Here is a 57671-nt window from a genome sequence, read left to right as displayed (position 1 = left end):
ACGCTAAAGGTTTATACAGGTTATTTATGCCCATAGTGACAGTGCTTACCGTGGTAGCATAGTCAGTACACTTTGCCTTGAATGTGAGTTTTTTGAGCACAAAGTTCCAATTTTACCTATTCCCCTTGAGTAAATTGGCACAGTTCTTGAATAACTTATGATAAGCAAGGCAGAGATACGATGTACCACAATGCCTCTATCAATCTGCAGCATCACACAAATAAGGAATATTTTATGAAGCTAATCACTGCGATCTTAAAACCGTTTAAGCTCGATGATGTACGTGAAGCGCTTTCTGACATCGGTGTTAAAGGTGTAACCGTTACTGAAGTTAAAGGTTTCGGTCGTCAAAAAGGTCATACAGAGCTCTATCGCGGCGCAGAATACGTGGTGGACTTTTTACCTAAGGTAAAAGTTGAAGTGGCTGTGATTGACGAGATGGTCGAACCTGCTATCGAAGCCATCACTCGTATCGCTAGCACTGGCAAGATTGGTGACGGCAAAATCTTCGTCACTGCTCTTGAGCAAGTTATTCGTATCCGTACGGGTGAAACTGGTCCTGACGCTATCTAGATTTGAGGCCATATCTATAAGCATAGATTTATAGATACAGGCTCTTACAACATTCTTATCTATCGGTCATACCGATATCTATATTGTAAATTCAAGGGGAATTTAAATGGAAAGTCAAATCTTTGAGCTCCAGTATGCGCTCGATACGTTTTACTTTTTGATCTGCGGGGCGTTGGTCATGTGGATGGCAGCCGGCTTCACTATGCTCGAGGCCGGACTGGTCCGATCAAAAAATACGGTCGAAATCTTAACTAAGAATGTCGCGCTATTTGCAACGGCCAGTATCATGTACATGGTATGCGGCTACGCTATTATGTATGGTGGCGATCTGTTTTTAAGCGGAATTGCAGGCGGTGACACCTTAGTAGAAGACGCATTAGCAGCCTCTGCCGAAAATGGCTTTGGTGGCGACTCCGTCTACTCTGCAGCCTCAGACTTTTTCTTCCAAGTAGTCTTTGTAGCGACCTGTATGTCAATCGTTTCAGGTGCAGTTGCTGAACGTATGAAACTATGGTCTTTCTTATTATTTGCTGTCGTCATGACTGGTGTTATTTATCCACTAGAAGGTAGTTGGACTTGGGGCGGCAATGATGTATTTGGCATGTTCAACTTAGGTGACATGGGCTTCTCTGATTTTGCAGGTTCTGGTATCGTCCATATGGCAGGTGCTGCAGCTGCATTGGCAGGTGTACTACTGCTAGGTGCACGTAAAGGTAAGTACGGTCCTAATGGCGAGATACGTGCCATTCCAGGTGCTAATCTACCATTAGCAGCACTTGGTACACTAATCTTATGGATGGGTTGGTTTGGCTTTAACGGCGGTTCAGTACTAAAGCTTGGCGACATCGCCAGTGCAAACTCAGTTGCTATGGTCTTTTTGAATACCAATGCAGCAGCAGCAGGCGGTGCAATTGGTGCTTTAATAATAGCACGCATCATCTTTGGCAAAGCTGACTTAACAATGCTCTTAAATGGTGCACTTGCAGGGCTAGTCGCTATCACAGCAGAACCCTCTACTCCATCTGCATTACAAGCCACACTATTTGGTGTAATCGCTGGCGTTATCGTTGTTCTATCTATCTTAGCATTAGATAAAATAAAAATAGATGATCCAGTCGGTGCTATCTCAGTTCATGGCGTAGTTGGTCTGTTTGGTCTGCTTATTGTACCAATTACCAATCCAGCGGCATCGTTCGTCGGCCAGATTGCTGGAGCAGCTACTATCTTTGTTTGGGTATTCGGTGCCAGCTTAATCGTTTGGGCAATTATTAAAGCAGTTATCGGCCTACGTATCTCTGAAGAAGATGAGTATGAAGGTGCAGATATAGCAGAATGTGGTATGGAAGCTTATCCAGAGTTTGTGAGATGAATACTTTGAAACCATACTAAACTATAAGCATTAAAAATCCCGCGATACCTTTTGGTAACGCGGGATTTTTTTGATCAAAATCAATATCGTTTGGGCAATTATTAAAGCCGTTATTGACCTACGTCTCTCTAAAGATGAGTACGAAGGTGCAGATATAGCAGAATGTGGTATGGGAGCTTATCCCGAGTTAATGAGATAAATACTTTGAAATCATACTAAAACATAGGCATTAAAAATCCCGCGGTACCTTTCGGTAGAGCGGGATTTTTTTGATCAAAATGAACATCGATAAAAGAAAAACTATATTAGATTACTTCTTTTTCCATGTTTGACTGCGAGAAAATGGACCGATATAACCTTTTAGGTTTAGGGTGCTACCATTTAGGCTGGCAGTCATACGATAATCTTTACCCTTCTCAGGATCCGTAATCGTACCACCGCTATATTTACCACCACCGTCAGCTTTTAGACCTTTGATGACTTTCATACCAACGTGCTTTTTACCTGTTGCTGAGTTAGTAGCGATAAGTGTCCCAGTTAGCACACCATTTGACTCAGTGATTTTTACTGTGCCTTTTGGTTTACCTTCATCAAATGTCTGCCAAGTTGTATTGGCGAGCGGATCAGCGGCAAATGCCATAGTGGCTAGACTGATACCTGCAACTGCTAAAGCGGTTTTTGTAAATAATTTCATAAATTGACTCCCTTCATACAATGATTACTCGAAACATTATGTTTCTGATATTCCATGCTTATCCGTTGCTAGAATACTTTCTTACAAGCTTGACGATCTCATACTAATTGAAAGCCGATTACTACCATTGCTTATCAGCCTCTTCAAAGCTTTGAGTGATATAAGCAATGTCTTAATTCATTATAAGCAATTTTCGGACTTTGCCTAGTAGTTTTTTACACTTTATTATTTCTGTAAAAACAAAACTATATCAAAGAGTTATAGAAAAGGATTATCTATATCTTTGCCCAATTGGTCATCCTTTTCTTTTGACTTACCTTCATTCTTACTATAGGTGTCATCAACTTCAAAAGCTTGGATAATTTTAGTGGTTAGTGCATGTAGCTGCTGGGCTTGCTCATATCCAGATGCATCTAAAGTCAGATCAAGATCGCCATAAATAATGATTTTGTCTTCTTGGTTTTCAATTACAAGCTCACCTATCTGCATACTTTGGTGGTTATTGGCAAAAGGTTCAATCATTTGGTCATCCATCCTATTAATAACATCTTATATTATTTCCAAATATCATTACTTTCAATTATATGCCTATTTTTACATATAAATCTCTATGCTTGCAGCTGACCCAATAGCCACTCAACAATCGCCCAAACAAATAGCATCCAAGTAGGCTCTTCTGCTGGTGCGTCAGGTAAGTCCGAGCTCTCACCCGCTTTTAAGGGCAAGTCAAATGCTTGTTTTTTGGTTTGAGAGTCCAGCATTGGTAAGACGTCGATACCAGTTTCGGCAGCCAACTCATTAACACTGATGACTTCTATACGCTCTGACTCATCGTTTGGTGCGTAGTATACCCCTGCTTGATTGGTCGCTGGAATATAGACAGCTTTGAAGAAATGACTGGGTACGAGCACACGGTCAGCGAGCTGCTTGGTTTTTTTATTCGTAAATGAAACCCCTGTAATCGTATAGATTTCGCCATACTGCTGAGTCAGATAACGAGTCGCCGATTCAATGTTGCGCCAAATATAACGATTATTGCGGGGTGACTGTGGGGCAATATTGGCCAAACTGAAGCTGTCATATTGCTGGCTGCGATTGGCCATATCTGCATTGGGTGCTAAATGTCCGCGATCATAGCCAGAACCTGAATAGTCTGATAATGAAGCACGTGCTGAGTCTGGAAGCTTGCTTTCCTCATGGAAACTGTCTTCACGATCAATCTCTTTGGCTTGCTGTAAGCGCTTGCGATCTAGGTGTTCTGCTGACCATAGCGGTGTACGCGATACACCTGAATACATGACGGCAAAACCATCCATACATAGCGCTTGCGTCTTACTACTGAGTTTGTCATTGGTAAATTCGGGGTAAACACCACCATAAAAAGACTCACTACACTGAGTAAAATCATCAGCGTGCGCTGAGGTTATGCTTACTACAACTGTCATCATGGTCATGATGATGCTGTTTTTGAAATTATATTTGAGCCTACCAACACTTATCATTCAGTCTTCTACCGTCTTTGCTTATTGTTACGTATACGCTATCCTAGCAGGCGTCTGCAAATAAAGAAAGATAAGGTGTAAGTGGTGACATTTTAAATGGTATCCGCTATACTGAGCCAGTCAAAAAACGGTGAAGTGGGTGAGTGGCTGAAACCGCACGCCTGGAAAGTGTGTATGCGTTAATAGCGTATCGAGGGTTCGAATCCCTCCTTCACCGCCAATCTTATTCTGCTTAATCCAAGCATCAGCTTTCCTATCTTGTTCTACCTTCTTATATATCCCTTGCTTCCTTTAGTAGTAGGACTTTCTGTCTATACTTATTACCTTTTGCTGTCCGAAATATTCTTGTTTGACTTACTTTATTTTTTCACTCTTTTTGCTTATTTCGAAGTAATACAAGCCATAAATAGATGCTTACTGTCAAACCCGTATAAAAACTGCTGATACTTTAGCTAAACCATTTTTAGCATTATTCCTAAACCCCAGTAGAACACTTATTCAATGAATAAATGCGTATTTTGTTGATTCATATCAATTAGCTTGTCACTAACAATAAATGATATGATTTAATCAAAATAAAGCCTTAACGTGCTCTATCAATATTGGGAAATACGATGTCTCAAAATGGTAATGATACCGATCAAGTAATAGTCAACCTTCAAGCACTCACAGCATTTGGTAAAAACCATGATGATCTCAACCCAATCATAGCTGAGCATAAAGCTAGTCAATTAGCACTTAATGATATTTGGATACAGAAAATTTGGCGTTGGGCAGATAGTTTTGAGATTAATGATGATGCTATACCTCGTGATAAAAAACCTTTGCTAGCATTAAAAAGTATCGTTTTGGAAGCTCAAAATTTTACCGAATTACCTGAGAGTATCGGACAGCTTAAGAATTTAGATCGGCTTGAACTTAATTATAATAGTCTTAGAGAGTTACCTGAAAGCATTGGAAAACTTCACCACTTAGCTCAACTTGGTCTTAATGGCAATAATCTTAAAGAACTGCCTGAAAGTATTGGACAGCTTAGTCACTTAGCTCAACTTGGTCTCACTGGCAACAATCTCAAAGAACTACCTGAAAGTATTGGACAGCTTAGTCACTTAGCTCAACTGACGCTTGGTAGTAATATCCTTAATGAATTACCTGAGAGCATCGGGCAGCTGCGTAATTTAACTTATCTTTCTCTTTTTGACAATAATCTCAGTTCTTTACCCAACAGCATTGGACAGCTTAATAACCTAATTTATTTATTTCTTGCTAATAACCATTTGAGCGCATTGCCTAAGAGTATTTGTCGGCTTAGCAACTTGGCGACACTGACGTTTAGTGGCAATAAAATTAGTGCACTACCCGAAAGCTTTGGTGAGCTTAATAACCTAACTCAACTGACTCTCAGTGATAACAATCTTAATGAATTACCTACTAGTATGGGACAGCTTGATCGTTTAGAGATACTGAATCTTGATAACAACAACCTCAGTGAGCTACCTGAAAGTATCGGACAGCTTGGCAACTTGACTAAACTGGTGCTTAGCGACAATAAGCTCAGCGAATTACCTACCAGCATTGGACAACTTAAGCATTTGGAGATACTTGATCTTTCCAATAATAGTTTGACTGAATTACCTGAGAGTATCGGGCATCTATGCCACTTAAAAACGTTATATATTGAAGGCAATAACATTCAGAAACTGCCTGAAAGTATTAAGCACAATAGCAAATTGTATATTTATGACGATAACGACCTATTAGGTAAGGCGCACTACTAAATAGATATTTTTTCCGAAGATGATTAAAAATATAAACCGAAGTCCTATTTGAAGACTACCATACGTAGCAGATGTCATTACCCAAAAATTGAATTATAGTAGCTACTTATAGTATTGAATTGAACCAACTGAAGGACTAAATCATGAAAACACTAGGATTGTGTATCATAGCAGGGCTCGGGTTAAGCGCTTGTGCTAGTAGTATGAACAATGGAACGATGGGCAATAATCAAAATAATGATACTGATAAAATTGTCATGCAATACCCTATTGAGACTGCGATGCTCAACATCTATACCAAACAACGTAGTGAAAAGTTGGTTGCTATTGTAGGCAATCAAAGTGCCTCAGCGGACATTCAAATCACGCCTAAGGGCAGTATTCAATTCAACAATAAAGCGGTGCAAGGTACCGAAGTAAATACTATCAATAAAGTGAATAATCGAATTACTGATCAGTCAGTCGCTATCAATTACTTTACCCTGAATCCATTAGTGTTTCATGGCTTCACAGATAGCACGGGAAAATACTCACTATCAAATCAGACAACTATCATTCCTAAAATGGCTACAGTCGGCGACTCAAATAAGCTGATTACTGAAACCGTCTATGCTGACAGCAGTATGCGTAAAAAAATAGGGTCGTATGAGCAAGACTGGGCTCTTACGCGAGACACTAATAATACGGCATGGCTCTGTATAGAAAACTCAAAAAACTTATTATTGAGCTCTGATCCTATGGGCACTTCATCCGAATGCTACAAAATCAATGCTAAAGGCGATATCTTAGCGAGCAAAGTCATACTAAGTCAGCCATCTGCTAATGGTACTAATACGGTGACGTTTGTTAGTCAGTAGTTTATGCGCATATCGTTGTATGTAGAGTACGTATTGTATACTCATACACGTAGTATGCTTACTTCTAAAATATGACCTGTCTTTAGGTTGTAGAGCAAGCTAATATTAAAGCTATTTGCTGCTATTGATAGATAGCAATTAGCTTCATCAATTTTAAAATCGCATGGTCATCTTAGATCATTTTCAGCTATCGTTTGAGACACTTTACTTCTTTAAGAGCGGTAACAGTCTTAGGAAGATACCGTTCTATGCCAATTATCGACAAGCTTTCCATCATTTTATTTGTCTACCAGTTAGATAACATTTACATCGCTATTCCTATCTGGTGAGTCGTTGCGCTCAAATTGGCATTGTTGACTACTCTATTTTGACGGCTTCTACTTTGAACTCCGAACTATAACTGTACTTCTCATTAGTCATAACACCCTCATCATCACATCATTATTTAACCAAGCTTATCACTACCATTTCTTCAGCATAACGTCATCTTACTTTTCAAAGTAAACCGCTAAGACCCTCTAATGACTATTAAGATTTAATAGTTGATATTTATTTACATGTCTGTTAGATTTTAACTTGATACATAATGTATCGTTTTATTTATATTTGTAGGTGGGTAGCAGATAATGACTTGATGATCTTACCTAACCTCGTCTACAAAAGTTGTGTAAGTCACATTTGGTTCATGCTAAGGATAGCTATTATGAACAATCATTCCCTAAGTTCGCTCTTACAAGCCAAAACTTTTCTAATACCGATCAATCAAATAGCCTTAGCTCTCGCTATAAGGTCTTAGCTATAGCTATTCATTGCTTTGAACACTCTTGGATAGATAGAACAGGTCGAACTGTATTCAATATCGTAAATATATTAAGCACTAATCGTAATATTCTATCTGCAAAATGCTTAGATATCAGTACCTCTCCCTTGACGCTATGACATAAGGTAATTTTATTCATTTGTCATTCATCACGATATCTTATCGTCTAAATAGCAAATACTAGAAAACTCGAGAAAATCTTATTGAATAATAAGTAGACTAAATTCTGTTTACAAGAAGAATCACCTGACTCACAAATTATAATTTAAAGCATATTTTTCCATGGAAGGAAATTGAAACTATGAGCATTTTTGCTATTTTTTTGTCTTTATCACTTTTGATATATTTTGCCTATAGAGGTGTCAGCGTATTAGTCTTAGCGCCCTTACTCGCTATTTTAGCCGTTGTGTTAAGTGGCGATAGCAGTCAAACAATGGGGATTTATACTGAAGTATTTATGCAGGGACTTGGCGGCTTTGCTGTGAAATATTTCCCACTATTTATCTTAGGTGCTATCTTTGGCAAGTTGATGGAAGATTCTGGTTACGCCTATAGCATCGCACGTAACATAGTGGATAAACTGGGAGACAAACATGCTTTGTTAGCCGTCGTCTTAGCATGCTCAATCTTAACTTATGGAGGTGTGTCAGCCTTTGTCGTTACTTTCGCAATATATCCCATTGCTGCCGCCTTATTTAAGCAGACGAACATACCTAAAAGACTAATACCTGGATCCATCTGTATTGGCGCTCTAACCTTGACCATGACGGCATTGCCAGGTTCACCTGCCATTCATAATGTTATACCGATGCCTTATTTTGAGACCGATGCATTTGCAGCTCCTGGTTTAGGTATTATTGCCTCGATAGTCATGCTAGGCGGAGGTATGTTGTGGATGAATCGCCAAACGCGTATTGCAAGTGCAAATAATGAAGGTTATGGAAATCATACGTTAAATGAAAAAGAGCCTCACTCAGGTATCGACATACCCAGTTTTTGGCTCGCATTATCCCCTATTCTCATTGTGATAATAGGCAACTATGCTTTCTCAAAAATTATAATACCGTTATGGAACAACAGTTACTTAGCTGACGAAAAGTTTGGTGATGTAGCGTTAAGTTCAGTTATTGGCATTTGGGCCATTATTTTATCGTTGTTTTTAGCTTGTGTGTTTGTTATTGCTTCGAGTTTCAAAAGAATAGATAGTGTGGCAGAAAGTTTAAACAAAGGCGCTACCGGATCTTTACTGCCTATTTTTAATACAGCTTCAGAAGTAGGTTATGGTTCCGTAATTGCAACTCTTGCAGGTTTCGCTATTATCAAACAATCTCTTATGGGCATCTCACCTGGAAACCCTCTTATATCAGAAGCAATTATGATTAACGTTTTAGCAGGTATTACTGGGTCAGCTTCAGGTGGTTTGGGTATAGCGTTAGAAATTATGGGTGCAAGCTATATGCAATTGGCAGAACAATATAATATTGACCCCGAATTAATGCATCGTATTGCTTCTTTGGCTTCCGGCGGTTTGGATTCATTACCACATAATGGGGCAATAATAACAATGCTAACTATTTGTGGTTTGACTCATAGAGAGTCCTATAAAGATATATTTGCTACTGCTGTGGTCATTCCTTTAATTGCTTTAGTCCTAGTAATAATACTCGGTACCGTATTTGGGTCTTTTTAAAGAGAAAAGCTAATGTCTATATCATAGAAAGGAGCACTGCCACTTATTGGAGTTATTATAGATAACTATGGAAATTTGCCATATGCTCTTAGCTATGTTTATTCTTTCGAATACAGTTCCACCATACCCTTAGAGGCAGGCTTGATATATGTTTTTCTAGCTGAGCATTACTCGTGTCAATAGGTAAGTAATGGCAAGCACTTCATCAGAATTTTATGAGATCAATGCTAAGGACGATATTTTGGCAAGCAAGGTAATACTGAATCAGTCAAGTTGTAATGACACGATAGTACCAAGACGGTAACGTTTAAGAGTCGGTAGCTTACTGGTATCTCATTCAAGTAGATTACTCCCTAAATACTTATAGAGACAGATGCTCAGCTTTTCTAAAATAATTCCCGCCAACCTAAATATGTGTGTTGTCAGCTCGTTTGGAACAACACCAATATTTTTCCAGATTTTATGATCCATTTACTGTGTAGCGTACGATAACTTCATTATCGAGTACTACATTGGTTGACCAAATGAATTCAGCATCTGCTTTTTCATTATCAAAAATATCTATGAAATTGGTATAAGCTGATTTGTTGTCTACCCCAATGGTTTGGTTACTATAGGTGGTGGCATTCGGCCAACTAGAGTCATCAAAGTCTGCTTGTTGCCAGTTGGTAGGCAATTCCCAGTGCAGGCCGTAATCTGCCGAACTATCTTGCACATTAGCTGTGGTAACACAATTACTAGATAGTCGCTCGTTACCTGACTCACTAACACAGGACAAGTCTCTAATTGGCGCGGTATAAAAGGTTTGTGCTTTCCAGTTTTCATCGGTCTTGGCGATGATGTTGTTATCTTTATCTTTGATCACAGCGACTAGACCACCGTCTCCTGCATGAAACTCTGAGCCTTGATTACTCTCTGAACCAACACCTAAGTTTTCTTCCCAATCCACCAAATGCATAGCAACGGTAAACGGTGCTTTTGCTTTGAAACGTACAATGTTTGAATTGAACTGAGTAAACGGTACATTGTCACGCCCGACGGCTACGCCATTGACGTACATCTCAAAGTAATTATCTGCAAAGACATAAGCGGTATACACTTCACCATCTGCGTCTATTTCAATGATGTCCGAACCGTCAAGTTGAGCTAAAGCTTCACTTGCGGTGCGATAGTCGTTGCCTGTACAAGGATTGTTTAAGTCAGATGCCACTGGGAAATCTGTATTGAGCAAATTGGTTGCTGCTGGTACTGTCCACGATTTACCATCAGTTGACTGGATACTGCCGATGTTGGTTTGACGACCGCGGTCACATTCATAGGCATTTGTCACGTCAGTCTGAGCAACACCTTGAGTTAAGCTAGCGGTGCCAGTATAGCTGCTGGCATCTGCACTACTATTTACTGATGCTGTCGTTTGCTCATTGGCATCGGTAGCCGCTGAGTCTATCTGAGTTTGGCTACACGCCGCCAGCAATACAGCAGATACTGTCGTGGTTAGCAAAGCAGGTATTAAAATAGGTTTCATTAGGATTCCTTAGCTTGGATGTCTGTATGGCTGATGATGATTATTAGATGCACATTATTTTTTCTGTATGTCATCAGTGCGTTTATAAGTCTGTACGGTCGTACCCTCTGGATCAATAAACTCAAAAGTATAAGTATCTTTGGTCGCTTCAGTAGCGCCCCAACCATAGTTAAGCTTATGCTCTTGACCGTCATGGGTATACGTTAGACTGTATTGAGTCGGACTTATAATCTTGTAATCTGTGATCTCGGCTCCGCGCAAAGGCGTCAGCGCTGGGCGAACGCCATGAGTATGTGCTTGCGGTGAAATTTCATTTTCTGGCGCTTTCGTATCTGGGTTTATAGTGACTTTACCGCGCAAACCTGCAATTAAATACGGAAACTCTGAGGTAGCATGGTATTCATAGCTGCCGTCTTCATTGAATTTGCCTAAATATTCATCAAGCTCATCATCCGTTTCACCATAGACAGGAAAGCCGTCTAGTGCATAAGCAATGGGCTTACCTTCACCAACTTGTGACTGTAGATGGGTTGGTGCAAGATGATAATGGTAATCATCAGCGCGTCCAGAATGCCCGCCCCAATTGTCTAATTCTCCGAATGCTTTGGCATCCTCACCACGATTGTTTAATGGGTTAAATATAGGAATACCATTAGCTGCAATAGCGATGGCCCCTTTCATAAAATTGTCTTTAGCCATCAAAGGCTCATCGGCAAGCTCAGGCTGTAAGGGAATGACCCAACTGTTCTCATTGGTATAATCCTGGTCAATAGGTACTTGCTGTTGCCAACTGGTGATACCTGTCATCATTTCATGGCTTAGAATACCATTTGATTCGACATACAGATATTTATCATCATGGTGAGTACTGACGTTATCGAATGAGCCAAATACTGACGTCATAAAATCAATATCATTGGCTGGTACTGGCAAATGAGCAACCGCCTCTTTAGTCTTTTCACCGATATTTTGGGCCGTCTCAGTACTGCTACAAGCCACAAGCAAAACAGCTGAACCCAATACACCAAAAACTGAATAAGCTACTTTTGACGGTCCGTTTTTCTTGTGGCGTATATTCAAAACATAGAACAAAACCAAACCACTCGCTAAGACCAAGCCACCCAACAGGTAGAAGAACAAGAGAGAGCGTGTGTCACTGTTACTCGTCATAACAGAGGTTGCCGCATCAGCTTTATTTAATACAGTTTCATTGTCATTGGCGATAACAGCAGTATCGCTTGGATTTTGGATAGCCGTTAATTGATTACTACTTACCAGATTTTCAATCACTGCTAGCTGATTGATCGCTTGAATATGGGCGTTTTTTTCCAGAATATAGGTTTGATCATCGGCTGAAAAGTTCGACAAATCAAAAGAAAGCAACTGATGGTGGCTATCCGTTAAATAAACAGTACCGTCTTCTAGTTTGATGAAATCAGCAGCGACACTAGGCTGACCGGTGATCTGCCACTCTTTGGCAGGCATGGTATGTTCACTAAGGTCATGGGCGTAGGCAGAGGTCAGTGATGAAACTTGTATGGCAGTGACAATAGCAAGCAAGCTGAAAGCTTTAGCTGTTTTTGTAAGGGTCATAACATGCTCTCGTTTGGATTGATATTTGAAAGTTAGTCATAGTCAGACAGAGGTACTTATGCGCACCTGTCTAAACGTCGTAGCTACTTATCATTACTCACTCAAAAATTGTAGTGACCAAATAATAAATTCATTGTATTACAGCGATAATATCAATTATTACTTTAGACAAAGTTTAAGAAGTGTTAAGTCCTATTGCGTTTTTTACTATGGAAATCCCATAGACTATATCTTCGCCTGATCTACTATCATTAATCGCCATGCAACGTATGACGATAACTAGCAGTGTTCTTATATAGGACAGAATCGTGCAAAATCAAAAACGCATCCCGCTGTCTTCTAAACACTGCAGCGGATTTTTATCAGACGCACAAGGTTGGATTTTTTTGAGTTCATCAAGCGATAGATATTCAAAATAGTTGGTCAGTGCAACACGAGCATCGGGGTCGTTTATAAAATAACCATCATCATATATTTTATTTTCCCAACTTGGATTCACTCGATACAAATAAGACTTATAGTCTATATTAGCTAATGCCTCGTCAGGGAGCTGATCAAAAGGGCCATCGTAATAGTTATTTTTATAAACATTATTGGCATCAACGCCTACTAATATGGCAAATTTCTCTATAGGCAGGTAGACAAATTGAGTCCTAGCACCCACTTTAAGCACCTCGCCAACAGGATAATAAAACTCATCATCTCTGGATAAAGGATTAATATAATAGAAGTTATTGGTAGTAGGATGAAATGCCAAATAGAGTGTGACTCCCGAATCATCCATCATGGGTAGGTTGACTTCAAAACCTTGACTCTCAAGCGTCTTTACAAAATCAGCATCCGGCTCTATCTGATTAATCTCAATATTTTTTTTGATATTTTTGAAGGTCAATTGATATAAGTTAGGTTGATACTCTTTCAGGCTAAATATTTCTGATGACTTATATAGTTTATGATGCGTTTTAAATTCACCCCGTTCTTTGCCGGCTATGTCATAAAAATATATAAAGGATAAGCTGCCCTGCTGTCTTAACTTATGACCTACCAACATATTGCCTTTTATTAAGTTGCCCTGATGGTAAAAGTTAAAGTAATAATAGCCCTCTGAAGGGTAAATAGTGAGGGTATCGTCAGTCTGTGATAGCACATATTCAAAAACGTCATCTACATTATCAATATCAAGCTCAGTATCTTGATACAGTTCATTGATCATTTTCTCGTTGGTATTTAGGGCAGTGGCTTGAGCAGAATACAAAAAAAGCAGACTCACCAGTAGGTAACAAAAGGTTTTCATGAATACTCTCCAAAATGTGGCTTAGTACATAAAAAATGACAGCTAAATGCTTAACTGTCACTCTGCTTTACTCATAGGTAGCATATGTAGCATTGCTCAATTATTTTGTTAGTTTCATAGACTCAAGTTCAACGTTTTCATCGTTGATCCCTATTTTAGTGGTAATACAGTTATGAGTTTTGCGGGTTTTACCAAATAGATGACCTGCGCTTTGCGCCAGTTCTTCTTCACCACCCGTAAATTCACGTGCTTTAAAAATCTTAAATGATTTTTTGGACCAATGCGAATCAGACTTGCCCCAACGATGCCCTTGGGATTTAGTTTCTGTCATTTGGCTTTCCATAAAAGCGCCACAAACGTCACCATAGCTTTTTTCAATCATGTTATTGTCTTCAGCAAACTTAGTAAGAGCTACTTGCGAGGCGGTTTCTTCCATCGGTGCACTCACTTCAACGGTACTACGTTTACGCTTATGCTTAGGTTCTCTATTCGTTGTACTCCAGTTGTGGTTTCTGATACTCACGTCACTATTCTCAGTTAAAGTACTACCACTTTTGGCACCTGCCATATCATCGGCGGCATGGCTAAGCCCTATTAGAGACATGCTCAGTGTCAGTATCGTTATTTGCTTATAAATATTCATAATATACATCCTTGTGTAAAAGTATTTAATATCAACAAACCACTCTGAATAGCTGAAACTACTGTAAGAAGCTACGTTAGGTTTACCATCAAATGATCCACATGATGGATTTTCTCTCTGAGCCTCTTCAGGGTCTTGATTGATTCTTAAAGTCTTCGATAGCTTCAAGAGCCTTGTCTTTTCTTCTTTGCCAAGGCCATCTAAATCCCTCTTCCTTATCTACTTCAACATCATTTGAATTATTAATGGCACTTGAATGATTACTGATCTGCATTGCTTCTTTTTGCTGCATACTTGAGGGTGTGGCTTCATTGACACTCATCATTGAGGTTTCAGAGATACGCAAGTTTTGGGTATTGATGTCCTCAGCATAGGCGATGGTGGCTAACGGTAGAATACAGATGCTAGCTAAGATGGCTTTCGACAGTTTCATGATTGTAACCCTCTACAGTTAATGAACTAACAGCACTTTGCTCTCTCAGGCGTTGCTACTTCTTTGTCCTTTTTCTGCCAAGGCCAGCGCCACGTTCTTTCTTTGTCCACTTCTACATCGCTGCCGTCTTGAATGGCTTGCGGTTTTTCGCTCATGTGGTCATTTTCGTTGTGCATTTTCATGACTGATGGTGCTACTTCATTGACACTCATCATTGAGGTTTCAGAGATACGTAAATTTTGGGTATTAACGTCTTCAGCATAAGAGATGGTAGTTAACGGTAAAATACAGATGCTGGCGAATACAGCTTTTGCAAATTTCATAGTTATCGTCCTTTACGGTTGCTTAACTCCAATATGTAAGATTGAAAATCCATACAGCCAATTAATTTGATTAGTATAACTAACCAAATTAATTAGTATAACTAGGTATAGCAGAAATATTCATCATTTTCCATGAATATATTCTGTGATAAATATGAACATCTTATTTAAAAGGGTATGCCAGAATACGAGCTCAACTATCCAATTAACTACTGCTCGCTTTTTATCAATGAATAACCAGTGTGGAATGAACTGATAGCACAGCGTGGTGAGTAAGCTTAGGATAGGAACTGGTTATATCTGTCAAATTGATACATAGTGTTTATTTGGTTGTATCGATTGCAGACGAAAACCTATATAAGAGATTCGAAAAAGCCAATGAGATACGAGGTTAAATGTATGACAGCTGCGAAGATACGTTTGGTGAAAGCGCCTATTAGAAATATCTCTAATCAATAGTTAAAGGAACTGAAGATACGTTTTAGATTCATAAAATAAAAAGGATACCGACAGTCATAAAACCTTGCACTCGCTAACAAAAAGCCAACTTCATTGTTGAGCGTTTATTTGTAGTATCGGTACTGATCATATTGAACGATCAATCAAATTCAACATAAATAATTTTTTAATAAAACGATAAGGATAAAAATAATGTCAACAGACTACACTCAAAAACTTCATGCCGGCGTAAAATTCCCAGAGATAGACGTAACCATGCTAAATGGCGAAGTAAAATCACTAGGTACGCCCGAAAATGGCCATGACTGGAAAATGGTCGTGATTTATCGCGGTAAACATTGCCCAAAATGTACTCAATACCTCACTCAGCTTGAGTCTATAAAAGAGTCGTTTGCTAAGGTAGGCGTTGATATCATCGCCATCTCAGGTGATAGCAAAGAGCAACTAGACGCGCACCTAGAAGAGTTAGACATTAACTTCCCTATCGCTTACGGTCTAACTGTTGAGCAGATGCACACGCTAGGTCTATATATCTCTGACCCACGTTCAGAGAAAGAAACCGACCATCCATTCGCTGAGCCTGGCTTGTTTGTCATCAATGCAGAAGGTGATATTCAAATACTTGACATCTCAAATGCACCATTTGCTCGTCCAGATCTAGAAGTGCTTGCTGGCGGCTTGGCTTTCATTAGAAATCCAGAAAATAACTACCCTATCCGTGGTATGCATCGCTAGAAATTGCTTAAGTAGCAGCTTTATATATCTTTCAAAAAAAGAGCTCCCAATTAGGGAGCTCTTTTTTATTTGATGATTGATGACCCGCCTTAAAAATTCATACCCTATCCATCTATCATAATGTACGACTGTGATAATCTTAGACTCGGCACCTTTAAAACCACTCTCTCATATATCGGTTATCTACATACAAGCGTATTATTTCTATGTCAAAAGTATTATTTACCATCACTCGCGTCATCTTATTCACTATCGGTATCGTGATCATCGTTGACTGTGTTGCTTTGATAGCGGTTGGTAAAATTAATTTTGGCTCGGTAGTACCCTTGCTATTAGGGATAGTCTTTGTCGCTCATGGGCTATTTTGGCAAACTATTCGCAGATATTGCTGCCAGAACCTTTGGTTGAACCGACTCTGGTATGGACTGTGGGCTGTATTTACGATTTGGCTCATCAGCTTTATGATCTTTATCTACTCCTTACAGCAGCAGATTACGCTTAGCACACAGCCTGCATCGACCGTGGCAGCGATTATTGTACTGGGTTCAGGGACGGTAGCAGGCAAACCAACACCGACCCTCGCCAAACGCTTGGACACCGCTGTACCACTGATCGAATCACAACCTAATGCATTGATCATAACCAGTGGTGGTGTGGGCTTTCAACGTACACGTAGCGAGGCCGATATTATGGCAACGTACTTACATGAGACCCACGGCATTGCTGTCGAGCATATTTTACAAGAAGGTAGAAGTACCAGTACTGAAGAAAACTTAGCCAATAGCCGAGACATCTTAGAAGCAAACGGGCTGTCTATCGCTGAGCCCATTGCTATTGTGACCAGTGACTTTCATACCATTCGCGCAGCCAGTATTGCCAAGCATCAAGGCTATCAGCAGCCTATTACTGTCGCCAGTCCGACCCCTTTATCCATCCGCTATAATGCTTGGTTCCGAGAGTATTTTGCTTTTGTGAGTGGTTGGCTATTGGGAGAGTATTAATGCTAGCTATATTCTCGTTATCAGCACTATACAGCTATATAGGCATACTGATATAAGCAGCTACTGATCAGTCGTTTTTTGCAAAACATAAACCACAAACTTTGCCTCAGTATTAAATAGCTTTGTTTCAACCGCTGCTAGTAATGCCTGTTTTTTCTCGTTACGTGCACGATACGCATAGGGAGTCATGGTCATCAAATCAGCCAAATCACCTGCTGATAACGTTAGCTCTGTACTGACACGATGAGTATCTAATAGCGTAAAGTAAGGTGACAACTCTGTTAAAAATTTATCAGAATCATGCTCACGAACATCATCAAATAAGGCATCACGCATCGTTGCTAAATGACCTGCATCCGGCTTGGCAATGATTAGATAGCCTTTATCAGCCAGCACTTCAGCAAAAGCCTCTGGCAAAATGGGACTAAAAATACTACTGATGCCCGTCATACTATGAGCGCTTAATGGTAGGTGTGCGGCGCTAGTGACTAACGGATAAATCGCTGTCGTCTGAGTAGATGTCTCTTTATTTTGTTGAGACCACAATTGAGCTGCCATTTTGCTCATTTTAGCCAGCTCAACCACAGCAGGCTTACTGATATCAGCAGCAATGAGAGTATCGATAACTTCCGTGCCCAGTTGCGCTATTGACTGTGTGTAGTAGCCTTCTCCGCAACCAATATCCAACCAATTTACCTGTTCATTTGGCGACAATAACGCCACCATTTTTTGGCAAATTAAATCATTCAATGGCTGATAATGCCCAGCATGCAAAAACCGCTTGCGAGCCTCAATAGATTGCTGACTGTCGCCTGGGGCTTTAGATTTTTTTTGCTGGACTGGTAGTAGATTGACATAACCCTGACGCGCCACATCAAATGGATGTACCGTTTGCTTAGGGTGTAGGCTACCATCACAGCGCCATGTATCCTCAGCAGGCTGTAAAGGGGATTGACAAAGGGGGCAGATAAATAAGGACACAGGTTTCTCAAAGTCATACAAATATGACTGACATTTTAGCAAAATTTGCACTCGTTCATGCAGAAAAGAAGCGGTTAAAAACATGATGACTAGAAAACGAAAAGCCACCTCAAACAGATTTGAAGTGGCTTTTTAGTCAATAATATTGATATTGATTCAACGTCAATCAGAATGACGGTATCGACATAGCTTTAAAGTTAACGAACCTTTAAAGTTAACGTAGCTTTAGAGTCATTAGACCTAAAATAACGAGGATGATAGCGATAATCCAAAACCTTGCCACCACTTGCGTTTCTTTCCAGCCAATTTCTTCAAAGTGATGATGTAATGGTGCCATACGGAAAACGCGTTTTTTGCGCAGTTTATATGAACCAACTTGCAGCATAACAGACAGTGCTTCAGCGACGAACAAACCACCCATAATGGCGAAAGCAATCTCTTGACGGGTCATAACCGCAATTGTACCGAGCATCGCACCGAGGGCAAGTGCGCCGACATCACCCATAAAGACCTGTGCCGGATGCGCATTAAACCATAGGAAGCCAAGCCCTGCACCAATCATCGAGCCACAGACAATAATGACTTCAGAGTTGTAAGCGATATAAGGCACATGTAAGTAATCAGCAAAGCGTACATCACCTGATACATAAGCCATCGCACCCAAACCTGCCGCGACTAAAACCACTGGCAAGATGGCCAAGCCATCTAAACCGTCGGTCAAATTGACAGCATTAGAAGCACCATTAATCACAAAATAGGTAAAGATAATAAAACCAATACCAAATGGCACTGCCGAAAATGGAATCATCCAGTCTTTAAAGATAGGCAATAACAAATCCTGCATCTCGCGAGTAGTTGCAATATCTGGCTGTAACGTCGCGATATAATACAAAGATATACCGACAAATAATGCACCCATCGATAGCCAAAAATATTTTTTGCGAGCGATTAGGCCTTTGGGGTTTTTATATTTAATCTTGAGCCAATCATCTGCCCAACCCACTGCCCCAAAAATAACCATGACAACGAGCAAAATCCAGACATAAGGATTGTTTAGACGTGCCCACAATAGCGTCGATACCCCAATGGCACTGAGAATCAGGACACCACCCATAGTTGGAGTACCAGTCTTAGCCAAATGCGACTGAGGCCCATCGTTACGAATCGCTTGACCGTACTTGAGCGAACGCAGATGTCGAATGACAGGTCCACCCAATGCCATACTAAAAGCAAGCGCGGTCACGACCGCAAGTAATGCTCTCAACGTCAATGAAGAAACCGCAGAAAACGGCGTATAATACTGGCCAAGCCAGCCAAACAACCAAACTAACACCGCCTACTCCTCGACTAGCGCATTTATAAGGGTTTCCATTTCCATGGAACGAGAGCCTTTGAACAACACAGTACAAGGCTTCGCTTGTTGCGCTTGCAAATACGGCTGTAAATACTGTAATAAACTATTTTTATCCGCAAATGCATGGGCGCTGATATCAGCAATCTCTTTCGCGCCAGCTACAGTATAAGGGGCATACTCGCCAACACAAAGCAGCACATTGATGCCTGTGGTCGCAATAGTACGGCCCAAACTTTGGTGCTCACTCACGGCTGCTTCACCGAGCTCACCGATATCACCGAGCACCATCACTTGCGTACCCGTTTGCGCTGCCAATACTTTAGCAGCTGCACGTACCGAATGAGGGTTTGCATTATAAGTGTCATCAATTAGGCGATGCATACCCAGCAACTGGCTGTTCAAACGACCTTTGGCTGGACGGGCATTTTCAAGACCAATCACGATGTCACTGACAGCAATATTGAGCGCGTGTGCACAGGCAGCAGCGGCCAAGGCATTATTGACATTATGCTCACCAGCAAGTGGCAAGTTGATATCATGAACTTGGCTGCCAATATGCAATTTAAACTCACTGCGCTCAGGCTCTACATCGAGATGGCTAGCACTAACGTCCGTATTACCAAAGCCAATTACATGAGACGTCTGCTTTTCAGCGATACGGCGCAATTGATTGGTAAAATCATCCTTGTCAGGAACAATCGCAAACTGGTCATTGGTTAATGTGCTATAAATCTCTGCCTTAGTTTGGCAAATACCTTCACGACTACCGAACTCGCCCAGATGCGCGGTGCCAATATTTAAGATACAAGCTACATCAGGCTGAACAATCTCAGTCGTATAGGCAATCTCACCAATATGATTGGCGCCCAACTCTAAGATAGCATAACGATGATGATCCGACAGCTCAAGCAGCATCATCGGTACACCCAAGTCATTATTTAGGTTGCCACGGGTAATCAGTGTCGGCGCCAATCTACCAAAGATACTACCAAGCATTTCTTTGCAAGTGGTCTTACCGCTAGAACCAGTGATTGCAATCACAGTCAGATCTTTGTGCTGCTGACGACGATAAGCGGCCAACTGACCTAGCGCTAAGCGCGTATCACTCACTACTAACTGCGGAATGCTATTTGGACTGGTGATAGGCCGCGATACGATAGCAGCGATAGCACCTTGTGATGCCGCCATATCGATATAATCATGACCATCAAAATTGTGGCCGCTCAGCGCTAAAAATATATCACCCGGCTTTATCGTGCGGGTATCAGTAGCGATACGATTGCCAGTAACAGCATCGTTGGGCAACGCGGTTTGTCCTGCATTTATTTGTTCTGGTGATAATTGCCAATGACCATCAAGAGATGCTGTCGCAGCAAGCAGATTATCTACTTGCCAGACATACAGCCCTTGCGACTGAGTGGCAGTATCGTTGTCGGCTGTCATAGTGATTACCTTATATGATGACTACTTAATTTTTATAAATATTAGAAATATTTGTGACGTAAAAGCTATCCCATCTGATTGCCTATACTCGGCCCGCTTGTGCTAGCGTTTGCTGCAATATCACACTGTCATCGAAATCATAACGGACATGATTAATCTCTTGATACGTTTCATGGCCTTTACCAGCGATAACGACAATATCATCGGCAGCAGCATGACTGACAGCATACTCAATAGCGGCTTGGCGTGCAGGTTCGATATGCGTACGCTGGTATTGCTCTGTATTCATACCAGCTTGCATGTCTTGCAAAATGACATTGGGGTCTTCAGTACGCGGATTGTCAGCGGTTAAAACAACTTGGTCGGCACCCGCTAGTCCCGCTTGTGCCATCAACGGACGCTTACCAGCATCACGATCGCCACCACAGCCAAACACCGCCCACAGCTGTCCCTTACAATGAGTCTTGAGACTGGCCAGCACTTGGCTCAATGCATCAGGCGTATGGGCATAATCCACGATGAAACAGCCATCATTGGACGGTACACGCTGCATGCGTCCAACAGCACCTTGTAATTGCGGTACAACGGCGGCTATACGCTCAATCTCACTATATATACCATTATCAACATCGTCCGAGCTCACATTAAGCGCCACTGAAGCAGCAATAGCCGCGAGCAAATTAGCGACGTTAAAGCGTCCTAGTAATGGACTCACGATGTTTATATTACTTATATTATGATTACCAGAGCTATCACTTTTAATGCTACTACGCAGAGTAATTTCGACACCTTGTAGGCTTGGCTTAATGTCAGCCGCCACAAAAGTAGCCGTCTTTGATGCATCCAAACTATAAGTCCAAACGATTACATCACTGGCCTGCGCAGTATCGATCATAACCTGCGCATACTCGTCATCGATATTGATAATGGCATGCGTCAAATCAGAAAAATGCGCTTTATCAAACAACTTGGCTTTTGCCGCAGCGTATTCGGCCATATCGGCATGATAATCGAGGTGGTCACGGCTCAAGTTGGTATAAATCGCCACAGACACTGGCATGCCTTGCAAGCGCTGCTGATCTAATCCATGAGAGCTGGCTTCTAATGCTAATAGTTCAGCACGCTCTGTGCCCATTTGATACAAGAACTGCTGGGCCGCTAAGGCATCACCCGTGGTATGGCTGGCCTGTACCAATGCACCAAGTCGACCATTACCCGCTGTACCCATCACTGCACTACTCATGCCAGTTAATTGGGTTAATTGCGCCACCAATTGGCTGATAGTGGTTTTGCCATTGGTACCCGTTACAGCAACGACCCTTGGTAAGGTCACTGACTGCTGATATTGCAAACGAGATTGGATTAAGCTGCCTAAAAAGTCACGAATATTGGGTACGTATAATACTGGACAAGGCAGCGCAGCTAATTGTTGCTGTGCGTTCGAGACACTATTCCCTGATAAGGCGATATCAGTAAAATTTGATACATTCGCCGTAGCAAACAGCGCGATAGGATCGACTTCCGATACAATAAAAGCCGCATTCTTAGCAGCTTGGGATAGATAGTCTCGGCTTTTTTGACAGTTTGGTGTTTGGCTTTTTAAAAGAACAAATGCATCATTCATTTCAAGCTGACGACTGTCTAAACGGAACTGATGAAATGGGATATTAGCGATTACATTTATATGATTCGACTTCTCTTGAGTCGCCGCCTGATTATCCGCTGCCGCTACCATCGTCGTCCATGCCTGCTGCAAACCCTGTTTATGACTGCTATTGGCTTCAAGCAATTGTTGCAAGGTAACAGGAGCATTGCTCGGCGATGAGATAGTCATTGGCAAATCCTAAATAGTTAAAACAAATCGAATAATTAAGCGCTAAACATTCAAAAACGGTCAGTTACCCTTTTACTGCTATGGCTCTTCCGTTTTTAACGGCTTGTCCAAAGGTACATTATATAAACGTAGCGCCTCTTTCATGACGTTATGGAACACAGGGGCTACCGTCAAGCCAGCATAAATTTGACCGCGTGGATCTTCAATGAGCATCACACCCACTAACCTTGGATTAGACGCTGGCGCCATGCCAGCAAAGACGTTGCGGTACTGGTCAGTATAATAGCCACCATCTGGATTGATACGGCGCGATGTACCTGTTTTACCAGCAACACGATAACCATCGATAGCGGCGGCTTTTGCCGTACCACCTTGCTCAGTGACACTTTCTAGCATTTGGACAATCGACATCGCCTTTTCATGCGCCATGATACGCTTGCTCGGCAGCGGCTTATCATTTTTGATAAGAGTCAATGGATGCATGACGCCACCTGCCGCTAGCGCTGAGTAAGCTTGCGCCACCTGTGCCAGAGTCACTTGTAGACCATAACCATAACTGACAGTTGCACGTCGTGCCGTTTCTTTCTCTTTTGGTGTCACGACCAGACCACTGCCCTCACCAGGGAACTTTAATGGTGTCTTCGCACCGAAGCCAAATTGCCTTTGCATATTACTAATAGCATCGGCTGGCAGTGATAGCGCAATCTTGGTAGAGGCCACGTTACTAGATTTCTGTAATAGCGTTGCCAGATTGATCATACCCAGATTATTGTGATCGCGAATAGTATAGCCACGAACACGGATAGATCCAGGATTGGTATCGATTAAAGAAGTCGGCGTATATTTACCAGAATCTAAGGCAGCAGCAACCGTAAATGGCTTCATTACCGAACCTGGCTCAAACACATCAAGGAGTGCACGGTTACGCTGGTTCTCCCCCGTCATCTCATTTAGGTTATTTGAGTTAAATGATGGCCATGTCGACAGTGCAAGCACTTCACCCGTTTGCACATCGACGATCATACCTGTCGACCAACGTGCTTTTTGCAAACGACCTGCTTTTTCTAGCTCTTTATAAAGCAAATACTGCAAGCGCGAATCAATGGTCAACGCCACATCTTTGCCCGGTATTTCTGGTTCAATTTGCTTAATTTCTTTTAGACTATTTTGTTTGGCATCTTTCAATACCAATACCTTACCATCATCACCTGCCAGCTCAGTTTCATACTGACGCTCGATACCGGCACGACCTTCGTAACCACCTTCAGGGTCGCTAGCACTTTGTCCCATAAAGCCCAATAACTGCGAATTTGGTTGCGGCTGCGGATAATAGCGCTGAAAGAAATTCTTTTCATAAATACCAGGGAAATCAAGCGAGCTGACACTCTGAGCAATCTCAGGCGTTACTTTATTCAACAATGGCAGATAATGCGAGCCTGCGCCCGACGGCAGTGCGGCTTTTACTGCTACTTCGTCAGTGACATCAATACTGTCATCAATGGCGGTGACTTTTTTTAACTCGTCGACTGAGATGTTGGCAGCAGCAGCAAGCGTGGTCAGATCCATATTATCTAGACGCTTTTGCATACGCGCCTGTAATTGTGGACTGCTAGGGTTGGTAAGAATAATCCGCTTTAGTTCATAATATTCGCGCGAATAATCATGTGGACTAAAAGACACGGTGGCAAGTGGTGCGCTGACGGCTAATGGCAGGTCATTGCGATCGGTAATCATGCCACGATAGGATTTTTGCGTACGCACACTGGTAATAAGCTCATTACCTTTGTCTTGGTAGAACTGGGCATTAGCGACTTGTAAATAATACGCACGAGCTATGAGTAATCCCAATACGACCAGTGCGATACCCCAAATAGTACGGAAGCGATTCTTATCATGCTCAAAGCCGCCACGAGAGGAAGCGCCAGACGCCTTACCCAAAAATGCTCTTTTGGCTTTTTGATTTTTGACGCTGGTATAGGCACCCTTATCTTCGTTCTTTTTTAGGCGATCAAACAGTTTGGCTTTTCGATTGCCAGAAGATTGTTTTTCAGGCTTGCTGCTTGTTTGTCCAGATTTAGCCGCGCTAGCAGGGCGTAATGGCTTGGTGACCTTGCCACTGGCCGGTTTTTTTCTGGTAGTTTTGACAGTTTTTTTGCCACCAGTATTAGGTTTTTTATCACTCATTGTCCTGCCTCCGCTTCTGCAACATCAGGAGACAAATCCGTAGAAGCCCGTGGTCCAACAGCATATGACTCTTCGTCATCTGAATCAGTAGTGTCCACTGGTACCAATACCGTAGCGGCCCCTGGCTGGATAATGAGCTTGTCTTTAAGGGTTGGTGAGAACATACCCAACTCAGACACAGCACGACTGGCAATTTGCGGTGTCGCACTAAATGTCTGTTGTTCAATGAGCAAGCGCTGGTGCTCAACTTGTAGCTTACGCTCTTGTTTTTTCATGTCTTGCAAGGTTTTATAGTCCTGATGATATTGCTGAACGCCTTCGGCTGTTTTGATACCGCTCCACACGATCGCGGCAGCTATTATTAATAGCACTGCCACATAGATACTGACCACATTAAATCGGCGCACGAATAGTTCGCCGATATCGTTATTATAGGGCGGTGCGGCGCGACGTTTTGTCGGTTTGTCAGATATTGCCATGACGATCTCAAAAATTGAACTTCAAAATATAAAAAGCGATAACCGTCTATGAGTGATGCAACACTCATGAGCCATCAGCACCATCAGAAAAAATAAAGGTAAAGATAAAGGTAAAACCAAACAGACAAAAAAGAAAGCAACTGTCGAGCCTAGCAGAGAATGTTTACAGGTTTTTAACAGCCACGTAACCATTAAAACATCAGTCCTATCTCATAAACAGATAGCTGACCAAATACCATGCCCGAGCGTTGAAACATCTAAGCACTTATATTTCTAAGCACATATATATCCAAGTACTCAGAATAAGTAGATATTTATGTACCAACTATCTAGACTCTACTGGTCGCTGACTGGCAGATAGTCGATATCCGTACGTGTTGCCATACGCAACCATGCACTACGCGAGCGTGGGTTTTGACTGGTTTCAGCTTTGCTCGGACCCACGCGTTTAGGCTTGCTAAAGTAGCGTGGACGATTAGGCGGCATCGGTAGCTTTTCGTCTTCTGGATACTGCCCTTTACTATGACGCTGCAAAAACTGCTTAATACGGCGGTCTTCTAGCGAATGAAAGCTAATGACAGCCAATTGTCCGCCTGATTTCAAAATCGGGATACTTTGCTCTAAAAAGGCATCGACGTCGCCAAGCTCATTATTAATAAAAATACGCATTGCCTGAAAGCTCTGAGTCGCTGGGTGCTTGCCACGCTGCCAGTTAGGATGCGCAACTTTGATTACTTCTGCCAACTCAAGCGTCGATTCATAACTGTCCATCTGCTTGATCGCACGCGCAATACGGCGGCTGTGACGCTCTTCGCCAAAGTCATAAAGCACATTAGCCAACGTTTCATCATCGACTTTCATCAGCCATTCAGCGACCGACTGGCCACGACTGGTATCCATACGCATATCAACCGCACCATCACGCATAAAGCTAAAGCCACGACTGCCATCATCAATCTGCGGTGAGGAAATACCCAAATCCGCCATCAAACCGTCAACTTGCATGATACCCATGGCTGCTAGACTGTCCGTCAATGTCGCAAAGCTGTCATGAACCACTTTCACGCGGCTATCTGTACTTGCCAGCTCTTGAGCCACACTAATGGCTGTCGGGTCTTTGTCAAAGACAATCAACTGTGCATCATCGGCAAGTTGACTTAATAGTAGTCGACTATGTCCACCGCGCCCAAAAGTCGCATCAACGTAAATACCGCTTATCTGCAAGCCGTTCTGGTCGTCATTGCTTTGGTTGATACTGTTTTGAGCATCATTGCCTGTTTGCTTTGGCAAGGACTTGACGCCCAGCACCGCCGCGACGGTTTCTGGTAGAAGCACGGCATCATGAACGAAACTTAATTCGTCAGAGTGGGTATCGTCAGCAGTTTCAGGATGATTTACGTTAGATAGTGGCTTATTTTCTGGCTTATTATTTAATAGTGACACAAACGACTCAGTAGATGGCGACCATATTGGCCAGTAATAGTAAAAAATCAGATGAAAATAAACAAGTTATGCCTTGCTTATCATTATTATCGCAAGGATATATCTGTAGTCAAGCGCTAGAAGGGCTTTTCATTAAAAATATCCTATCTCTCTGTTATACTAGCGCTATATTTTACGCTATTTTTCTACTTTGACGACTATTGTTTCATCCGTATTTTTCATTCAAATATTTCATTCAAATATTTCATTCATATTTGTCATTGCGATTTTTTATTACCCTCTTTCACTGCTAAATTCATTAACCAACACATTCATTAACAAACGTATTCTGAGATTCCTATGACCCAAACATCGACCCAAGCACCAACACGCCCTGTTCGTACTCGTATCGCACCCTCACCGACTGGCTTTCCTCACGTAGGGACAGCTTATATCGCCCTATTTAACTTGGCCTTTGCTAAAGCGCACGGCGGTGAGTTTATTTTGCGTATCGAAGACACTGACCAAACCCGCTCAACCGAGCAATCTGAACAAATGATTTTGGACGCCTTACGTTGGGTCGGTCTAGATTGGAGCGAGGGTCCAGATATCGGTGGTCCACACGCCCCTTATCGTCAGAGCGAGCGTAGCGACATTTATACCAAACACGCCGAGATGCTCATAGAAAAAGACCATGCGTTTCGCTGTTTTTGTACCAGTGAAGAGCTAGACACCATGCGTGCTGAGCAAATGGCCAATGGCGAGACGCCACGTTACGATGGTCGCTGTGCTCACCTTGCACCAGAAACCACTGAAAAACTGGTCGCGGAAGGCAAGCCTCACGTGATTCGTATGCGTGTGCCTACCGAAGGTATCTGCCAAGTACATGACATGCTGCGCGGCACGGTTGAGATTCCTTGGGCCCAAGTCGACATGCAAGTGCTGCTAAAAACAGACGGCATGCCAACATACCATTTAGCCAATGTCGTCGATGATCACTTGATGGATATCAGTCATGTGATGCGCGGTGAAGAGTGGTTAAACTCTGCGCCTAAGCATCAGTTGCTTTATGAATATTTTGGTTGGGAGATGCCAGTACTTTGCCACATGCCATTACTGCGTAACCCAGATAAATCAAAACTGTCTAAGCGTAAAAACCCAACCTCTATCACCTACTATCGTGATGCGGGCGTACTACCTGAAGCATTGCTAAACTATCTCGGTCGTATGGGCTACTCGATGCCAAATGATGCTGAGCAGTTTACCTTAGAAGAAATGATTGCCAGTTTTGACATTCAGCGTGTATCACTGGGCGGCCCTATCTTCGATATCGAAAAACTAAACTGGCTAAACGCAGAGTGGCTACGCGCCCTAACCCCTGAAGAGCTAAAGAACAAAATCCTCGAATGGGCAAGCAATAGCGATAAATTAACCGCTATCGCAGCGGCGATTCAGCCACGTATTGAGTTGCTGTCTGATGCGGTGAATTGGAGTGGCTTCTACTTCCAAAACCTACCTGCTATCAATGCCGAGAGCTTTACGCATAAGTCACTCACCCCTGAGCAAATCATGGACATGCTACAGCTGTCATTATGGCAGTTAGAAGTCTTGCCAACTTGGTCTGAAGAAAACATCTACGCCACCTTAAAAGGTCTGGCCGCTCACCTCGATATCAAGATGCGTGACTTTATGGCGCCGTTCTTTATCGCTATCGCTGGCAGCACGTCATCGACGCCAGTCATGAACTCTATGGCGATTATCGGTGCTGACATGACGCTAACACGCTTGCGTCATGCGGTTGATGTATTGGGTGGCCTCGGTAAAAAGAAACTTAAAAAACTTGAGAAACAAGCGGCTGAGTTACCAGATTTTTTGGCTGCTGAATAGTTTAGCCACTGAGTACTAAATTAACTGAAATTTTTGAATGTAGAAGGGTCAGGCCAGTTCTGACCCTTTTTCATTCTTAATCAGTATTACTACCCTCATACGATTAAACCTCTTAATTGGAAATAAACATGGCCACCAAAACCGTCACGATAGAAAGTAAAGACTATGTCTTTAACACCCTAAAAGAAGCGCAGAAATATTATGATGCCATCGTAAAAGAGCTTTATGATGCAAAGCTTACCCTGACAAAGGGGCAAGACTTTGAAGATTTGAAATGGATATATACTACTTACTGTGGTTATACCAATAATAATCTAGATAAATTAAGTAAGTTTGACATCATTGGCTTCAAAGGTATCAGAACCGTCAGAGAAAAAGGGGGTCAATATGTCCCTACTGAGTGCTGTGTAATTATATTCTCTGATGGTAACTCTAATTGTACCGAAGAAGAGTTTTATACGGATAAAGCCATCAAAGAGATCTCTCTTAAGCAAAATCCACGCTAATTTGGCATTGTTAAGCTATTGAAATAGGCTAAAACACTTTTTTTTGCATATTTATGGATTATTTTTAAAATAGTAGTTGACAGGACTGTCGGTCTTGCATAAAATACGCACACTCTTAGCGAGGGGCTATAGCTCAGTTGGTAGAGCACTTGCATGGCATGCAAGGGGTCAACGGTTCGACTCCGTTTAGCTCCACCATACTATTTATTGCAATGCTCAGTACTACTGAAATTTATAATAGATACTCGCTAGTAGGACGATATCAGCACCTAGGCAATGCTTACTTGTAAGCTATCTGATATTGTGAAGTACCGTTGTAACCATTGGTTATAACACTCTATGCGTCCCCATCGTCTAGAGGCCTAGGACACCGCCCTTTCACGGCGGTAACGGGGGTTCGAATCCCCCTGGGGACGCCACTATTCGGCGTCACTTATTAGCACTGTTGCTTAGCATCAGATTAGACTAGTAAGCGAACAATAAAAAAGCCCAGTCATCATACGGTGACTGGGCTTTTTTATGTCTGTTGGTTTTTATCTAGCATTAATCATAAATCAACACTGTACTAGAACTCTAATAGCAACCAGCTTGTTGTCTAGAAAACTTAGGTATAGCAAATCATCACTCGTCTTTTCACGGACAGAATACATAATGTCATAGGCTTCTTTTATATCGGTAGACTCTATGCCAACGGTATTGTCTGAGACAGTTGCCTTATTTTCATGTACTTCAAATTTTTCAAGGCTTAAACTTTTAGGGCTGAAGTTGTTATCGATTAATATTTCATTGTATTTAATATGAAGCCCGTCAGGAATGCCCACTATTTTCATGATAGCGCCCTGATTATCTGTGATATCAACTTCCATATTGCCATACTGATAAATCGCTTCTTCTTCGCTCTCTCCTATTTCTTCTTCAGTAAAAAAACCGCCACACTCAATGTCACTAAGTTTCTTAAATTCACCGTCGAATATTGTCATGCTTTTAATTTTATCTAAGCTAAACGCTTTACCAATCTCGATTTCTCTTATATTTGCGTCAGAATATTTCTCGATTTTTATATTACTATCGGAAGCTTCTGCATCTGGTGTGGTAATGCCACTGCTACACGAGCAAATTAAAAAAGATATAGCAAATATGAACACATACTTATCAATCACATGACCACCCTCTGAAACTGAAAAATCTTCATACTAACGATCATAACAAGAGACAAACTCTCTAATTGCCCAGCCCCATTGCCTATACTCGCCCTTATAGTAACCTTCTAGATACACCCACGGACGGTTTCTACTATCATAAGTGACCTCTGTGACATACACTTCGCGATCATTACGCAGCTTATTAATAATCTTGCCATTAGGTTCATCGCGGATGTTTAATGGTGTTTCAGTCGGATCTGTTACTTTGCAAACTCTCTCGGCATGCGCGGCACTTATCCCCACAGTCGTCGCAAACAAAGATACAGCAACGGTATAAGCCAAACGTTTCATCTCAAATCCTTATTATCAACAAATGTTTTATCTAATTCTGACATATTATCAGAGTTTAAACTGCCATATCTGCGATTTTTATAAGATATTGACGTTTTATCCATTTCACAGGGACTGAGCGTAAAGTGTGTCTTATGGTTTTCAAACATCTCTTAACCTTACTCTAACTATCAAATGGCTATTGGCACTATTGCTAACTCACTCAATGCTAGATACTATCCACCTTATAAGAGTTTTATAACTTCTATACAGACTGTATGACACACGGATAATTAGGGTTATCAAAACAAAGGGATTTGCTATGTTCGGTATTGAGAACTATCTAGGGTTTATTTTGGCTGCTATTTTATTAAACCTAACTCCAGGCACGGATAGCATGTACATCATTACCCGTAGTATTTCGCAGGGGCAAACGGCAGGGTTTTATTCTGTGTTGGGCATTACTTCGGGCATTCTGGTGCATACGCTACTGGCTTCACTAGGGTTGTCCGTATTGCTTGCCAACTCTCCTACGGCATTTATGCTCGTCAAATATATTGGTGCCGGTTACTTGTGCTATTTGGGTGTCAAAATGCTAATGAGTAAACAGCAGCCCTTGATAGCCAGTAGTTTGCAGGGTAGCGAGAAGCCGAAATTCATCAAACCTTTAGACTATTGGCAAATATACAAGCAAGGTGTACTCACCAATACCTTTAATCCAAAAGTCGCATTATTCTTCCTCGCATTTTTCCCGCAATTCATTGACTCAAGCTACGCTTATGGCATGCTGTCATTTTTAATGTTAGGACTGACCTTTGCTGTTACTGGCTTTATATGGTGCTTGTGTTTGGCACTGCTGGCGTCAAAGTTCAGCAAAAAACTAAGAGAGAATCCAAAAATTGAATCAATGATGAATAAAATAAGCGGTGTCGTATTTATGGGGCTAGGAATTAAGCTGTTGACTGAGAAGAGTTGATAGAATTGGAATACACGGTAGAAGACATAATAATGAACGATGATACTAAGAAAAAATTTACTTTGCTACTTGAAGAGTTACTGAATACCAAATGCTCAGAGCCAAGACAAATAGAAATAAACCTTGAACTAAACAAATTATCTCCCGATCCGTTTTGGAGTGACTATATATTCTGGAGTGAAGAGTATGTACACGAAGATGGGAATGTAAACTACGAGGAGTTTTTTGATAAAATTTCTGAGTACCCAAATTCTTACGAGTATAAAACAAAGAGTCGTATTTTAGAACTGGCTCAAAAGCTTATTACTAGAGATTTTTCTGAGATTAGTGAAGCTGACATAGTAAATGAGATCAATGAATTGTCTCCTGATATCAGTTGGACGAACTATCTTTTTGTCGATAAGACTTGTTTGAACGATGATGGTAGCATCGATAAAGAAATGTTCCTAAATAAAGTGTTTAAAGAGAGCTGGAATGAGAATTTCAGATAAGTTAAGTAAATAGATTTTCAGTTATTTGCTTTCCCTTTTCTCAAACAATAAAAAAGCCCAATCCTCTACTTTGTCGAAGATTGGGCTTTTTGTCATATGAAGCTTAACTAATTACTAGCCTGCTTCTTTACTCTCAGCAGCCAGCTGACGTAGCACATAGTGCAATACGCCGCCGTGACGCACATATTCACGCTCTTTTGGCGTTTGTAGCATGACATTAACATCAAAGCTTTCAGTTGAGTCATCAGCACGTGTAGCCGTGACTGTCGCTGTTTTGCTTTCACCATTATCTAAACCAGTGATGCTAAACACTTCAGAACCGTCTAGGTTATAGGTCGCTGCATTTTCACCTTCTTTAAAGGTTAATGGCAACACACCCATACCGACTAGGTTTGAACGGTGAATACGCTCAAATGAGCTGGTCAATACTGCTTTCACACCGAGTAAAATCGTACCCTTCGCAGCCCAATCACGGCTAGAGCCAGAGCCATATTCCGCACCACCCAATACCACGAGCGGACGCTTGTCTTCTTTATACTTCATTGCCGCATCATAGATGGCCATTTCTTCGCCATCTTGGAGAGTGGCTTTATCACCATTAAAGTAATAAGTATAACCGCCCTCTTTGCCAGCCATCATCGTGTTTTTGATACGGATATTGGCAAAGGTACCACGAGTCATAACCGCATCATTACCACGGCGTGAGCCATAGCTGTTGAAATCGGCTTGTAGCACGCCACGCTCTTGCAGATACTTGCCTGCAGGTGAGTCTGGGTCGATATTACCCGCTGGTGAGATGTGATCAGTAGTGATTGAATCACCGAATAGACCTAAGATACGTGCGCCTTCGATATCAGGGATACCTTCTGGCTCCATGGTCATGCCATCAAAGAACGGTGGGTTTTTGATATATGTCGACCCTTCATCCCATGGATACAACTGACTATCTGCAGAACTAATTGCATTCCATGCTTTGCTACCTGCAAACACTTCACCGTAGTTTTTGCGGAACATATCTGCGTCGATATTATTAGCAATCAGCTCATTGATCTCTTCTGACGTTGGCCAGATGTCTTTTAAGAACACATCATTGCCATCTTGATCCTGACCCAGCGGATGCGTGGTCATATCAATATCGACCGTACCTGCCAACGCATAAGCGACAACCAACGGTGGTGAGGCTAAATAACTGGCTTTGACGTGTGAGTGAATACGACCTTCAAAGTTACGGTTGCCTGATAATACGGCAGCAGCGACTAGGTCGTTTTCTTCGATACCTTTTTCGATACTTTCAAGCAATGGTCCTGAGTTACCGATACACGTGGTGCAACCATAACCTACTAGATAGAAGCCTGTTTTTTCTAGCTCATCCATCAGCTTGGTTTTTTCTAGGTAATCGGTCACGACTTTTGAACCAGGTGCTAATGACGTTTTGACCCATGGCTTGGCTTTCAGGCCTTTAGCTGCTGCTTTTTTGGCGACTAAACCTGCACCAATCATAACCGCAGGGTTTGAGGTGTTGGTACAAGAAGTAATGGCGGCAATCACGACTGAACCATCACGTAGCTTGTGGTCTTTCTCATCGATACTAACGGTCGAGAAGACCCCATTTGCAGGCTGATAACCATCATCTTGGTCATCGTTCATTTTTGGCTGAGCTGCTAAATGTTCAGCTTGTTCTTGCTCACCGCCCTCTTGGTCAAAGCGTACTTTGCCTTCTACTTCTGACTTGCGATCTTTGGTCATTTTTTCTAACGTTTCACCGAACTTCTCATGCATATCAGACAGATTGATACGTTGCTGTGGTAAGTTTGGACCAGCAAGTGCTGGCTGTACAGAAGACAAATCTAACTCTAGCTTGCTTGAATAAGTTGCAGCTGGAGTATCAGCATCATGCCATAGGCCTTGCGCCTTGGCATACTTTTCGACCAACTCAATTTGTGCTTCATCACGACCAGATAGGCGCAGATAATCAATCGCCATTTGGTCAATTGGGAAGATACCACAAGTCGCACCATACTCTGGTGACATATTGGCAATAGTGGCACGATCAGCCAGTGGCATACTGTGCAAACCTTCGCCATAGAATTCGACAAACTTACCAACCACACCATGCGCACGTAGCATCTCGACCACACGCAATACCAAATCTGTCGCAGTGACACCTTCAGTTAGCTTGCCTTTCAACTCAAAGCCAACCACTTGTGGAATTAGCATTGAAGATGGCTGACCGAGCATGGCCGCTTCTGCTTCGATACCGCCCACACCCCAACCCAGCACGCCGATACCATTAATCATCGTGGTATGGCTATCTGTACCAAACACCGTATCTGGATAAGCCGTCAGCTCACCATCTACATCAGCAGCCATCACGACACGGGCTAGATACTCAAGATTGACCTGATGCACGATACCTGTGGCTGGTGGTACGACGACGAAATTTTCAAAAGCATTACGACCCCAATGTAGGAACTCATAACGCTCATTATTACGCTTAAATTCTATTTTTTCGTTGAGATCTAGCGCGTCTTCGCGACCATAAGCATCCACTTGCACAGAATGATCGACGACCAGCTCACTAGGGATGAACGGATTGATTTGCTCGGCCTTTCCGCCCAGCTCAACCACCGCATCACGCATCGCAGCCAAATCGACCACTGAAGGCACACCAGTGAAATCCTGCAACACCACACGTGCTGGCATAAAGGCGATTTCTTTTGACGCTTCTGCGCCTGCATCCCAGTTGGCAACGGCTTCGATGTGGTTTTTCCCGACTGATTGACCGCCGTCTTCATTACGTAATAGGTTCTCTAGTACGATTTTCATGCAAAATGGCAGTTTACTGATGTTTTCGTAGGTTTTGGTTAGCGCTGGCAAGCTGTAGTAGGCGTGTTCCTTGCCATCGACCGCAATTGTGTCTTTTACATCAAAAATATCGCTCATAGTAGCTTCCTTATCGTTGTTATATATCCTGAACATAAGCAGTCTTACGCTTGTGCTGATAATTGGTGGCTAGATAAATCCTTCATCATTATTTATTAAAGTTCATCGTTATTTGAAATGAGGAGATATAAATCTCAATAAATAAAATGGCTAAATACTTTTTAAATACTTTCTCTATCATTTAATAATAACGTTCTTTTACCATAACAAATATATCAACCTTTGTTAACGTCTAGACGTAGTCAAATCGTGGCACAATCGTAAACGTAACAAAGGCTTAGCCACTGATCCACCACTACCTTCAGTCATTTCACATTAATTACTTTCGTGGCGACGACCACTGCGAAAAACATAGTCATCATCGTAAAAACTCGGGTCAGTATTGTCTGGCCAAAAGTGTGGCACACCCAAAATAGGCAACGGTGCAAGCTGGCGCGGGGTAACATCATCTTTTGATAATAATGTGTCCATGTATTCAGCAACTTTTTCATCCAAGCAATTCATCCGCTCAGACAGTGATAATGCAAAAAAGTCCTGAGCGACATTGATAACTATACTGTGCGCACATAAGGGTTTACGCGGCTTTATCAACTGCTCAAGTAAGGCGTGACCAAAAATATATACCGCTGCTTGTGCATGGCTAGTGGGCTGTTGTGGTTCGTCCCACTTAGGGCGCGGTGTCACCAAACTTGCCTGCCAATCAAACCCAATTAACGCTTCACCAATATTTGGATCTGCCGTGACGAGCACTGCACCATTTTCATCAAATACGGTAATGGTATCGCGCACACGCCCTCTACTCGCATTGATACCTTGCGCAGCTATTTCTAGCATATGATAATAATTGAGCAACGCCTTAGTCTTCGGAAACGTCAGCCAAATACTGCCGTTAAATAAATCATGCAAATTATCACGCGTCGGGATATTGCCAGTCGTCGCAATAAAGCTTTCATATGCTTCGCCTTCAGGTAGCGCATCCTGTGAGACGAACTTTAAGGTATGGGCTTGATTATTATGAGTAGGCTTAGTCGTTGGTAGTTCTGCTTGCTCATGACTGCTCTGCCCATAACTGCTTTGCTGATTAAATGCATTGTTTAATACACCCGCAATGACATCTATCGGCTGACCCTCATATGCCATAGCATTGTTTTGTTCACTTGATGAACTTAGGCTTTGAATGGTTGCGCTGATGATGTTCAGCTGATTTATATGGCACATCCATGGTGCTTGCCAATTAATGTCAGCGAAGTTTTTATCCAGCATAGATGAGATCTCAGAAGAAACATCAGCATCAAGGGTAACGGGGGAATCAGTGGTAAGCATAGGAGCGTTCTCTGTTAAGCATTTGGCTACGCTATGGTATCATGGTGCGCTTTTTTACTGCTAGATACGCCGCTCGAAAGGTCTTTTTGAGCGCTATGGATAAATGATTTTATGGCAAATTTTAATACCCATTTAAACGTCGCATTTATGGTCAGCGGCACACTGAGTTTGACGGTTTATAAAGCTGGATTGATTGATGATTCAGGCTTTTTAGTGTGCGTGGCGCTTGGTACTATTGGTGGGTTATTACCGGACTTAGATTCTGATAATTCCACACCGATTAAGCTCGGTTTTAATATTACCTCGTTTATATTTGCCTTTGGCCTGGTCATGCATTGGCGTAGTGATTTGAGCTTACTGGCATTGATAGTATTGTGGCTAGCTGGCTACGGTTTTATGCGTTATGTGGTCTTTCATATTTTTACTACTATGACTGTGCATCGCGGCGTCATACATTCTGTGCCGTATATGGCGATACTGGGACTGGGTTTGACGTGCTTGAGCTATTATGGGGCGCAGCTGCCACTGACGACCAGCTGGTTTTACGGTTTATTCTTATTCGGCGGTGCGATGGTACATTTATCACTGGACGAGCTGTATAGTGTCAATTTATCCAATATGAAAATGAAACGCTCATCGGGTACGGCGATGAAGTTTTATAAACATGACGACAAATGGTGGTATTTATTGCTATATACCTTGCTCGCTATACTGGTCTATATGGCACCGCCTTTTGAGGCGTTTTGGGCGCAGCTACGTGACCCAGCACCATGGGCACAGCTCAAAGTTGGCATATTGCCAGAGTTAATAAAGAGCATGCTGCAATAAAAGCACCTTAAAGCCGTAAAATCCAAACGATAATTAGAGTAACCCATGCAATCTTACCCAGATACTTGCCCTTGCCAAATCAGTCCAGCATCACAATCTGTCAGCTCAGCGCTACTTTATAAAGATTGTTGCCAACCTTATCATGATAGTCTTTGTCATGAAGAAGTTGATCAATCAGATGGCATATATGCAGACTCTGCCGAGCGATTGATGCGCACGCGCTATAGTGCGTTTGTGTTGGTTAAGCCAGAGTATATCGTCAAGACTACGCTACCCGCGCAGCAAAACTTGCTTGATATTAATGCGATTGAGAGTTGGGCAAAAGAGACGGACTGGGCAGGATTGGAAATTGTAGAGCACATGCCAAAACTTGGTAAAAGACATGCACAGGTTGAGTTTAAGGCTTATTTTAAAAGCCATGAGGAAACAACTAGTAGTTTAGAAAAGAACATACAGGCACACCATGAACTGTCTGCCTTTGTAAAGGTTACAAATAAAGCCAATAATGATACGCGCTGGTACTTCTTAGATCCAACGGTTGCGATGACTGTCAGCCAAAAGCAACCGTGCATTTGTGGTTCTGGAGATAAGTTTAAACGGTGTTGTGGAATGTATATTTAAACAATATTAAATATTTGCCACTCCCTAAACACTCGCCCCAACCGCTCGTGCAATCGCAATACCTTCATCAACGGTCAAAAACTTGCGCTGGCTTGGGCTGTCTTTATAAATGACATCGCCATCTTGAAATATTAAGCATTCATTGACCGCTAACTGTTGCCATTTCTCATTTTCTGTCAATGGTACAGTGACCAAAATAGTGACTTTATCTGCATCTGTCGTCACATCGCCAAAGTTAATCGCCAAGTCATCGTCAGCCAATTTCGCTTCACCAAATGGTGCTTTACGCGTGAGATAAAATAATAAGCTACCCGCATAGGCCAGTTGCCACCTGCCATTTGATATCAAACAATTAAATAAGCCATTAGCAGATAAATAGCGGCATTGCGTGGTCAAAAAGTTAAACAGTGTCTGATCATCAGGACGAGTTTTAAAGCTGCTTTTTAGACGATTGACCAAATAACAAAATGCCATTTCGGAGTCAGTTGAACCAACTGGTTGGCAATGTGAGCCATTACCATTGTCTTGTAAGCGCTGACAGCGTTTAATAAATTCGCTATTCATCTGTCCATTGTGCGCAAACACCCACTGCTCACCCCAGACTTCACGGACGAATGGATGCGTGTTCGCCAAGCAGTTTTGCCCTTGAGTAGCCTTGCGAATATGCGCAATGACGTTCATGGCTTTGATTGGATAGTTATTGACCAAGTCGGCCACTGGTGATAAATGGCTTGGGCGATTGTCATGAAACAGACGCAGACCTGTTGAGTCATTTGCCGCTTTATCACTATTCACACAGTCACTGCGTTCAAAAAACGCAATGCCAAAGCCATCTTCGTGGCTGTCAGTCATTCCGCCGCGCTTGCGAAACCCTGCAAAGCTAAAGCCAATATCCGTTGGGGTGTTGCAGTTCATTCCTAAGAGTTGACACATTTAATCGTTACCGCCATTTTTATTATTAAGCAAATCATCATTTATTATCGGGTTGCTTTGAGTAGAGTTACTTTGAGCGTCAGATAGCGCATCAAAGTCCGCATCACTCATCTCATCCAGCAAGGCCGCGCCATCAGCTGGAATGGTCGCTAGGATACGCTGAGCTTCTGCCAAATCCGTATCTTGTACCCACAGCACCGCCCCTGAGTTCATACCAGGAATGCTACTCAGCGCTTGCATAGATACCGTAATGTTATTATTTCTCAGCAAATTGGCATGCAGCTCGCCTTGCATATTCGTGTCGTAGCGTGCCAGTTTGTGCCAGTTATCAACTTGATCGGTCATGGGATCGCCTTATGGTTTTGGTACCAGAATAAATGAATAAGCAATGCTTACGACAATTGATCCAGCGTATATTCTTTGATTGCGAACTCACTACTATTGCTCAATTTTTCACGGGCTTGCTCAGCTTGCCTGATGCTGCTAAACACACCGACTATTTGATTGTCTGATGTAGTTCTAGAAAGCACAAATACGGTGTTTTGCGATTTTTCAACATGCGCCCAGTGATAAGCGGCCAGACGTTTCATCAAGTCAGGGTTTTTGACCATGATGTTATCACCTGTACGACCTTCGGTACGGTTGTAATGGATAACATTTAAGCGTAAAAGCCAAAATATCACTGCCGCTTTGGCTAGCATAACAGGCAACGCACGTTTTTCATCAATGCCAAGTGAGCGTTTAGACTCATACCCTTGTAAGAATGCCGCCATTTTACTACGGTCAAAATTCACTGACTCGCCTTGCTCAGCCATGCCCCACGTAGTACAAAAGTCATTGATGGTAATGGCAATATCCATCACATAATGCTCAACACTGACCTCGGTAAAGTCCAATAGACCTGTAAGACGCTCTTCCCCTTTTTGCAGATTCCATAGGGTGTTGTCCGCAAACATATCCAAATGACACAAACCATTTGGCAACGTTGTCAGTGGCAACTCTGTGTAAGAGCGCCAAATATCACTCATTAACTTGGCTTCGTCACCTGGCATAAACTGCATTTCACGGTCGCGTACGTCTGCCCACGGGTATAAAGGCACGCCATACTGCTCAGCAGGTTGTAATGCTTGCAACGTCTCATGCAACATCGCTAGCGCAGCACCGATATCATGGCACATCGCTTGCGTGGTTTGTTCTGGATGCGACCCTGCTAGGCATGGCACTAGCGTAATCGCTTTATTTTCATAATGAATCACATAGCGTTTATTACTATTCGTGCCAGCATCCGAATCAGTCACAGCCAGTGGCGCGGCAACTGGTAACTTGCCATCTAGCTGATTGAGAATGACCGCCATTTTTTCGATATCAGCAGGTGGACGCTCTTCGAATAAAGTTAATACATAAGAGTATGCGCCATCTACATCGTCAGTCGTTTGAATAAACCAGTTTGAGTTTTTTATCCCTTGGGTAATCGGAATAGCACGCACGAAAGACACGCCAAAGCTCTGGCAAAAGGCGGCAAACTGGTCATCGGTTAACTGGGTATAGACGGACATGACATCTCACTTTTGGCAATTGAATAAGAAGTTAAATAGAATAAATTTGGGCGGTAATCACAGCAATTGTACCGCGCATGAGCAAACTATGGCGAAATGCATAATAATCTTACGAAAACCTGCCTGAGACGGCGGTGTTTTTGCTAGACTAGCGCCTATAGAATGAATTGATTATAAGGTGAAAGACCCTATGTTAGCAAAGCGTATCATCCCTTGTTTGGACGTTGATAATGGCCGTGTGGTCAAAGGTGTACAATTTGTCGATATTAAAGACGCAGGCGATCCTGTCGAAGTGGCCAAACGCTACAACGAACAAGGTGCTGATGAGATTACTTTTTTAGACATTACGGCGACCAATGATGAGCGCGATACCACTTATCATACCGTTGAGCGCATGGCTGAAACGGTATTTGTACCGTTAACAGTTGGCGGCGGCGTGCGTAAAATCGCAGATATCCGCAATTTGCTCAACGCGGGCGCGGATAAAGTAGCGATTAACTCAGCAGCAGTGTTTACCCCAGAGTTCGTTGGTGAAGCCTCACAGAAATTTGGCAATCAATGTATCGTCGTTGCCATCGATGCCAAGCGTGTCGCAGATATCAATGTTAATGGTATTGTCGTCCCACGTTGGGAGATATTCACTCACGGTGGTCGTAAGCCAACTGGCATTGATGCGGTTGCTTGGGCGAAAAAGATGGCGGATCTGGGTGCAGGTGAATTATTAGTCACCTCGATGGACGGCGACGGTACTAAAAAAGGCTATGACTTAGCTCTAATGCAACAAATTACTAGCCAAGTAAATGTACCAGTCATCGCCTCAGGCGGCGTCGGCAACTTACAACATTTAGCCGAAGGCGTATTAGAAGGCGGCGTCGATGCGGTACTCGCAGCCAGTATCTTCCATTTTGGTGAATACACAGTACAAGAAGCCAAAGCCTATATGGCCGCGCAAGGGATACAGATGCGTTTATAGTCAATCATATATAAATTAGATATAGCATTAGGCGTGGTGAACCTAGTATTTTTAATGTTTTCACTCGCCTACCCTGTATTTAAATGTGATTGAGCCGACTAGGGTGTATTGAAGATTCGACCATGGCAGTACCCATTTATAAATGTCTAATACGCCCCATATAACACACTGGTAAAATACAAATAAATTAGAAAAAAATGTTATCATAGAGCTAACCACTTATTTTCGTTCATTTAACTGCCGATTTCTTTGATTATCAGTATCTATTGAATAACAAGCTAAACAATCGAACCTGTTATTTGAACGCATCACTATATTTAGCGACTCATTTACGCCCACATCTTTATTAAAAGCCAAATAAGCAAAGGATTTTTTATGTCAAATCTACAACAGCAACGCAATGACGTGACTCATATAGACGGTAACTTACATCAAAACAAAGACGTTCGTATTGGTATCGTAGTCGGTCGTTTTAATGGTTTTGTGGTTGAATCATTGGTAGATGGTGCAATTGATGCACTACTACGTCATGGTGTATTGGGTAGCAATATTACTGTTATTCGTGTGCCTGGTGCTTTTGAATTGCCATTGGTTGCCCAGCGTGCCGCTGAGTCTGATCGCTTTGACGCCATCGTTGCGTTAGGTGCGATTATTCGTGGTAGCACGCCGCATTTTGACTTCGTCGCTAGCGAATCTGCAAAAGGCTTAAGTGCTGTAGCGATGGATTACAACATTCCAGTCGCAAACGGCGTATTGACCACTGATAGCATTGAACAAGCCATTGAGCGTGCTGGCACGAAAGCTGGTAACAAAGGCTCAGAAGCAGCAATGGTTGTCATAGAAATGCTTGCTGTCTTATCACAGTTAGATATTGACGACGAAAGTGATGACGCTTAGTTTTATTGACTGTTAGTATTGACCACTAGACAGTATCGATTCGACTGTCTATCGGTTTTATTAGCACAGGTAAGCAGTGCTATTTAAGCAGCATTTATAAGTAATATTATTTATGAAGTTGATGGGGTTATGGTTATTACGATAGCCCTCACCCTGTAACTCCAGTATCCAAGACTGACTGGCAAAACGCGCCAGCCGACCACTATTTAACATTCTATTTCAAAACTCAGGTATTGACCCCTTATGACTGACCAACTCAAGCACGCTATTAATGCTGCGAAAACCGCACAAATCAACGATAAACAAGCGGAAGCTACTCGTATAGCGAGCAGCAGTGCGGGTGATCAAACCTTCGATATGAGTGAGTCTTCTTATAAGACCAGTCACACTGCCATTCGTAAGGCGCGCCGCTTTGCGATGCAAGGGCTATACGAGTGGCTCGTCACTGATCGCCGTTTTGATGTAGACGGCAAGCTTGGTTGGAAAGCCAATGCACCGCATGATATCGCTGCCCGTACGCGCGCGACTAATGCCATGCACACTGTGCATATCGGCTACTATCACGAAATGATGCGTGATATCCCAGAGCAAATTGAAGCGTTGGATGCTCTAATTCTTCAGCATCTTGATCGCGACATTGATAAGTTGGACACCGTTGAGCACGCTATTTTGCTTATTGGTACTTATGAGCTGCAGAATCGCTTAGAGATTCCTTATAAGGTAGTACTTGATGAAGCGATGAAGCTCAACAACCATTTTGGTGCCACTGACGCGCATAAATTGATCAATGCGGTATTAGATAGAATGGCCGTTGAACTACGCGCTACTGAAGTAGAATCAGACACCAAAGCCAACCTGCGCACGTCACAAAAATCAGCGGCTAAACAGGCTCAAGCAAAACCAGCTGATAGCACAGAAGCTACAAATGAAAGCACTATTGATGACAGCCCAACTGCATCAAACAAACCTCGTATTAGCGCAAATAATACTAGTGTCAAACGCAATAGCGCCAGTAAAGCCAGTGCAAATATTAGTGATTTTAAGGCGAGCAAAAAAGACGCTGACGATGCTAAAAACCAAGACTAGCCATGAATGAATTTGAGCTGATTAAGCGTATATTTTCGCAAATACAAGCGGCAAATGCACCATTAACGGGTATCGAAAAAGGTATCGGTGATGATGCAGCTGTCATGGCCTTGCCAGCAGGGTCACGATTAGTCAGCTGTATTGATACATTGGTTCAAGGTCGACATTTTAATGCTGATTGGCAGCAAGTCAACGAGCTGGCATTTGCGATCGGTTATAAATCGGTCGCCGTCAACGTCTCAGACATTGCCGCGATGGGTGCAACCCCGCATAGTATTCTATTGGCATTAGCATTACCTAAGCAACTTGCCAATGAAAAATGGCTCACCGAATTTGCCAAAGGCTTATTTCATGCCTGCCAGTTATTCGGTGTTGCCCTTATTGGCGGTGATACCACACGCAGTGATAATTTAGTACTGAGTATCAGCGCGCAAGGATTGCTTGCCGCAGACACGCCGGCTGTATATCGTTCAGGTGCACAAGTTGGTGATAAGATTTATGTATCAGGGACGCTTGGCGATGCCAGTTATGCCCTGCAACATCCTGACAGTACCCAAGGTAAAGAGTTGGCTCACAGGTTACATATGCCGACTCCACGTATTGCGCTAGGCGCAGCATTGGCCAAACTTGGCGCAACGGCGATGATAGATATCTCTGATGGTCTCTATCAAGATATCGGCCATATCTGTCAACAAAGCAAAATAGGTATGCACATTGATGTGGAGAAGCTACCTACTAGCGAACCATTGGCAACTATTGATTTATCTGAGCGCTTGTTGTGCCAACTAGCAGGTGGCGACGATTACGAGTTAGCTTTTACTTTACCTGCCCATATTGAACCACCTATTGGCAATACACCTGTTACCTGTATCGGTGAGGTAATTGCACTGGCAGACGGTATAGAGATAGATGCAAACAGGTCTATAGCATTACACCCTACACTGTATTATCAAAATCAGCCAATCACACCCACTCAGCATGCGCCATTTGCCACATGGCCCAATCTTACTGGTTACCAACATTTTACAGGTTAGCCCATGACTGATCACGATTTATCCAAGCCTGATATCAGCAAAGCCAATGACTGCCCACCATTGCCTAAAAATGCCAGTGCTCTTGACCGTATGGTCTATTGGTTAGGTATTGGTTTGGGCAGTGGTCTGCCGCGCCGTGCACCTGGCACTTGGGGTACTGTTGGTGGGTTAATCATCGCCATACCGCTGATGAGCTTGGGCTTCATACCTTTTCTAATTCTGACAATTCTATCTTGTATTTTTGGCGTTTGGATCTGCGGACGTACTTCTGAGCTGATGCAGGGTCATGATGACCCGCATATCGTCTGGGATGAATGGTCTGGTATCTGGATTACCCTGCTGCCTTTCTCTTACATGGGTGTCGCAGCCACAAACTTTTGGCAAGATGTCTCTCAAGAGCTTTCTATTTTCGCCATTGTTATCGCTTTTATACTCTTTCGGTTTTTTGACATTATTAAGCCACCGCCGATTGGCTGGGCCGATAAAAAGGTCGCTGGTGGGTTAGGTATTATGCTTGATGACATCATCGCAGGTATCATGGCAGCAGTGTTATGGGTAGTGGTTATGTTTGGTGTGCTGTTATAAATAACCCTAGCCGTATGATAGTGAGTGACCACAACGTAACCTCTTATGCTAGCAATTTGAATGCTATCCTCTTGCATAGAGAATTTATTTATCGTTATTAGATTCTATTACAAATGCCTGCACATTCCAGCATTTTTTTAACTGAACATTTGCGTTATAATCCAATATTATACTTTGTTACATTTGTAGGGCTACTATGACATCTCCTCTCTCGGTAATTATCCTCGCTGCTGGTAAAGGCACGCGTATGCAATCAGCTAAGCCAAAAGTCCTTCAGACCTTGGCAGGTAAATCTTTGCTGAGTCACGTCTTAGACACGTGTCATAAGCTAACTGTCAACGAGACCATTATTGTTCATGGCTTTGGCGGCGACCAAGTTAAATCGGAAATTATCGACCAGTATACGCAATCGCCAATTACTTGGGTTGCGCAGACTGAACAGCTAGGTACAGGCCATGCGGTCAAAGTGACGCTGTCTGATTTACCGAAAGAAGGACAAAGCCTTATTCTCTATGGTGATGTGCCTTTGGTGAGCCATCAAACCCTATCAGCACTGAAGACAGCCAATACTAATGGCATGTCTATGCTGACTTTGACGGTAGACAATCCATTTGGATTAGGCCGTATCAAACGTGATCATGTAGGCAATATCACTGCCATCGTTGAACAAAAAGATGCCAGTGCTGACGAACAACAGATTCAAGAGATTAATAGCGGCATTTATTGTGTCGATAATGCTCTACTGCATAAATACTTACCCGAACTGTCTAACGACAACGCGCAACAAGAATACTATCTTACCGATATTGTCAAAATGGCAGTCGCTGATGGCATCACGATTGCGGCGATTGAACCTGAGCATACCTTTGAGATTGAAGGTGTCAATAACCGTCAACAGCTTGCCAGCTTAGAACGTACATGGCAAACTAAACTAGTATCTGACTTGCAAGAAGCGGGCGTGCAGTTTGCTGACCCTACCCGTGTCGATATTCGTGGTACGTTGACAGCAGGTCAAGATGTGTTTATCGACGTCGGTGTTGTATTTGAAGGCAACTGTACGCTAGGTGACAACGTCTATATTGAAGCAGGCTGTGTTATTAAAAACTCACAACTCGGTAATGCTTGTCATATAAAGCCTTACTGCGTCATCGATCGTGCTGAGATTGGTGCGGGTGTCGACGTTGGTCCATTTGCCCATTTGCGCCCTGAGACAGTGTTGTCTGATAACAGTAAAGTCGGTAATTTTGTAGAAATTAAAAAATCGACCATCGGTCAAGGCAGCAAAATAAACCACTTAAGTTACGTCGGTGATGCCACCGTCGGTACGGGCGTCAATATCGGTGCTGGTGTCATCACTTGTAATTATGATGGGGTTAATAAATCAAAAACCATCATTGAAGACAATGCCTTTATCGGTTCGAATGCTAGCTTAGTCGCGCCAGTAACGATTGGTGAAACTGCAACAGTCGCGGCAGGCTCTGTAATTACCAAAAACGTGGACGCTAGTGCATTGGCATTTGGTCGCGCGCGACAAACACAAAAAGACGACTTTCAACGACCAACTAAAAAGTAATCGATGCGCCAATCGTTAAGTCAGTAGCAGTCAGACTTAAACAAATTAAGCAGCGCGGCAATCTTTGTGGTGCTGCTTAATTATATCTAACACGCTATAAAGTTAACGGCTTATCCGCCAACCAGCTTGTTGATTGGTAAAGCACCTCTATATAGAAAAGTTAACATCTAGAAACATCAAAAATTAAACTTAAGGAATAGCCATGTGTGGAATTGTAGGGGCAGTTGCTGAACGTAATATCGCCAATATCTTGCTTGAAGGTCTTAAGCGTTTAGAGTACCGCGGCTATGATTCTGCTGGCTTAACTGTCATTCGTGATGGTGAATTACACCGTGAGCGCCAAGTGGGTAAAGTACAGGCGTTGGTCGATGCGGTCGCAGTCAGTCCAGAGTTTTTTGATGGCCATATCGGTATCGCTCATACACGTTGGGCGACGCATGGCGAGCCAGCACAGCGCAATGCACACCCGCATGTCTCAGGCAAAATCGCTGTGGTACACAATGGTATCGTAGAAAATTATGCTGAGCTCAAAGAAGCGCTGATAGCAAAAGGCTATGAATTTACCTCACAGACAGATACTGAAGTCGTCGCGCACCTGATTAATGACATTTACAAAGCAACGCCTGACTTGCTAGAAGCCGTTCGTACTGTTATTCCGCTATTACATGGTGCCTTTGCTCTTGGCATCGTACATACCGATTATCCAGATGAGCTTATTACCGTGCGTTTAGGCTCGCCATTGGTGATTGGAGTGGGTATCGGTGAAAACTTTATCGCCTCAGATCAGTTGGCACTATTACCAGTCACTAACCGCTTTATGTATTTGGAAGAAGGTGATATCGCTAAATTGACTCGTAACAGTATTCGAGTCTATGCAGATGGAGTGGAAGTTACGCGTCAAATACATGAAATTGATGCAACCCAACACAATGCTGACAAAGGCGAATTCAAACATTATATGCTCAAAGAAATCTATGAGCAGCCAGATGCCGTCGCACGTACCCTTGAAATGGGCATAGATAAAAGTGAAACCTCTAAACTGCGTGATGATTTTTTGCAACGTCATGAAACGCAGCTAGCAGGTATTCGTCAAGTTCAAATTCTTGCTTGTGGTACCAGCTATCACTCAGGTCTGGTCGCAAAATATTGGTTTGAAAGCCTTACCCGTATTCCCTGTTCGGTTGAGGTAGCCAGTGAGTTTCGTTATCGTCATCCCGTAGTGGTTGATAACTCACTAGTCATTTGCATCTCTCAGTCTGGTGAAACTGCCGATACATTATCTGCGCTCCGTGACATTCAAAAGCATACACCAGCGGGTCTGGTAAGCCTGGCATTATGTAATGTTCCTACTTCATCATTGGTCCGCGAAACCGATATTTTCTTGCCGACACTAGCAGGTCCTGAGATTGGTGTCGCATCGACTAAAGCATTTACTGCTCAGCTTGCAGCACTCATTCTATTAGTCATGAAGGTCGGTGTCATTCAACAGCGTATGACCAGTGATTATTTAAGTACACTGATTGGCGAGCTACAACTGCTGCCGGGCCAACTACATGCTAGCTTAAACCTTGATGCACCTATCAAGACGATGAGTGAAAGCTTTGAAGATAAAAGAAGCTGCTTATTCTTAGGCCGTGGCTTACAGTTCCCTATTGCATTAGAAGGCGCATTAAAGCTTAAAGAAATTTCGTATATTCATGCAGAAGGCTATGCCGCAGGGGAGCTAAAACATGGCCCATTGGCATTGGTTGATAAAGACATGCCAATCGTCGTACTAGCGCCTAAAGACAGCATGTTTGATAAACTCAAAGCCAACATGCAAGAGGTACACGCGCGTCATGGTGAGTTGTTTGTGTTTGCCAGTGAATCTAGTCAGATGATTGCACAAGATAGATTGCATGTGGTTTATGTACCGGATGTTTGTGAGACACTAGCGCCTATTGTCTATAGCGTACCTGTGCAGCTATTGTCGTATCATGTAGCCGTTATGCGTGGTACTGACGTCGATCAGCCACGTAACCTTGCTAAATCGGTGACTGTGGAATAATTGTTGCCAAGATATAATTATGATTTGTCTGCGAGTAATAAAGTATCATACTGAGTAATAAAGTATCATCGTATTGATTATGACGTTTACCCCTGCTGTTGCTAATTCAATAGCAGGGATTTTTCGTTCAACAACATCATAAATTTGAATAAAAAAATAGCGATATTCTATCTATAAAATAGAGTATCGCTACCATGATTGAATATGATTGGTTTTAATTATTCTTGGTCTCTTTCTAATACTACTCTATAGCGAGCATTGCCACTTTCTAATCTTGCAAACGCTTCGTTTATCTCAGACATTTTGTACGTTTCAGTCACTGGCTGAATATTGTGACGTGCGGCAAAATCTAACATTTGACGAAGGGTAGACGGTGACCCAGCTGGCGAACCTGACACGCTATTTTGAGCCATAATCAGTGGTGCAGCTGAAATCTCTAGCGGGGCAGCCAGCAGTCCAACAAAATGCAACCGACCTTTAGGTTTCAAGGTTTTGATAATGGCGTTCCAATTCATGTCAACGTTCACAGTCGAGATAACCAAATCAAAAGAGCCTGCCGCTGCTTCAATGTCGCTCTCATTTCTTGAATTTAGGCTATGGTGCGCACCCAATTCTTTTGCTTCTTCCATTTTTGATTCGCTGGTGAATGCTGTTACTTCACAGCCCCATGCATTGGCAAATTGTAGTGCCAAATGACCTAAGCCACCAATACCAATAACCGCCACTCTAGAAGTTGGTTTGATATCGTATTGCACCAATGGGTTAAACACTGTGATACCGCCACAAAGTAATGGCCCCACTGCATTGAAGTCCAAGCCTTCTGGAATTTTAATAACACTGGTGTCTTTTGCACGTACTTTATCTGCAAATCCACCGTGGTTACCAATAATAGTGCCTTCTTGCTCAGCACATAAATTGTGGTCACCACTCATACACAAATCACAAACGTTGCAATAGCCTTTGTGCCAGCCCAAACCGACTTTATCACCAAGCTCTAAGTGTGTAACATGCTGACCCTTTGCCAGTACTTTACCTGCCACCTCATGGCCACCCACGAACGGATATTGGGTCATGCCCCACTCATTTTCCCACATAGATAAATCACTGTGACAAACGCCACAGCTGTGTACTTCAATTTCTACTTCGTGATTGCCTAGCGTGCCAGGGTCGTATTGGTAAGGGCTGAATTCTCCGCCTTTTTCTTTTGCTGCATATGCATTAATCATGGTTATTCCTTATTATTAGAATCGGTCAGCGCGTTTTTATCAAGTAAAAAAGGCACTCATTATCGAGACTGTCTCAGCACTTGTTTAAACAACGGTTTCAACAGTAATACTCACAAGTAGACCGCTCAACTTGAACAAGCTAAGATTACCATAATACCGAGACATATCGGCAAAACGAGACGAATCACCAACACGAGTATAAACAGAACTCATCATACAAAATAAAGGTTGTGAGGCTTTATGGTGTGAGTATCAATAGAAAGGTCATGATAAAAATCGATATAAAAAACTAAGGGTCAAAGCAATAGTTGACTATCACTTTGACCCTCGATTCATTATTAGCATTCGTATTTATGAGTTGATAATCTGATTCTTTATACTCAAACCAGTCCTTTATAAAGAAAATAGCATCCCACTATGGTCAACAATACCGCAAAACACTTTTTTAATAATTGTGGTGATAGTATATGAGCCACTTTCGCACCTATCTTTGCGGTAAAAAAGCTCATGATACTGATACCTAAAAAGGCATAAATGTGGACAAAACCAATCGTATTGGGTACATCTACTTGCTGCTTCATTCCAAAAAACATAAACCCTAACGCACCTGCAATGGCAATAGGTAGACCGCACGCTGCTGACGTACCCACTGCTTTTTGCATAACCACACCGTAGCGCGTGAGATAAGGTACGGTTAAACTGCCACCGCCGATGCCAAAGATGGCAGAAGCAATACCAATAACCCCGCCTGCCGCCAGTTGCTTAGGTTTTGAAGGCAATACTGTATGAATATTACCAGTATCGCTAGTGGTTTTCTTTTTACCACCCTTAAACATTTTAAAGGCAACCCAAAGCAGAAACACACCAACGATGAGCTGAAGATATAATCCAGATATCTGTCCTGCTATCCCTGCCCCTAAAAAACACCCTATCGCTAGGCCTGGTGCCAGATTTTTAAAGACAGGCCACATAACTGCGCCTTTTTTATTGTGCGCCATTAACGAGCTGATAGACGTGATAATAATGGTCGCAAGCGAAGTCCCCAAGGCCAAATGCATAATAGTGTCAGCAGGATAGCCCATTTGGGTAAAGACAATGAATAATAGTGGCACGATGATGGTTCCACCGCCCACACCGAAAAGCCCTGCAGCAAATCCTGCTAGAGCACCTATGATTAAAAAAATGATTAATTCCACGGATTATTTACTTCTTAGTTAGATTTGGTGAAATGCTTACTATATTTTTTTGATAATGAGATAGCTGACTTAAGCAATGTCTACTTGAGCCATCTGCCCCACTTGGTGATAAGCACGATTAAAATAAACCAAGCTTTCCTCTCGTATACCTTGTTGGACAGATTGTTTGATAGCGACAACGCGACACATAAACACACTGTGTGTACCAACCTCTTGAATATGCTCTATCTCACAGTCAAAACTGACCAACGCATCTTCTAATACAGGGGCGCCTGTTTGCAATTGCGTCCAAGCGCCATATTCAAAGCGCGCTGCTGAATGCAATTTAGAAGCGAATGCATTAGATATCTGTTCATGCCGTGCACCCAACACATTAACACTTAAGATTTTATTTTCAATAAAGTAGCCATGTGATCGAGACGTCTGATTCATACAGACAAGCAAGGTCGGCGGCGTATCTGTGACGCTACATACTGCAGATGCCGTAAATCCATGAAGACCAGATGGGCCTTCTGTGGTGACAACACTTACTGCGGTTGTCAATAAAGACATGGCATCTCTAAAGTCAGTTGCTTCAATCATATCTTAAGTCCTAAATTTCAGATCAGTAAACACTCATGTGTACCAATAAACGCTAGGCAGTCAGCTCTTGACGAACAATCTGTGCGCCTGCACTTAATGCATTTAGCTTGCCTCTTGCAACTTGGCGAGACAACGGTGCCATACCGCAATTGGTTGCAGGATACAGCTTGTCAGCATCGACAAATTGTAGCGCTTTGCGTAGCGTATTTGCTACCTCTTCTGGTGTCTCAATAGTATTGGTTGCCACATCAATGGCACCAACCATTACCTTTTTACCGCGAATCAATTCAATCAAATCCATAGGCACACGTGAGTTTTGACACTCTAGTGAGATAATATCGACTTTCGACTGCTGTAATTTGGGAAAAGCTTTCTCATATTGGCGCCACTCTGAACCCAGTGTCTTTTTCCAATCGGTGTTGGCTTTGATGCCATAGCCGTAGCAAATATGGACAGCCGTTTCACATTTCAAACCTTCCAGGGCACGCTCTAAAGTGGCTATACCCCAGTCATTCACCTCATCAAAAAACACGTTAAAGGCAGGCTCATCGAATTGAATGATATCAACACCAGCAGCCTCTAGCTCTTTCGCTTCTTGATTAAGGATTTTGGCAAATTCCCAAGCCAGTTTTTCACGACTTTTATAATGACCATCATACAGTGTATCAATCATCGTCATTGGCCCTGGTAGCGCCCACTTGATTGGCTGATTGGTCTGCTGACGTAAAAATTTAGCATCTTCTACAAATACTGGCTTTTGGCGACTCACTGCGCCAACAACAGACGGCACGCTCGCATCATAGCGATTACGGATTTTGACCGTCTCACGCTTTTCAAAATCGACGCCATCCAGATGCTCAATGAAAGTGGTCACAAAGTGCTGACGGGTCTGTTCGCCATCACTGACGATATCAATCCCTGCGTGTACTTGTTCTTGTAGTGATAACCGTAGAGCATCTTGTTTGGCTTCAATCAACTGCTCACCTTCTAATGCCCAAGGTGACCAGATTTTCTCCGGTTCTGCTAGCCAAGAAGGTTTCGGTAAGCTGCCAGCGGTTGAGGTCGGTAATAATAATTTCATGTGATTCATCTTCTTATTTATTTTTTATTATGTTAATTAGTGAGGATCAGTTAGGCAGCTTGTTGTTTAGCCACATTTTTTTTGGCCCCTTCACTTGTCACATCGTAGCTTGCAGCCCACTCTTCCAGAATAGCTTGGTGAGGCTTAATGAACTGTTCTTCAGTGAATTTGCCTTGTGTCACTGCCATCTGGCTACGCTCGGCGCGGTCATACACAATTTGAGTCAGTGAGTAATCTTGGTACTTTAAGCTCGGTTGATACACTTCACCTGCGCTCGAGTTGGCATTATAAATCTCAGGACGGTAGATTTTTTGGAACGTCTCCATCGTACTGATAGCGCTTATCAGCTCAAGATCAGTGTAATCACTTAGCAAGTCGCCGGCAAAATAAAAGGCTAAAGGTGCCGCACTATTTTCAGGCATAAAGTAACGAACGGTTAAGCCCATCTTATGAAAATAATCATCAGTCAACGAATAGTCATCTTGTCTGTACTCAACGCCTAAAACAGGATGCTGGTTGGCTGTACGATAGTAGGTTTTACTGGTTGAGACACTCAGACAAATCACAGGTTTTTTATGAAAACTAGCGTTGTATGCTTCTGAGTTCAATAAGTATTGGAACAGTTTGCCATGCAACTCACCAAAATTATCTGGCGTTATTGATGCTAAATTTTTATCACGATGCTCTGGCAATACCACGCTAAAATCGTAGTCACGTACATAAGAAGAGAAGCTATTACCAATCATACCGTCAATACGTTTGTTATCTTTATGATCAACTATCGTTGTTTGTAACGTCTCAATAATTGGGAATGTATGACCATTACCTTCGACATCCATATCGACAGAAATGATATCGACCTCGACAGAATAACGGTCTGCTGTCAGGTTATCCCAATGCGCCAACGCGTTAAAGCGGTTATTTATCATGCGTAGCGTTTTACGTAAATTTTCTTCGCGGTGCTCACCACGTGCCAAATTCGCAAAGTTAGTCGTCAAACGCGTGCTGTCTGCAGGCTGATAGTTTTCGTCAAAACGAATGCGCTTAATTGAACAGGTAAATTCTTTACTCATGGGGATCTGCTACCTTAATCTATTCTCATTATCTGAGACAAAACCAAATTTGTGTATGGAATAGATTATGCCCGAATCGCAACATGAATAAAAACGACTTAATTTAAATAAAAGATGAATTTAATTCATTTATATAGTTTAATAGTATAAAGAGTATTGGATAGTGTCAGTATTGATTATCTATTCAACTAAATAGTTGAATCTCTAGATGCCTAATTTAACTGAGCGTATAGACATAAATAGGCATAACCATATTGCTTTCATATTATCGTAAGCCACATTGACCATCCTATTCAGCGTGAGTCTTGATGTCATTAAACAGACATACTTCATAGCCATAATTTAATCTTCTTGATTAACGATCAGCAATAATAAATTGAAGAATTGGAGAAAAAAATGTACACAAGAAGGGCTAATTTTTTGAGAATAAGTATGGCTATCATCGCCACAACTGGTATTGGTCAGTTAGCAACAGCAGCGGATGCCTACCCTGCTGAATTGGTCTCACATGCCCTACTACCCTCTCAAACATTTATCTCTGCTCCAACTGATGCGCCCAAAGATTTGCAAGTCAGTGGTAAATACACTACGGGGCAATTGGTTGAACAACTTGGCAGTGTTGAAGGTAAATCGGCAGATCGTCCCACTGGTATCAAGCTGCCATTTCCAGGACAACCTGTGCAAGGACATTCTGGTATTAAATATATGCCTGATGGCAGTTATTGGATATTGACCGATAATGGTTTTGGTAGTAAAGCCAATTCACCAGATGCCATGTTATTCATGCGTCAGTATCGAATGGATTGGGATAAAGGGGTTTTTGAACCTATACAAACTATTTTCTTTAATGATCAGAATAAAGTGATACCTCACCGAATTACGCATCAAGACAGTAATCGCCGCTATTTAACAGGATCTGATTTTGATCCAGAAAGTTTCCAAATCATTGATGGTGATATTTGGGTCGGTGAAGAGTTTGGCCCATGGTTACTAAGATTTGACAGCAAAGGCACACTTAAAGCCATATATGACACAAAAGTAGATGGGGAGACCGTACATTCTCCAGACCATCCCACCTTACAATTACCAAGCAAACCCGATGACAATCTACCGTTATACAGTATTAAACGCTCTAAGGGCTTTGAAGGTATGGCATCAGCCCCAAATGGACGTTATTTATATCCTATGTTAGAAGGCGCTGTTTATAACCAAAAGCGTCAAGAATATGATTCAGTCGATGGTCAGAACTTCTTGCGCATCTTACAGTTTGATACCAAGCGTAATACCTATACTGATAAGAGCTGGAAATACATACTTGATAATAACGAGTATGCGATCGGAGACTTTAATATGATCGATGATACTTATGGTTTGATTATTGAACGAGACAATTTAGAAGGTGTAAGCGATAGAGCGTGCCAAACAGCAGCTGTAGATAAAAGTCAGTGCTTTGACAAACCAGCCGTATTCAAACGTATATACAAGGTCAAATTAGACCCTAAAAGTCAGATCGCTGAAAAAGTGGCGTACATTAATTTGATGGCTATTAAAGATACCAAGGGCGTGGCTAAAAAACCTTTAGTAGGTGATAAATTTGTATTTCCATTTTTTACTATTGAAAATGTAGACATCATCGATGAAAGCCACATCGTGGTAGGTAATGATAACAACCTGCCTTTTTCCTCTAGCCGAGACCCAAATCGAGCAGATGATAACGAACTATTATTGTTAGAGGTCAAGGATTTTTTACAGGCGAAATAAATTGCCATTAGTGCTTGTAGTAGATCATAACTAAACTAGAAGTTAGAAAGGCTTCAGCTATAAGACACCAAAATAAACCCCTGCTATTTTCAATATTAGCAGGGGTTTTCTATGCATTTAAAGAACCATCATTAAGGTACTTTCAGTTCATACATTAATACTATCCATTAGAGTGAGTCTTTTAAAGCATCCTCAACGAAATTCAAACGATCTTGTCCAAAGAACATTTCATCATTTACAAAGAAACTCGGTGCACCAAATACACCTCGCGATACAGCTTCCTCAGTAGTCGCTTTCAAACGCTCCTTGATCTCAATATCGCTTATACGTGTCATAAAATCAGTGGCATCAATACCAGCTCTAACCAAAGCTTCAGCGACTACCTCTGATGATTCCATATTGAGCTTTTCAGCCCATAAAGCATTAAAGATGGCCGTCAGACAACTTGGAAACTCAGGTTCCCCTAGGTAGGCAGTAATACCTCGCATGAGATGCATGGTATTTAACGGAAAAAATGGATTGAAGTTAAATGGTACCTCGTAAATATTCGAGAAGCGCTTAAGGTCTGTGAGCATATAAGCACCTTTCGCAGGTACTGCAGCTGGTGAGGTATTGCCAACCGCTTGAAAAACGGCTCCAAGCAACATAGGTCGCCAAATAATTTCAGCATTGTGACGCTGTGCTATGCTCTCTAATTGTGTCCATGCCAAATAACTGGCTGGACTGCCCACATCAAAGAAAAATTCTATTTGTTTACTCATCTTTGCATTCCTTGCAATGTATATTAAAACCTTGGGGATTTATCGTTAGATAAATGTTAGAAAGTTTCCATCCACGGGCGTAAATCCAGCTCATGCGTCCAACTGTCTCTCGGTTGACAGTGTAATTGCCAATACTGCTCAGCGATATGCTCAGGATTCAAGATGCCATCTTGGTCTTTAATTGCATAGCGCTCCGGAAAATTGTCACGGATAAATACCGTATCAATAGCACCATCAATAATAGGGTGCGCCACATGTATACCTTTTGGTCCTAACTCACGTGCCATGCTTTGCGCCAAAGCACGTAACGCAAATTTAGCGCTAGCAAAAGCCGAAAAATCTTTACTGCCTCGCAAAGAAGCTGTTGCTCCAGTGAAAATAATCGTGCCTTTTCCACGTGGAATCATAACTTTTGCAGCTTCTCTACCTGTCAAAAATCCAGATAGTGCTGCCATTTCCCATACTTTTCGAAAGACTCTTTCTGTGGTATCAATAATTGAGAAGTGTACATTTGCACCGATATTAAATACCACTACTTCAATCGGTCCAATATCCTTTTCAATATGAGCGAATAACTCGACCATCTCTTTTTCTACACGCGCATCACAACCAAATGGGTTGGCTACTCCACCAGCTGCTTCAATGTCACCAACTAACGTGTCAAGTTTATCAACACTCCTTCTAGTCACGCATAAGGTAAAACCTTCTCTTGCAAAACGTTTTGCAACAGCACTGCCAGTGGCATCGCCTGCCCCAATGACAACCGCTACGGGTGCTCTATGCATGTCTATTTCCTTATAGATTTCTTTTTAGAACTAACAAAAATGTAGCCTTATTTATGGATACTGTCAAGCTAACCTATTATTCAATGATGAAGGAAATAGTATGTGCGTTGGGATGAACTTGCTAAGCATTTTTGCTCAATGCCTCGTACGTTAGCCATTTTTTCCAAAATCAAGCAAAAGAAAACCCCCAACGCGTGAGCGTTGGGGGTTTAACTTTGAATAGAGAGCTGACGATGACCTGAGCGCCGTAAAAATTGCATGCCAATTTTAGGCAGCGCAAGAGCAACTCCTTTAAATAGGATTTGCTACGTAGGTCACTAGGAATAAAAGATAAAAAAAAGAGCCACCCAATTAAGGATGACTCTTTTTAAGTATAAGAAGCTGACGATGACCTACTCTCACATGGGCGAACCCACACTACCATTGGCGCTACGATGTTTCACTTCTGAGTTCGGGAAGGGATCAGGTGGGGCCATCGCGCTATTGTCG

General features: G+C 42.3%; 51 protein-coding genes, 3 tRNA genes and 1 rRNA gene. 24 read left to right on the top strand and 31 right to left on the bottom strand.

The window, feature by feature from the left end; genetic code table 11:
- Positions 1–234: 234 nt before the first annotated feature.
- The gene (locus IPZ60_RS11355; RefSeq protein WP_010197981.1) at positions 235–573 is read left to right on the top strand and encodes a P-II family nitrogen regulator; all 339 of its coding nucleotides are present in this window, start codon (positions 235–237) and stop codon (positions 571–573) included.
- A gap of 106 nt (positions 574–679) precedes the next feature.
- Positions 680–1942 (top strand): ammonium transporter, encoded by a 1263-nt coding sequence (locus IPZ60_RS11350; protein ID WP_194197902.1) that lies wholly within the window; start codon positions 680–682, stop codon positions 1940–1942.
- 310 nt (positions 1943–2252) lie between these two features.
- Here the strand turns inward: IPZ60_RS11350 and IPZ60_RS11345 are convergent, their stop codons facing one another.
- The 3 genes from IPZ60_RS11345 to IPZ60_RS11335 all read right to left on the bottom strand — a co-directional run bounded on the left by IPZ60_RS11345 (position 2253) and on the right by IPZ60_RS11335 (position 4090).
- Complete coding sequence (locus IPZ60_RS11345) at positions 2253–2636, bottom strand: DUF2147 domain-containing protein (RefSeq protein WP_110923646.1); 384 nt, start codon at positions 2634–2636, stop codon at positions 2253–2255.
- A gap of 258 nt (positions 2637–2894) precedes the next feature.
- The gene (locus tag IPZ60_RS11340; protein WP_194197901.1) at positions 2895–3158 is read right to left on the bottom strand and encodes a hypothetical protein; all 264 of its coding nucleotides are present in this window, start codon (positions 3156–3158) and stop codon (positions 2895–2897) included.
- Between the two features lie 86 nt (positions 3159–3244).
- A complete protein-coding gene (locus tag IPZ60_RS11335) occupies positions 3245–4090 on the bottom strand; it encodes a DNA/RNA non-specific endonuclease (protein ID WP_194197900.1) in 846 nt (281 codons plus the stop codon).
- A gap of 177 nt (positions 4091–4267) precedes the next feature.
- Between IPZ60_RS11335 and IPZ60_RS11330 the strand changes: the two genes are divergently transcribed.
- From IPZ60_RS11330 to IPZ60_RS11315, 4 genes are all read left to right on the top strand, one after another.
- Positions 4268–4358: transfer RNA gene (locus tag IPZ60_RS11330), tRNA-Ser, on the top strand.
- Positions 4359–4752: 394 nt separating this feature from the next.
- Entirely contained in the window at positions 4753–5916 is a 1164-nt protein-coding gene (locus IPZ60_RS11325; RefSeq protein ID WP_194197899.1) for a leucine-rich repeat domain-containing protein, read from the top strand.
- A gap of 143 nt (positions 5917–6059) precedes the next feature.
- Entirely contained in the window at positions 6060–6773 is a 714-nt protein-coding gene (locus IPZ60_RS11320; protein WP_194197898.1) for a hypothetical protein, read from the top strand.
- 1121 nt (positions 6774–7894) lie between these two features.
- Positions 7895–9283 (top strand): GntP family permease, encoded by a 1389-nt coding sequence (locus IPZ60_RS11315; RefSeq protein WP_194197897.1) that lies wholly within the window; start codon positions 7895–7897, stop codon positions 9281–9283.
- A 460-nt stretch (positions 9284–9743) separates the two neighbouring features.
- On the opposite strand, the gene IPZ60_RS11310 is transcribed toward IPZ60_RS11315, so the two are convergent.
- From IPZ60_RS11310 to IPZ60_RS11285, 6 genes are all read right to left on the bottom strand, one after another.
- A complete protein-coding gene (locus tag IPZ60_RS11310) occupies positions 9744–10808 on the bottom strand; it encodes a hypothetical protein (RefSeq protein WP_194197896.1) in 1065 nt (354 codons plus the stop codon).
- Positions 10809–10862: 54 nt separating this feature from the next.
- The gene (locus tag IPZ60_RS11305) at positions 10863–12401 is read right to left on the bottom strand and encodes a YHYH protein (RefSeq protein ID WP_227669344.1); all 1539 of its coding nucleotides are present in this window, start codon (positions 12399–12401) and stop codon (positions 10863–10865) included.
- A 316-nt stretch (positions 12402–12717) separates the two neighbouring features.
- On the bottom strand, positions 12718–13695 hold the full coding sequence (locus IPZ60_RS11300; RefSeq protein WP_194197895.1) for a hypothetical protein: 978 nt from the start codon (positions 13693–13695) through the stop codon (positions 12718–12720).
- Positions 13696–13795: 100 nt separating this feature from the next.
- Positions 13796–14338, bottom strand: coding sequence for a hypothetical protein (locus tag IPZ60_RS11295; RefSeq protein WP_194197894.1), 543 nt, complete (start codon positions 14336–14338; stop codon positions 13796–13798).
- A gap of 127 nt (positions 14339–14465) precedes the next feature.
- Positions 14466–14771, bottom strand: coding sequence for a hypothetical protein (locus IPZ60_RS11290; protein WP_194197893.1), 306 nt, complete (start codon positions 14769–14771; stop codon positions 14466–14468).
- 26 nt (positions 14772–14797) lie between these two features.
- On the bottom strand, positions 14798–15094 hold the full coding sequence (locus IPZ60_RS11285) for a hypothetical protein (protein ID WP_194197892.1): 297 nt from the start codon (positions 15092–15094) through the stop codon (positions 14798–14800).
- Between the two features lie 651 nt (positions 15095–15745).
- On the opposite strand from IPZ60_RS11285, the gene IPZ60_RS11280 reads away from it, so the two are divergent.
- Positions 15746–16288 (top strand): redoxin domain-containing protein, encoded by a 543-nt coding sequence (locus tag IPZ60_RS11280; protein ID WP_194197891.1) that lies wholly within the window; start codon positions 15746–15748, stop codon positions 16286–16288.
- Between the two features lie 206 nt (positions 16289–16494).
- Positions 16495–17289: a YdcF family protein gene (locus IPZ60_RS11275; protein WP_194197890.1), complete on the top strand. Its 795-nt coding sequence runs from the start codon at positions 16495–16497 to the stop codon at positions 17287–17289.
- A gap of 60 nt (positions 17290–17349) precedes the next feature.
- Here IPZ60_RS11275 and IPZ60_RS11270 read toward each other — a convergent pair whose 3' ends face one another.
- The 7 genes from IPZ60_RS11270 to rsmH all read right to left on the bottom strand — a co-directional run bounded on the left by IPZ60_RS11270 (position 17350) and on the right by rsmH (position 26899).
- Positions 17350–18270 (bottom strand): putative RNA methyltransferase, encoded by a 921-nt coding sequence (locus tag IPZ60_RS11270; protein ID WP_320108737.1) that lies wholly within the window; start codon positions 18268–18270, stop codon positions 17350–17352.
- Positions 18271–18484: 214 nt separating this feature from the next.
- On the bottom strand, positions 18485–19603 hold the full coding sequence (gene mraY / locus IPZ60_RS11265; RefSeq protein WP_110923675.1) for a phospho-N-acetylmuramoyl-pentapeptide-transferase: 1119 nt from the start codon (positions 19601–19603) through the stop codon (positions 18485–18487).
- Positions 19604–19606: 3 nt separating this feature from the next.
- On the bottom strand, positions 19607–21067 hold the full coding sequence (gene murF / locus IPZ60_RS11260) for a UDP-N-acetylmuramoyl-tripeptide--D-alanyl-D-alanine ligase (protein ID WP_194197889.1): 1461 nt from the start codon (positions 21065–21067) through the stop codon (positions 19607–19609).
- 82 nt (positions 21068–21149) lie between these two features.
- The gene (locus IPZ60_RS11255; RefSeq protein ID WP_194197888.1) at positions 21150–22901 is read right to left on the bottom strand and encodes a UDP-N-acetylmuramoyl-L-alanyl-D-glutamate--2,6-diaminopimelate ligase; all 1752 of its coding nucleotides are present in this window, start codon (positions 22899–22901) and stop codon (positions 21150–21152) included.
- A 78-nt stretch (positions 22902–22979) separates the two neighbouring features.
- Positions 22980–25085: a penicillin-binding protein 2 gene (locus IPZ60_RS11250; protein ID WP_194197887.1), complete on the bottom strand. Its 2106-nt coding sequence runs from the start codon at positions 25083–25085 to the stop codon at positions 22980–22982.
- Entirely contained in the window at positions 25082–25564 is a 483-nt protein-coding gene (locus IPZ60_RS11245) for a cell division protein FtsL (protein ID WP_194197886.1), read from the bottom strand. The genes IPZ60_RS11250 and IPZ60_RS11245 overlap by 4 nt, the downstream gene beginning before the upstream one ends.
- Before the next feature lie 336 nt (positions 25565–25900).
- Entirely contained in the window at positions 25901–26899 is a 999-nt protein-coding gene (rsmH, locus tag IPZ60_RS11240) for a 16S rRNA (cytosine(1402)-N(4))-methyltransferase RsmH (protein ID WP_194197972.1), read from the bottom strand.
- Positions 26900–27346: 447 nt separating this feature from the next.
- On the opposite strand from rsmH, the gene gltX reads away from it, so the two are divergent.
- From gltX to IPZ60_RS11220, 4 genes are all read left to right on the top strand, one after another.
- Positions 27347–28873 carry a glutamate--tRNA ligase gene (gene gltX, locus IPZ60_RS11235; protein WP_194197885.1) on the top strand — a complete coding sequence of 509 codons (1527 nt, stop codon included), beginning with the start codon at positions 27347–27349 and terminating at the stop codon, positions 28871–28873.
- Positions 28874–29001: 128 nt separating this feature from the next.
- Positions 29002–29379 carry a hypothetical protein gene (locus IPZ60_RS11230; protein WP_194197884.1) on the top strand — a complete coding sequence of 126 codons (378 nt, stop codon included), beginning with the start codon at positions 29002–29004 and terminating at the stop codon, positions 29377–29379.
- A 122-nt stretch (positions 29380–29501) separates the two neighbouring features.
- Positions 29502–29577, top strand: a tRNA-Ala gene (locus tag IPZ60_RS11225).
- A gap of 145 nt (positions 29578–29722) precedes the next feature.
- A tRNA-Glu gene (locus tag IPZ60_RS11220) sits at positions 29723–29798 on the top strand.
- A gap of 135 nt (positions 29799–29933) precedes the next feature.
- Here the strand turns inward: IPZ60_RS11220 and IPZ60_RS11215 are convergent.
- The gene (locus IPZ60_RS11215; RefSeq protein WP_194197883.1) at positions 29934–30539 is read right to left on the bottom strand and encodes a hypothetical protein; all 606 of its coding nucleotides are present in this window, start codon (positions 30537–30539) and stop codon (positions 29934–29936) included.
- Positions 30540–30572: 33 nt separating this feature from the next.
- Entirely contained in the window at positions 30573–30872 is a 300-nt protein-coding gene (locus tag IPZ60_RS11210) for an SH3 domain-containing protein (RefSeq protein WP_194197882.1), read from the bottom strand.
- Between the two features lie 301 nt (positions 30873–31173).
- Here IPZ60_RS11210 and IPZ60_RS11205 point away from each other — a divergent pair, with 301 nt between their 5' ends.
- Positions 31174–31827: a LysE family translocator gene (locus tag IPZ60_RS11205; RefSeq protein ID WP_194197881.1), complete on the top strand. Its 654-nt coding sequence runs from the start codon at positions 31174–31176 to the stop codon at positions 31825–31827.
- A gap of 32 nt (positions 31828–31859) precedes the next feature.
- Positions 31860–32318 carry a hypothetical protein gene (locus tag IPZ60_RS11200; RefSeq protein ID WP_194197880.1) on the top strand — a complete coding sequence of 153 codons (459 nt, stop codon included), beginning with the start codon at positions 31860–31862 and terminating at the stop codon, positions 32316–32318.
- A gap of 114 nt (positions 32319–32432) precedes the next feature.
- Here the strand turns inward: IPZ60_RS11200 and acnA are convergent, their stop codons facing one another.
- Together acnA and IPZ60_RS11190 are read right to left on the bottom strand one after the other, a co-directional pair.
- A complete protein-coding gene (gene acnA, locus IPZ60_RS11195) occupies positions 32433–35261 on the bottom strand; it encodes an aconitate hydratase AcnA (protein WP_194197879.1) in 2829 nt (942 codons plus the stop codon).
- A 315-nt stretch (positions 35262–35576) separates the two neighbouring features.
- Entirely contained in the window at positions 35577–36584 is a 1008-nt protein-coding gene (locus tag IPZ60_RS11190) for a DUF3025 domain-containing protein (protein ID WP_194197878.1), read from the bottom strand.
- A gap of 111 nt (positions 36585–36695) precedes the next feature.
- Here IPZ60_RS11190 and IPZ60_RS11185 point away from each other — a divergent pair, with 111 nt between their 5' ends.
- Together IPZ60_RS11185 and IPZ60_RS11180 are read left to right on the top strand one after the other, a co-directional pair.
- A complete protein-coding gene (locus tag IPZ60_RS11185; RefSeq protein ID WP_194197877.1) occupies positions 36696–37412 on the top strand; it encodes a metal-dependent hydrolase in 717 nt (238 codons plus the stop codon).
- 45 nt (positions 37413–37457) lie between these two features.
- Positions 37458–38033, top strand: coding sequence for a YchJ family protein (locus IPZ60_RS11180; protein ID WP_194197876.1), 576 nt, complete (start codon positions 37458–37460; stop codon positions 38031–38033).
- A gap of 24 nt (positions 38034–38057) precedes the next feature.
- Here IPZ60_RS11180 and IPZ60_RS11175 read toward each other — a convergent pair whose 3' ends face one another.
- From IPZ60_RS11175 to IPZ60_RS11165, 3 genes are read right to left on the bottom strand one after another with little or no spacing between them, the layout of a single operon-like run.
- Positions 38058–38966, bottom strand: a complete 909-nt coding sequence (locus tag IPZ60_RS11175) for a class II glutamine amidotransferase (protein WP_194197875.1) — start codon at positions 38964–38966, stop codon at positions 38058–38060.
- On the bottom strand, positions 38967–39311 hold the full coding sequence (locus IPZ60_RS14215) for a hypothetical protein (protein ID WP_227669343.1): 345 nt from the start codon (positions 39309–39311) through the stop codon (positions 38967–38969).
- 47 nt (positions 39312–39358) lie between these two features.
- On the bottom strand, positions 39359–40522 hold the full coding sequence (locus IPZ60_RS11165; RefSeq protein WP_194197874.1) for a homoserine kinase: 1164 nt from the start codon (positions 40520–40522) through the stop codon (positions 39359–39361).
- 190 nt (positions 40523–40712) lie between these two features.
- On the opposite strand from IPZ60_RS11165, the gene hisF reads away from it, so the two are divergent.
- The 7 genes from hisF (at position 40713) to glmS (ending at position 48717) form a co-directional block, all read left to right on the top strand.
- On the top strand, positions 40713–41495 hold the full coding sequence (hisF, locus tag IPZ60_RS11160; RefSeq protein ID WP_110923694.1) for an imidazole glycerol phosphate synthase subunit HisF: 783 nt from the start codon (positions 40713–40715) through the stop codon (positions 41493–41495).
- Between the two features lie 375 nt (positions 41496–41870).
- Positions 41871–42392 (top strand): 6,7-dimethyl-8-ribityllumazine synthase, encoded by a 522-nt coding sequence (gene ribE, locus IPZ60_RS11155; RefSeq protein ID WP_194197873.1) that lies wholly within the window; start codon positions 41871–41873, stop codon positions 42390–42392.
- Between the two features lie 243 nt (positions 42393–42635).
- Positions 42636–43478, top strand: a complete 843-nt coding sequence (nusB, locus tag IPZ60_RS11150; protein ID WP_194197872.1) for a transcription antitermination factor NusB — start codon at positions 42636–42638, stop codon at positions 43476–43478.
- A 2-nt stretch (positions 43479–43480) separates the two neighbouring features.
- Positions 43481–44512: a thiamine-phosphate kinase gene (gene thiL / locus IPZ60_RS11145; protein WP_194197871.1), complete on the top strand. Its 1032-nt coding sequence runs from the start codon at positions 43481–43483 to the stop codon at positions 44510–44512.
- A 3-nt stretch (positions 44513–44515) separates the two neighbouring features.
- Positions 44516–45097, top strand: coding sequence for a phosphatidylglycerophosphatase A (locus tag IPZ60_RS11140; RefSeq protein ID WP_194197870.1), 582 nt, complete (start codon positions 44516–44518; stop codon positions 45095–45097).
- 196 nt (positions 45098–45293) lie between these two features.
- Positions 45294–46670: a bifunctional UDP-N-acetylglucosamine diphosphorylase/glucosamine-1-phosphate N-acetyltransferase GlmU gene (glmU, locus tag IPZ60_RS11135; protein ID WP_194197869.1), complete on the top strand. Its 1377-nt coding sequence runs from the start codon at positions 45294–45296 to the stop codon at positions 46668–46670.
- 202 nt (positions 46671–46872) lie between these two features.
- Positions 46873–48717 (top strand): glutamine--fructose-6-phosphate transaminase (isomerizing), encoded by a 1845-nt coding sequence (gene glmS / locus IPZ60_RS11130; RefSeq protein ID WP_194197868.1) that lies wholly within the window; start codon positions 46873–46875, stop codon positions 48715–48717.
- Between the two features lie 218 nt (positions 48718–48935).
- On the opposite strand, the gene IPZ60_RS11125 is transcribed toward glmS, so the two are convergent.
- The 5 genes from IPZ60_RS11125 to IPZ60_RS11105 form a co-directional block, all read right to left on the bottom strand.
- Complete coding sequence (locus IPZ60_RS11125) at positions 48936–49943, bottom strand: NAD(P)-dependent alcohol dehydrogenase (protein ID WP_194197867.1); 1008 nt, start codon at positions 49941–49943, stop codon at positions 48936–48938.
- Positions 49944–50323: 380 nt separating this feature from the next.
- Positions 50324–51139, bottom strand: a complete 816-nt coding sequence (locus IPZ60_RS11120) for a sulfite exporter TauE/SafE family protein (protein WP_194197866.1) — start codon at positions 51137–51139, stop codon at positions 50324–50326.
- A 69-nt stretch (positions 51140–51208) separates the two neighbouring features.
- Positions 51209–51721: a flavin reductase gene (locus IPZ60_RS11115; protein ID WP_194197865.1), complete on the bottom strand. Its 513-nt coding sequence runs from the start codon at positions 51719–51721 to the stop codon at positions 51209–51211.
- Positions 51722–51773: 52 nt separating this feature from the next.
- Positions 51774–52802, bottom strand: a complete 1029-nt coding sequence (locus IPZ60_RS11110) for a methionine synthase (RefSeq protein ID WP_194197864.1) — start codon at positions 52800–52802, stop codon at positions 51774–51776.
- A gap of 50 nt (positions 52803–52852) precedes the next feature.
- The gene (locus IPZ60_RS11105) at positions 52853–53875 is read right to left on the bottom strand and encodes a DUF1852 domain-containing protein (protein ID WP_194197863.1); all 1023 of its coding nucleotides are present in this window, start codon (positions 53873–53875) and stop codon (positions 52853–52855) included.
- A gap of 432 nt (positions 53876–54307) precedes the next feature.
- Between IPZ60_RS11105 and IPZ60_RS11100 the strand changes: the two genes are divergently transcribed.
- On the top strand, positions 54308–55636 hold the full coding sequence (locus IPZ60_RS11100; RefSeq protein WP_227669342.1) for an esterase-like activity of phytase family protein: 1329 nt from the start codon (positions 54308–54310) through the stop codon (positions 55634–55636).
- Between the two features lie 167 nt (positions 55637–55803).
- Here IPZ60_RS11100 and IPZ60_RS11095 read toward each other — a convergent pair whose 3' ends face one another.
- The 3 genes from IPZ60_RS11095 to rrf form a co-directional block, all read right to left on the bottom strand.
- Positions 55804–56397, bottom strand: a complete 594-nt coding sequence (locus IPZ60_RS11095) for a 2-hydroxychromene-2-carboxylate isomerase (RefSeq protein WP_194197861.1) — start codon at positions 56395–56397, stop codon at positions 55804–55806.
- Positions 56398–56453: 56 nt separating this feature from the next.
- Positions 56454–57182: an SDR family oxidoreductase gene (locus IPZ60_RS11090; RefSeq protein ID WP_194197860.1), complete on the bottom strand. Its 729-nt coding sequence runs from the start codon at positions 57180–57182 to the stop codon at positions 56454–56456.
- 379 nt (positions 57183–57561) lie between these two features.
- Positions 57562–57671, bottom strand: a 5S ribosomal RNA gene (rrf, locus tag IPZ60_RS11085); the annotation flags it as partial.

The sequence above is a fragment of the Psychrobacter sp. NG25 genome (genome assembly GCF_015234355.1).
In the GTDB taxonomy this organism is placed as follows: domain Bacteria; phylum Pseudomonadota; class Gammaproteobacteria; order Pseudomonadales; family Moraxellaceae; genus Psychrobacter.
This window is presented reverse-complemented; position numbering and strand designations above follow the sequence as displayed.

Excerpts from the sequence above, each read along its gene's own strand:
- IPZ60_RS11355 (WP_010197981.1), top strand. The coding sequence starts at position 235 with ATGAAGCTAATCACTGCGATCTTAAAACCGTTTAAGCTCGATGATGTA.
- IPZ60_RS11350 (WP_194197902.1), top strand. The coding sequence starts at position 680 with ATGGAAAGTCAAATCTTTGAGCTCCAGTATGCGCTCGATACGTTTTAC.
- IPZ60_RS11345 (WP_110923646.1), bottom strand. The coding sequence starts at position 2,636 with ATGAAATTATTTACAAAAACCGCTTTAGCAGTTGCAGGTATCAGTCTA.
- IPZ60_RS11340 (WP_194197901.1), bottom strand. The coding sequence starts at position 3,158 with ATGATTGAACCTTTTGCCAATAACCACCAAAGTATGCAGATAGGTGAG.
- IPZ60_RS11335 (WP_194197900.1), bottom strand. The coding sequence starts at position 4,090 with ATGACCATGATGACAGTTGTAGTAAGCATAACCTCAGCGCACGCTGAT.
- IPZ60_RS11325 (WP_194197899.1), top strand. The coding sequence starts at position 4,753 with ATGTCTCAAAATGGTAATGATACCGATCAAGTAATAGTCAACCTTCAA.
- IPZ60_RS11320 (WP_194197898.1), top strand. The coding sequence starts at position 6,060 with ATGAAAACACTAGGATTGTGTATCATAGCAGGGCTCGGGTTAAGCGCT.
- IPZ60_RS11315 (WP_194197897.1), top strand. The coding sequence starts at position 7,895 with ATGAGCATTTTTGCTATTTTTTTGTCTTTATCACTTTTGATATATTTT.
- IPZ60_RS11310 (WP_194197896.1), bottom strand. The coding sequence starts at position 10,808 with ATGAAACCTATTTTAATACCTGCTTTGCTAACCACGACAGTATCTGCT.
- IPZ60_RS11305 (WP_227669344.1), bottom strand. The coding sequence starts at position 12,401 with ATGACCCTTACAAAAACAGCTAAAGCTTTCAGCTTGCTTGCTATTGTC.
- IPZ60_RS11300 (WP_194197895.1), bottom strand. The coding sequence starts at position 13,695 with ATGAAAACCTTTTGTTACCTACTGGTGAGTCTGCTTTTTTTGTATTCT.
- IPZ60_RS11295 (WP_194197894.1), bottom strand. The coding sequence starts at position 14,338 with ATGAATATTTATAAGCAAATAACGATACTGACACTGAGCATGTCTCTA.
- IPZ60_RS11290 (WP_194197893.1), bottom strand. The coding sequence starts at position 14,771 with ATGAAACTGTCGAAAGCCATCTTAGCTAGCATCTGTATTCTACCGTTA.
- IPZ60_RS11285 (WP_194197892.1), bottom strand. The coding sequence starts at position 15,094 with ATGAAATTTGCAAAAGCTGTATTCGCCAGCATCTGTATTTTACCGTTA.
- IPZ60_RS11280 (WP_194197891.1), top strand. The coding sequence starts at position 15,746 with ATGTCAACAGACTACACTCAAAAACTTCATGCCGGCGTAAAATTCCCA.
- IPZ60_RS11275 (WP_194197890.1), top strand. The coding sequence starts at position 16,495 with ATGTCAAAAGTATTATTTACCATCACTCGCGTCATCTTATTCACTATC.
- murF (WP_194197889.1), bottom strand. The coding sequence starts at position 21,067 with ATGACAGCCGACAACGATACTGCCACTCAGTCGCAAGGGCTGTATGTC.
- IPZ60_RS11255 (WP_194197888.1), bottom strand. The coding sequence starts at position 22,901 with ATGACTATCTCATCGCCGAGCAATGCTCCTGTTACCTTGCAACAATTG.
- IPZ60_RS11250 (WP_194197887.1), bottom strand. The coding sequence starts at position 25,085 with ATGAGTGATAAAAAACCTAATACTGGTGGCAAAAAAACTGTCAAAACT.
- IPZ60_RS11245 (WP_194197886.1), bottom strand. The coding sequence starts at position 25,564 with ATGGCAATATCTGACAAACCGACAAAACGTCGCGCCGCACCGCCCTAT.
- gltX (WP_194197885.1), top strand. The coding sequence starts at position 27,347 with ATGACCCAAACATCGACCCAAGCACCAACACGCCCTGTTCGTACTCGT.
- IPZ60_RS11230 (WP_194197884.1), top strand. The coding sequence starts at position 29,002 with ATGGCCACCAAAACCGTCACGATAGAAAGTAAAGACTATGTCTTTAAC.
- IPZ60_RS11210 (WP_194197882.1), bottom strand. The coding sequence starts at position 30,872 with ATGAAACGTTTGGCTTATACCGTTGCTGTATCTTTGTTTGCGACGACT.
- IPZ60_RS11205 (WP_194197881.1), top strand. The coding sequence starts at position 31,174 with ATGTTCGGTATTGAGAACTATCTAGGGTTTATTTTGGCTGCTATTTTA.
- IPZ60_RS11200 (WP_194197880.1), top strand. The coding sequence starts at position 31,860 with ATGAACGATGATACTAAGAAAAAATTTACTTTGCTACTTGAAGAGTTA.
- acnA (WP_194197879.1), bottom strand. The coding sequence starts at position 35,261 with ATGAGCGATATTTTTGATGTAAAAGACACAATTGCGGTCGATGGCAAG.
- IPZ60_RS11190 (WP_194197878.1), bottom strand. The coding sequence starts at position 36,584 with ATGCTTACCACTGATTCCCCCGTTACCCTTGATGCTGATGTTTCTTCT.
- IPZ60_RS11185 (WP_194197877.1), top strand. The coding sequence starts at position 36,696 with ATGGCAAATTTTAATACCCATTTAAACGTCGCATTTATGGTCAGCGGC.
- IPZ60_RS11180 (WP_194197876.1), top strand. The coding sequence starts at position 37,458 with ATGCAATCTTACCCAGATACTTGCCCTTGCCAAATCAGTCCAGCATCA.
- IPZ60_RS11175 (WP_194197875.1), bottom strand. The coding sequence starts at position 38,966 with ATGTGTCAACTCTTAGGAATGAACTGCAACACCCCAACGGATATTGGC.
- IPZ60_RS14215 (WP_227669343.1), bottom strand. The coding sequence starts at position 39,311 with ATGACCGATCAAGTTGATAACTGGCACAAACTGGCACGCTACGACACG.
- IPZ60_RS11165 (WP_194197874.1), bottom strand. The coding sequence starts at position 40,522 with ATGTCCGTCTATACCCAGTTAACCGATGACCAGTTTGCCGCCTTTTGC.
- hisF (WP_110923694.1), top strand. The coding sequence starts at position 40,713 with ATGTTAGCAAAGCGTATCATCCCTTGTTTGGACGTTGATAATGGCCGT.
- ribE (WP_194197873.1), top strand. The coding sequence starts at position 41,871 with ATGTCAAATCTACAACAGCAACGCAATGACGTGACTCATATAGACGGT.
- nusB (WP_194197872.1), top strand. The coding sequence starts at position 42,636 with ATGACTGACCAACTCAAGCACGCTATTAATGCTGCGAAAACCGCACAA.
- thiL (WP_194197871.1), top strand. The coding sequence starts at position 43,481 with ATGAATGAATTTGAGCTGATTAAGCGTATATTTTCGCAAATACAAGCG.
- IPZ60_RS11140 (WP_194197870.1), top strand. The coding sequence starts at position 44,516 with ATGACTGATCACGATTTATCCAAGCCTGATATCAGCAAAGCCAATGAC.
- glmU (WP_194197869.1), top strand. The coding sequence starts at position 45,294 with ATGACATCTCCTCTCTCGGTAATTATCCTCGCTGCTGGTAAAGGCACG.
- glmS (WP_194197868.1), top strand. The coding sequence starts at position 46,873 with ATGTGTGGAATTGTAGGGGCAGTTGCTGAACGTAATATCGCCAATATC.
- IPZ60_RS11125 (WP_194197867.1), bottom strand. The coding sequence starts at position 49,943 with ATGATTAATGCATATGCAGCAAAAGAAAAAGGCGGAGAATTCAGCCCT.
- IPZ60_RS11115 (WP_194197865.1), bottom strand. The coding sequence starts at position 51,721 with ATGATTGAAGCAACTGACTTTAGAGATGCCATGTCTTTATTGACAACC.
- IPZ60_RS11110 (WP_194197864.1), bottom strand. The coding sequence starts at position 52,802 with ATGAAATTATTATTACCGACCTCAACCGCTGGCAGCTTACCGAAACCT.
- IPZ60_RS11105 (WP_194197863.1), bottom strand. The coding sequence starts at position 53,875 with ATGAGTAAAGAATTTACCTGTTCAATTAAGCGCATTCGTTTTGACGAA.
- IPZ60_RS11100 (WP_227669342.1), top strand. The coding sequence starts at position 54,308 with ATGGCTATCATCGCCACAACTGGTATTGGTCAGTTAGCAACAGCAGCG.
- IPZ60_RS11095 (WP_194197861.1), bottom strand. The coding sequence starts at position 56,397 with ATGAGTAAACAAATAGAATTTTTCTTTGATGTGGGCAGTCCAGCCAGT.
- IPZ60_RS11090 (WP_194197860.1), bottom strand. The coding sequence starts at position 57,182 with ATGCATAGAGCACCCGTAGCGGTTGTCATTGGGGCAGGCGATGCCACT.